Raw genomic sequence first — 57,671 nt, forward strand, 5'->3', positions numbered from 1 at the left:
CGCGCGATCTCGGCCACCATGTTCAGCGCGATGGGCTTCACCGCCGGTCCGCAATAGCCGCCATGCGCGCCCTTGCCGTCGATGGTGGGCTCGGGCGCGAACAGGTCGAGATCGACCGAGGTGATGGAATTGATGGTGTTGATCAGGCTGACCGCATCGGCGCCGCCGCGCTTCGCGGCCTCGGCCGGTTTGCGGATATCGGCGATATTCGGGGTCAGCTTCACGATGCAGGGCATGCGCGAATATTGCTTCACCCAGCGGGTCACCATCTCGATATATTCCGGCACCTGACCCACCGCCGCGCCCATGCCGCGCTCGCTCATCCCGTGGGGGCAGCCGAAATTGAGTTCGACCCCGTCGGCACCGGTATCCTCGATGGCGGCGAGGATGGATTTCCAGCTTTCCTCATCACACGGAACCATCAGGCTGATGACAAGGGCGCGATCGGGATAGTCGCGCTTGACCTGCTTGATCTCGCGCAGGTTCACCTCCAGCGGGCGATCGGTGATGAGTTCGATATTGTTCAACCCCAGCACCCGCCGGTCGGCGCCATGAACGGCGCCGTAGCGCGGGCCGTTCACGTTCACCACCGGCGGGCCTTCGGCACCGAGCGTCTTCCAGACCACGCCGCCCCAGCCGGCCTCATAGGCGCGGCGGACATTGTATTCCTTGTCGGTCGGCGGGGCCGAGGCCAGCCAGAACGGGTTCGGAGATTTGATTCCGACGAAATTCGAACGCAGATCAGCCATGGTGTTCCCCCATCAGATGCGCGTGGATATCCTCGGCCGCGTCGCGGCCCTGGGCGACGGCGGTCACGGTCAGGTCCTCGCCTTCGCCGGTGCAGTCGCCGCCGGCCCAGATCCCGGCAACCGAGGTTCGCCCCGGTCCCGTCACCGCGATCTTGCCGCCTTCCAGCAGCAGCCCTTCGGGCGTCAGCGCCAGCTTCTGCCCGATGGCCGACAGCACCTGATCGGCCCTGAGCCGGAAGGTCTCGGGCAGTTTCTTCAGCCCGCCGGGTCCATCCTCGGTATAGGCGAATTCGATCTCGGCACCCTGCGCGCCCCGATGGATCGCGACCGGGGCGGCATTGGTGCGGATGCGCACGCCGGCACCCGTCGCGTGGTCCTGTTCGTGATGCGAGGCCGACATCCGCGCCTGATCGCGCCGATAGACGATGGTCACGTTCTCGGCCCCCAGCAGGCGCGATTGAACGGCGGCATCCACCGCCGTCATGCCGCCGCCGATCACCACCACGTCGCGGCCGACCGGCAGGGTGGACAGATCCCCGCACTGCCGCAATTCGGCGATGAAATCGACCGCATCGCGCAGGACACCGTTCTCGGCCCCTAGCCCCGGATCGTTCACATCGCCCAGACCAACGCCCAGAAACACCGCGTCGAAATCCGATTGCAGCGCCGCCAGCGTCACCTCGCGGCCAAGCGCCTTGCCGCATTCCAGCGCGATGCCGCCGATGCCGAGCAACCAGTCGACTTCGCGCGCGGCAAAACCCCCTGTCGCCTTATAGGCGGCAATGCCGAATTCGTTCAGACCGCCGGGCTTGGGCCGGGCCTCGAAGACGGTCACATCATGGCCGCGCATAGCCAGCCGATGCGCGCAGGCCAGACCCGCCGGCCCGGCACCGACCACGGCCACGCGCCTGCCCGAGGCCGCCGCCCGCGCAAATGGCTGCGCGGCCTGCATCGCCACATCGGTCGCATGGCGCTGCAACCGGCCGATCTCGACCGGCTTGCCCTCAGCCGTTTCGCGCACGCAGGCGCCTTCGCAAAGTGTCTCGGTCGGGCAGACACGGGCGCACATGCCGCCAAGGATATTCGCGCTCAGGATCGTTTCCGCCGCCGCCTCGGGCGTGCCGGTGGCGATCTGGCGGATGAACAGCGGGATGTCGATGCCGGTTGGACAGGCCTCCACACAGGGGGCGTCATGGCAGAAATAGCAGCGATCCGCGGCCACGGCGGCCTCGTGCGGGTCGAGCGGCGGGGTGTGATCGGAAAATCCCGCCGAGATCGCCTCGGCAGACAGTCTGGCGGCGGCGAGTCCGGGGGTAAGGGTCGAGTTTGTCACGGCTGGCTCCCGATATGCGGTGGCTGCGATCAGGATGGCACGGGTTTTGATTTTTACCAAACGGTAAAATTATGAAGATGCGAGAGGTCGCGACAGGAAGACGCGCATTCAGGCGAAGCGCTGAAAAAACAGGCAGCCACCGATAAGGTCGACATACCCGAGTTGTCAGACGAAGGGCTTCGTCCGAGCCGGCAGGATCAATCGAACCTCATTGCCAGGCGCGCCGCCACAGGCTTCCACGACCACAACCAAGATAGCAGCATAGAACCCGGCTGTGACCGTATCCGTCACGACCGTCTTTGACACCAAGATACCGCCGAGGGACGTCTACCGATCAGAGCCGATCGGGCCGTTCAATTTACCAGCACCGGCTTGATATTCGCGGTATGGCGTCTCGCCAGACGGCGCGCGCGCGGGCCCTTCACGAGCAGACGGGCTGCGGGAAGTTCCAGCGGCGGCTCGGCGAGTTCGGGGAACAGGGCAAAGATCTCTTCATGCGCGGCAGCTGGCAGCGATTTCAGCGCCTCTACCCCGGTATAAAGCGATTCAGTCGGCGCACCGTTGGCGAAGATCACCTCGTGCCGGTCGAACAGCAGATGGACATAGGTCACGCCTGTAAGATCAGTCGCAGGAGAAATCCCCTCGATCCCGGTCAGGTGAATGGCCGCGACCAGCACTTCCGGCGCGCCGAACATGCGCATCGCGATCTTTGAACGAACCAGCATCCGGTGCTGCGGCGAGACCAGCAGATCGGCCTCGGGCAGGCCATTGCCAAGCGCGCCGGCCTCGATGCGGATCGGCACCCGTTTCTGGTGCAGATCGTAAAGCCGACGCTGCCCGATCCAGCGCAATTCCTGAGGCCCATGATCCTGGGTCAGGATCAGGTCGCCGGGGGCCAGATCCTCGACCGGCACTTCGCCAATCAGGGTGCGGATCATCGTGCCGGCGGTGAAACAGGGATAGGCGTCGTCATTATTGACAACGACCATATCCTCGAACACGGTATCCGTGCTCGTCATCGTGTCCAGCGTAATTGACGCGATCTTGGCCCGCGAATAGCCCATACCCTGAAGGGTGGCGATCTCGGAATCCGGCAGGCGATAATAAAGCGTGCCGTCGTCCAGCCGATAGACATGCAGCTTTACCGCCACGTCAGTGCCATCCTTCAGCAGCAATGCCGCGTCCCAGATGGTGAATTGTGCGACCTGATGGAAGGTGCCGCCAACGGTCACCCCCTCGCCCACAGGCGGTGCATTGATCGGCGTGTCGGTATCCTTGATCTTGCCGTCGTTACCGACATCATGCCAGGTGATGTCGGTCAGGCCACCAAGCGGCACGGTCGTGCCGGTCAGCGCAGCGGTGGTGATATTGCTTCCAAGGCTGCCGCCAATCCAGGCCCAGGTGGTCGTATTGATCATATCCCGCACTCACTTTTCACCCCGACAGGCTGAGCGAATGCGTTGCAGCCGCTATTGCCGCCGGACATAATCTGAATGAGCGGCCATACATACAATTGGGATAATATGTAAACCTTTGCATATGGCGACGCTGCGTTATACGCCCTGGATGTGACATCGTGCCACATCTGCTGGCTTGTGCCGCCGGATCGCGGCCGCTATCCGTCGCGGGTGGACGATGTAATTCGGTGCCGCTGGACGACCCATTGACGGCGAAGGACCCAACCCCGCCATGAAAGCACCCACCCTTCGCCTGACGGAAGCCCATGTTGCCCGCGCGACGCGAATCGTGGATGGCCCGCGCTATCGCGATGACTGGCATATGCTGGAAGATGACGAGCTCGATCAACTCGCGGATGATCTGACCCGGCAGCGCGGCAAACCCGTCCCGATCTTCGCCTATGGCTCGCTGATCTGGAACCCGGGTTTTGCGGTCTCGGACCGCCGGCGCGCCACCGCGCCGGGCTGGCACCGCCAGTTCAGCATTCCCCTCGATCACTTTCGCGGTTCGCCCGAACAGCCGGGCCTGATGCTGGCGCTGGCATCCGGGGGCAGTTGCGAGGGGCTGATCCTCGACATCGCGCGGGGGACCGAGCGCGACTCGCTGCGCGCCGTGCTCAAGCGGGAACTGGTCGCGCGCGAACTGGCCGCCAATGCCCGCTGGATCGAGGTCGAGACCGCAGAGGGCCGCTTTGAAGCGCTGACCTTCTATGCCGATCCGGTCGATATTCCCCTGACCCGGCTGCCGGTCGAGGAGCAGGCGCGGCTTCTGTCGCGTGCCAATGGGGTGGCGGGATCGGGCTGCGAATACCTGCTGCGCACTGCCGAGGGGCTTGAGGCCGCCGGCATCCACGACGCCTATATCTGGCAATTGCAGGACCTGGTCGCGGCCGAGATCGACAGTTGGCCTGCCGGGTAAAGTCTAGAATTTCAGCCCGACGCTGAACGACGCGCCGTCGGTGCCGATGCCGAAATCCGCCGCGCCGAGGCTGAAGCCGATCAGCGCGCCGGCCCAGACCTGCTGCGACGTATGTTCGCCGGCATGGACCCGGCTCCATCCGGTCAGGCCGGCGGCGCCATAGGCGAGCGCGCCGGCCTCGGGCTGATCGTCGAAGCATTTTCCGGCCAGATCCGAGGCGCCGAAAAAGGCCGCCGCCGTATGACCGGAGGGGAACCCCTCGCCCTCGCCCGAGGGCCGGCGCGAGATCGGCTGGCCGTCGAAATAATGTTTCATGCCGAGCACGATCGCTGCCTGCAGGACGCCACGGATGGCAAAATCCTCAGCCCGGTCCTGATCGACGGCACAGACGGCGGCGGCCAGCGGCAACCCGTATTTCATCGCCGTGCCGAAATCCTCGAACGGGTCGGCGGCGGCAGGCAGCGCCAGCGAAAGAAGGCAGAACGGCAGCGCGAGTTTCATGCGGCCCCTCCATGCGGTCGCGGATCGGTTCCGCCCTGTCTAATCGGCCTGCGCCCCCGGCGTAAGTCCCGAACGGAGACGTGGGCGGATGCGGCAGCTTCCATGGCGGGGGCCGGCATCGCGGATGGTCCGGCTTCGCCGGGCGGCGCCATGCCTCCCGTGCCGAAGCCCGCATCCCTCACGCCGGAAACGACAAAGGCCCGGCGCAGGTCCGGGCCTTTGGGTGCAATGCGAAAGACGCAGATCAGACGGCGGTCTTGGCGCTTTCCTTCTTCGCGTCGGCATGGATGATCAGCGGCTTTGCCGAGGCATTGTCGACCGCTTCCTCGTTCACCACGACCTCCTCGACGCTTTCCATGCCGGGCAGGTCGAACATGGTATCCAGCAGGATATCCTCCATGATCGAGCGCAGCCCGCGCGCGCCGGTCTTGCGCTTGATGGCGCGCCGGGCGATGGCGGTCAGGGCATCCTCGGTAAAGGTCAGCTTCACGCCTTCCAGATCGAAAAGCCGCTGATACTGCTTGACCAAGGCGTTCTTCGGCTTGGTCAGGATGATGATCAGCGCCTCCTCGTCCAGATCGGTCAGCGTCGCGATCACCGGCAGGCGGCCGACGAATTCCGGGATCAGGCCGAATTTCAGCAGGTCCTCGGGCTCCAGGTCCATGAAGACCTCGCCCACGCCGCGATCGTCGTTTTCCTTGACCTCGGCACCGAAGCCCATCGCCGTGCCCTTGTTGCGCTGCGAGATGATCCGGTCCAGCCCGGCAAAGGCTCCACCGCAGACGAACAGGATATTCGTCGTGTCGACCTGCAGGAATTCCTGCTGCGGATGCTTGCGCCCGCCCTGCGGCGGCACGCTGGCCACCGTGCCTTCCATGATCTTCAGCAGCGCCTGCTGCACCCCTTCCCCGGACACGTCGCGGGTGATCGAGGGGTTGTCGGACTTGCGGGTGATCTTGTCGACCTCGTCGATATAGACGATGCCGCGCTGCGCGCGTTCGACATTGTATTCCGAAGCCTGCAGCAGTTTCAGGATGATGTTCTCGACATCCTCGCCCACATAACCGGCCTCGGTCAGGGTGGTCGCATCGGCCATGGTGAAGGGCACATCGAGGATCCGCGCCAGCGTCTGCGCCAGCAGGGTCTTGCCGCAGCCGGTCGGGCCGATCAGCAGGATGTTCGATTTCGCCAGTTCGATATCGGATTTCGAGCCGTGGTTCAGCCGCTTGTAGTGGTTGTGCACCGCCACCGAGAGGACCCGCTTCGCCCGCTCCTGGCCGATGACGTAATCGTCCAGAACGGCGCAGATTTCCTTCGGCGTCGGCACGCCCTCGCCGGATTTCAGCCCCGAGGATTTGGTTTCCTCGCGGATGATGTCCATGCACAGCTCGACACATTCGTCGCAGATGAACACGGTCGGGCCGGCGATCAGCTTGCGGACCTCGTGCTGGCTCTTGCCGCAAAAGCTGCAATAGAGCGTGTTCTTGCTGTCGGTCTCGTTCGCCATGCTACGTCCTTACGTCCTCGGCGGAATATCCGCAGGGCCCCGTCTTTGGGCCTTGGCCCATGTTAGGGGCGCCCGCCCCCGGTCTCAATCCCCAATCCGCACCGGCACCGGGCCGGGGGCGGATCATTTCTTCTCCGGCTCGGCCTTGCCGCGCGGGGCCAGAACCTCGTCGATCAGGCCCCAGTCCTTCGCCTCCTCGGGGGACATGAAGCGGTCGCGTTCCAGCGCTTCTTCGACATCCTTCAGCGACTGGCCGGTGTGATGGACATAGATCTCGTTCAGGCGGCGCTTCAGCTTCTCGGTCTCGCGCGCATGGATCAGGATATCGGTCGCCTGGCCCTGGAACCCGCCCGAGGGCTGGTGAACCATGATGCGGCTGTTCGGCAGCGAATGACGCTGCCCCTTCTCGCCCGCGCAAAGCAGCAGCGAGCCCATAGAGGCCGCCTGCCCTACCACCAGCGTCGAAACCCGCGGCCGGATATATTGCATGGTGTCGTAGATCGACAGACCCGCCGTCACCACCCCGCCGGGGCTGTTGATATACATGGAAATTTCCTTGGACGGATTCTCCGCCTCAAGGAACAGAAGCTGGGCGCAGATCAGCGTCGACATGCCGTCATGGACGGGGCCGGAGACGAAGATGATCCGTTCCTTCAGCAGCCGCGAAAAGATGTCATAGGCCCGTTCCCCGCGCGAGGTCTGTTCGACCACCATGGGGACAAGCGTGTTCATGTAGAATTCTGCCGGATCGCTCATTCGTCTTCCCTGCCCGATTGTCTTTGCCCTGTCGTGATACGGTCCGATTCGAGACCCAAGGGCGGTGTTCTACCTGTCGAAGGTTGACAGAGTCTTAGTAACGCCCGATCTCATCCGCAAGGGATGCAGCGCATTTGAACTGAATGGGACGAAGGAAGAGTCATGAAACTGATCGTCGGGCTGGGCAATCCGGGCGCGAAATATGCCGGGAACCGCCATAATATCGGCTTCATGGCCGTCGACCGGATCGCTGCCGATCACGGATTTCCGCCCTGGCGGGCACGCTTTCAGGGCGTCGTGTCCGAAGGCCGACTGGGGACGGAGCGCGTTATCCTTCTGAAACCTCAGACCTTCATGAACCTCTCTGGCCAGTCGGTTGGCGAGGCGATGCGTTATCTCAAGCTCGAACCTGCCGACGTGATCGTGCTGCATGATGAACTGGACCTCGCGCCCGGCAAATGCCGGCAGAAGACCGGGGGCGGCCATGCCGGGCATAATGGGCTGCGCTCGATCCACCAGCATATCGGTGCCGATTACCGCCGAGTGCGCATGGGCATCGGCCATCCCGGCCAAAAGGAACTCGTTTCGCCTTATGTCCTGTCTGACTTTGCCAAGGCCGATGCGGATTGGCTGGACGAGGTTCTGCGCAGCGTTTCCGATGATGCCGAAGCGCTTGCGTCCTGATCGGCTTGCAGTCTGAGCCAGATACCATTAGCTGCTGCCCGCCGACGACAACGGCGATCAGGGACCCGATCGGTCACACACGGGCCATTCGGGGTTGGCGGTAAGGCCCGACCTTACAGGTCCAGCATGTCCTCTTCCGCGAAGCGGGCGTTTTCCTGAATATATTCGAAGCGCAGTTCGGGCTTCTTGCCCATCAGGCGCTCGACCAGATCGCCGGTCTCGCCGGCTGCGTCCTCGTCGATGGTGACCCGGATCAGCTTGCGCGAGGCCGGGTTCATCGTCGTGTCCTTCAGGTCCTTGGCATCCATCTCGCCCAGACCCTTGAAGCGCTGCACGTCGATCTTGCCGCGCCCGCCAAAGCCCTTTTCCAGCAGCCGTTCCTTTTCGGCATCGTCGGCGACATAGACGCGCTCGGCCCCCTGCGTCAGCCGATAGAGCGGCGGGCAGGCGAGATAGAGATGCCCCTTGTCGATCAGCGGTCGCATCTGGGTGAAGAAGAAGGTCATCAGCAGGCTGGCGATATGGGCGCCGTCGACATCGGCATCGGTCATGATGATGATCTTGTCGTAGCGCAGATCGTCGACGTTGAATTTCGTCCCCATGCCGACGCCGAGCGCCTGGCAGAGATCGTTGATCTCCTGGTTCGACCCGAGCTTGCCGGAGGCCGCGCCGAGCACGTTCAGTATCTTGCCCTTCAGCGGCAGAAGCGCCTGGGTATTGCGGTCGCGCGCCTGCTTGGCCGAGCCCCCGGCCGAGTCGCCCTCGACGATGAAAAGCTCGGTCCCCGACCGGTTCTTGGCCGAACAGTCGACCAGCTTGCCGGGCAGGCGCAGCTTCTGGGTGGCGGTCTTGCGCTGGGTTTCCTTTTCCTGCCGGCGGCGCAGGCGTTCCTCGGCCCGCAGGATCAGGAAATCGAGGATCGCGCCGGCCGATTTCGGATCCGCCGCCAGCCAGTTGTCGAAATGGTCGCGCACCGCGCCTTCGACCAGTCGCTGCGCCTCGACCGTGGCCAGCCGGTCCTTGGTCTGGCCGACGAATTCGGGCTCGCGGATGAAGCAGGAAACCAGCGCACAGCCGCCGGTCAGCAGGTCCTCGCGGGTGATCTGGGCGGCCTTCTTGTTATTCGCCAACTCGCCATAGGCACGCACGCCCTTCAGGATCGCCGACCAGAAGCCGGCCTCATGGGTGCCGCCCTCGGGCGTCGGCACGGTGTTACAATAGGACTGGATGAACCCGTCGCGCGAGGGCGTCCAGTTGATCGCCCAGTCGACCTTGCCGGGCACGCCGAAACGGCCCTGAAACTCGACATTGCCGGCGAAGGGACGCTCGGCATAGGTGGTGACGCCGCCCAGAGTCTCAGTCAGGTAATCGGCAAGGCCGCCGGGGAAGTGGAAGGTGGCCTCGACCGGGGTTTCGCCGTCGTCGATTTCCGATTTCCAGCGGATTTCTACGCCCGAGAACAGATAGCCCTTGGATTTCACCATCTTCAGCAGCCGCGCTGGTTTGAAGCGGTGATGGCCGAAGATCTGTTCGTCGGCATGGAAGGTCACGGTGGTGCCGCGCCGGTTCGGGGCAGCACCGATCTTTTCGACCGGACCAAGCGGGATCCCGCGCGAAAAGCACTGCTCGAACAGTTCCTTGTTGCGCGCCACCTGCACGACCATGCTGTCCGACAGCGCGTTGACGACCGAGGCGCCGACCCCGTGCAACCCGCCCGAGGTCTGATAGGCATCGCCCGAGAACTTGCCGCCGGCATGGAGCGTGCACAGGATCACCTCCAGCGCCGATTTGCCGGGGAATTTGGGGTGCGGGTCGATGGGAATGCCGCGACCGTTGTCGCGGATCACGACGCTGTAATCGGCCAGCAGTTCGACCTCGATCCGGCTGGCATGGCCGGCGACGGCCTCGTCCATCGAGTTGTCGAGGATTTCCGCGACCAGGTGATGCAGCGCTCGTTCGTCGGTGCCGCCGATATACATGCCGGGGCGCTTGCGGACCGGTTCCAGCCCTTCCAGCACCTCGATCGAGGCGGCGGAATAGCTGGTATCGTCCTGCGTGGTCGGAAAGAGATCGTCGGCCATGTGCTGCTCGTTTTATCGGTTTTGCCGGTTATCTCATGAAGGGCCGGTTCGGGGCAAGGGTTTGCGGTTTCCCGGACGGATGCCGCAAGTGATAGCGGTCAGGGATGGGCGCGCAGCCAATCCGCCAGATCGCCATCGTCGATCTGCCCCTGGGCGAGGGCGATGATCTTCTGGCCGACTTCTTCCGTCTCGAAACGAAGACGAATCCCGTTTGCCAGCAGACATATCTGCATGGAGCGGAAGGCCGTGCGCTTGTTGCCATCATTGAAGCAATGCCCCCGGGATATTGCCATTGCATAGGCAGCGGCAAGATCGCAGACATCGGCAATCATGCCATAGGCAAGGCGGTTCTCGACCCGCGCAAGTGCCGCCTCCAGCGACTTGTCGCGGGCGCGGCCTGCCAACTCGCCGGGGCCGATCAGATCGTCATGAATCTGCTCGACCGTGTCTGCGGTCAGGGTGAACATGATTATTTGTCTTGCAGATAATCGAGCACCGGCTGCGCCGCAGCCCGGCTTTCATCCAGCAATGCCTGCACCTCGTCGCGCGACAGCGCGCGATGGTCGCCGTCGCCCGTCGCCTCCTCCGGGACCAGATAGCCGACCAGTTGCGAATTTTTCAGGATCGCCACCGGCTTGCCGCCAGAGCGTTCCAGCACCTTATGCGGCTCGCGCAGTTCGGTCATGGTGCAGATATGGTTGGTCAGCAGACGGGTCATGGTGCGTCCTTTCAGATCACCATTATATTGCACATTTCAGTTTATATTTCAATGTCATTCCGGTTCGGCCAGCCGCGCCTCCCACATCTTCTGGAAGGCCGGGCGGGCCTGCGCATCCGCCAGCCACTGATGCAGGGCCGGGAACTGTTCCATCAGCGGACCATAGCCCTGCGCATAGCGGATGGTTTCGGCCATGGCGATATCGGCCAATGTGAAGCGGGCGCCGACCAGATAGCCATGCCGGGCCAGATGATCCTCGATCACGCGGAACGGTCGGACCAGACGTTCGGCGGCATTGGCGATCAGGGCCTGGTCCTCACCCGACTGGGCCTGGCCGCGGCCATGCAGGAACAGCAGCGTCAGCGCGTCCGGCTCGACCGCGGTGGCGGCATAGAAACACCATTGCGACATCAGCGCGTCTTCGGCTTCATCCTTGGGGCCGAGCGGCGCGCCGTGCTTGCGCCCGAGATAGAGGTTGATGGCATAGGATTCGGTCAGCACCAGCCCGTCATCCTCGATCACCGGGATGGCACCTGCGGGCGAGAGCTTCAGGAAAGACGGCGAATGCGTGTTCAGGGCGGCACCCGACGCGTCGGGATCGGCAAGGCGATAGGCCTGAATCACCGGCACCTGTTTGAAGGGCAGGCCGATCTCGTGGCAGAGCCAGATGATGCGCGAGGCGCGCGACCGGGTGACGCCGTGAATGGTCAGCATAGGGGACTCCGCTTGGTTTTCGGGCAGGTTAGGGCGGTATCTTGTCGCGGAAAAGCGGGAATGACTTGATCCAGCGCAAGGTGTGACAGTTATATGTCTGTTATGCTCATTCGGTTTATTGAAGATTGAAAGGGAAATGCGATGCCTGATGACAGCCCGAACCATGCCGTTCTCTCCGAACCTGCCGCGCCGAAGGGGGCCGAAGGTGCTGGCCCCAGGCGCTTTCCGACCGTAACCCCGGATCAGGTGCGCGCGGCCTTCGAGAGCGGCAAATATCCCTATGCCCGCCGCATCGCCCGCAAGGGCTACGAGATCGAGAAGGCGAAGCTTCAGGCCGAACTTCTGAAGGTGCAGAAATGGGCGCAGGAGACCGGGCAGAAATTCGTCATCCTCTTCGAGGGTCGCGATGCCGCCGGCAAGGGCGGCACCATCAAGCGCTTCAACGAACATCTCAACCCGCGTTTTGCCCGGGTCGTGGCGCTGAACAAGCCCACCGACGAAGAGCGCGGGCAATGGTACTTCCAGCGCTATATCAACCATCTGCCGACCTCGGGCGAAATGACCTTCTATGATCGCAGCTGGTATAACCGCGCCGGGGTCGAGCGGGTGATGGGCTTCTGCACCCCTTCGGAATATCTGGAATTCATGCGCCAGGCGCCGGAATTCGAACGGATGCTGGCCCGTTCGGGCATCCGGCTTTACAAATACTGGTTCTCGGTTACCCGCGAGGAGCAGCGCCGCCGCTTCAAGGCGCGCGAGACCGATCCGCTGAAGCAGTGGAAGCTGAGCCCGATCGACAAGGCATCGCTGGGGAAATGGGACGAATATACCGAGGCGAAAGAGGCGATGTTCTTCTATACCGACACCGCCGACGCGCCCTGGGTCATCGTGAAGTCGAACGACAAGAAGCGGGCGCGGCTGAACTGCATGCGGCATTTCCTGTCGACGCTGGATTATCCCGGCAAGGACCCCTCTGTTGCCACGCCGCCCGATCCGCTGATCGTCGGACAGGCCAGCCATGTCGTGCATGGCATGTCGCATATCCTCGATGCCAGCAAGCCGCCGCAGGCTGCGACAGAGGCGGAAAAGCCGCGCGGGGAAACTGCACAGAAGACCGTGAAAAAGGCCGCGCCGGAAGCGGCAAAGGATGCGAAGCCCGAGGTTAAAGCCGCAGCACCGCAAGGGGCGAATGGCGCAACGCCCAGCAAGGGATAAGAAGCCGGGCCGGGCGGACGCGCACCGTCCGCCCGGCCTGACCGGTCATCGTTACAGCCAGTCCTCGACCCCGGTTCCGGTCAGTTCCGACAGGCTGGTCAGCCCTTCCTCGGCGGCGCGCTGATCGAGGCCGCGGGCGATATCCTCAGCCAGCGAAAAGCCCTGATAGATCAGCGCCGAGTAAAGCTGGATCGCGCTCGCACCGGCGCGGAGTTTCTGCCAGGAATCATCGACCGAGCCGACGCCGCCGACACCGATCAGCGGGATATGCCCGCCGGTCATGCGGTAAAGCCGGGCTAGAACCCGGGTCGAGCGCTCGAAAAGCGGGCGACCCGACAGCCCGCCCGCCTCGGAGGCCTGGCGATCCGACAGCCCGTCGCGCGAAAGCGTCGTATTGGTGGCGATGATCGCGTCGATGCCGGTGGCCTTGGCGACATTGGCGATATCGGCCAGACCGGCATCGTCCAGATCGGGCGCGATCTTCAGAAAGACCGGGCGTCGTGCAGGCAGGGCGTCGCGCGCGGCGATCACGCCTTTCAGCAGTTCCGCCAGTGCTTCGGCCCCCTGCAGATCGCGCAGCTTCTCGGTATTGGGAGAGGAGACGTTGACGGTCAGGAAATCGGCCGACATGCCGGCGATGCGCACGACCTCGGCAAAATCGGCGGCGCGGTCGGCGCTGTCCTTGTTGGCACCGATATTCAGCCCGACCGGAATGCCGGGGCGGCGGGCCGACAGGCGGGCGGCAATCGCCTCGGCTCCGTCATTGTTGAAGCCGAAACGGTTGATGATCGCCCGATCCGCGCTCAGCCGGAACAGGCGCGGTTTCGGATTGCCGGGCTGCGGGCGCGGGGTTGCGGCGCCGCATTCGACAAAGCCGAAACCCACCCCCATCAGCCGCCCGACAACGCGGGCATTCTTGTCGAAGCCCGCCGCCAGCCCGACCGGGTTGGGCAGGTCCAGCCCCGCCAGCCGGCACCGCAGCCGTGGCGAGGTGACCGGGCTGCCGGGCATCGGCACCAGCCCGCTGGCCAGTGCCTTCAGCGACAGGTCATGCGCGGCCTCCGGCTGCATCCGGTGCAAGAGGCCAAGGCCAAGGCGTTCGATGGGCTTCATGGCAGCGCTCCGATCTCGTGGCCGTTGGGGCCGTGGGGCAAGGGACGCGACCAGAGGACCTCATCCAGCCGCAAGGCCCGGTAGAGATGCGGAAACAGCGCCCCGCCGCGCGACGGCTCCCACCGCAGGGCATCGCTCAGCGCCTCGGCCTCGCAGGCCAGCAGCCATAACCCGTCTTCACCGGAAAAGTGCTTTTCCAGCGTGCCGGACAAGGTTTCGGCGGTCGAGAAATGAATATAGCCATCGGCCAGGTCGACCGGCGCGCCCGTCGTCGACCACTGGTCCTGGAATTGCCGCCATTCCGGGCCGCGAAGCACTTTATAGATCATCATGGCGTGTATTTCCGCTGTTGATGGGGCATGGTCAAGGGGGCTGCGCCTCTACACCCGTTTGCGATCACTCGCGATGCTTTCGGCGTTTGACCTGACGCGTCAAGCGCGGCAATCTGTCACCATCGCGATGGCGCGTGCGCGTCCCCGAACATGGAGTATCCGATGACCAAGACCCGCCTCATGGCCTCGGCCGCAGCCCTGGCACTTTCAGCCGGTGCGGCGCAAGCCGAATATGTGCTGCATGTGCTGCATACCAACGATGTTCACAGCCGTGTCGAGGAGATCAACAAATACGATTCCACCTGCGACGAGGAAACCTCGGCGGCGGGCGAATGCTTTGGCGGCGTGGCCCGGATCGCCACCAAGGCCAGGGAGCTGATGGATCAGATCGCAGCCGAGGGTGGCAATGTCGTCCTACTGGACGCGGGCGATCAGTATCAGGGCAGCCTGTTCTATACGACCTACAAGGGCAAGGAAGTGGTCGAGTTCATGACCGCCATCGGCTATGACGCCATGGCCGTCGGCAACCATGAATTCGACGATGGCGATGAGGGGCTGGCGGTGCTGGCCGAGGGGGTCGCCTTTCCGGTCGTTTCGGGCAATCTCGACCTCAGCCAGAACAACCGCCTGAAAGACATTGTCGATGGATCGGCGGTGCTGGAGGTTGGCGGCCAGAAGATCGGCATCGTCTCGGTACTCGCGACGGATACGCCGGAAACCGCCGCGCCATCGGACAGCGTGATCTTCCAGGACGAGATCGAGGCATTGACCGCCGATGCGCAGGACCTGACCGATGCCGGTGTCGACAAGATTCTGGCGCTGACCCATGTCGGCTATCTGAAGGATCAGGAACTCGCCGCGAAAGTGCCGGGCGTCGATGCCGTGATCGGCGGGCACAGCCATACGCTGCTGGGTGACATGGAAGGTGCGGCCGGCCCCTATCCGACCATGATCGCGGGCGCAGGCGGTGCCGAGGTTCCGGTCGTCACCGCTTACGCCTATTCGAAATATCTCGGCCATCTGGTCCTGACCTTCGACGATGCCGGCAATCTGGTGAAGGCCGAAGGCGCTCCGGTGCTGCTTGACGCCTCGGTCACGCCGGACGAGGCGATCACCGCGAAGATCAAGGAGCTTGGCGCCCCCATCGAGGAGTTGAAGAACAGGATCGTCGCCGAGACCAAGGCCGAGATCAATGCCGACCGCGATATCTGCCGGGCGCGCGAATGCGTCATGGGCAGCCTTGTCGCCGATGCGATGCTGGACCGGGTCAAGGATCAGGGCGTGACCATCGCCATCCAGAATGGCGGCGGGCTGCGCGCCTCGATCGATGCCGGGCCGATCTCGATGGGCGAGATCATCTCGGTCCTGCCGTTCCAGAACACGCTGGCGACCTTCAAGCTGAAGGGCGCCGATGTTGTCGCGGCGCTGGAAAACGGCGCCAGCCAGATCGAGGAACAGGCCGGCCGCTTCGCCCAGGTAGCGGGGCTGAAATACACGCTCGATCCCGCAGCCGAGCCGGGCAGCCGGATCAGCGAGGTGCTGGTGATGGACGGCGATGCCTGGGTGCCCATCGATCCAGAGGCAGAATACGGTGTGGTGTCGAACAACTACATGCGCACGGGCGGAGACGGCTATGCGATCTTCGAGACCAATGCCATCGACGCCTATGATTTCGGCCCCGACCTTGCCGATGTGCTGGTCGAATATATTGTCAACCAGGGTGCGGATTTTGCTGCCGCCACAGATGGCCGCATCACGGTGACAGAGGGGGCCGCAGCGCAGTAAGCCTGTCCAGACCCCATGATCGCGGTATGAGGCAACCGGGCCGGCGCCGAGCTTCGAGAATGGGGTCTAGACCACCATATCGTCGCGATGCACAAGCGCCGCGCGCCCGGCATAGCCCAGGATCTCGGCGATTTCCTCGCTGCGGTGGCCGGCGATGGCGCGGGCTTCCTCGGCGGTATAGCGGGTCAGCCCCCGGGCCAGCGTCTCGCCCGAAGGACCGAGCACCGCGACCGGTTCCCCGCGCCCGAAATCGCCGGTGATGCCGGTGACGCCGGCGGGCAGAAGCGACTTGCCGGCGGACAGCGCACGGGCGGCGCCGGCATCGACCACCACTTCGCCCTTCGGCTTCATCGCCGCGATCCAGCGCTTGCGGGCAAGCTGGGGGTCGCCATCGGGCAGGAACCAGGTCACCCGCGCACCATCCGCCACGGCAGAGATCGGCCGCAGGACCGAACCTTCGGCAATCGCCATGGCGCAGCCGCCCGTGACCGCCGTGCGCGCCGCCATCAGCTTGGTCTTCATCCCGCCCTTGGACAGGCCCGAGACCGGATCGCCGCCCATCGCCTCGATCTCTGGCGTGATACGCTCGACCAGCGGAAGATGCCGCGCCGAAGGGTCGGTCTTGGGGTTCGCCGTATAAAGCCCGTCCACATCCGAGAGCAGCAGCAGTTGATCCGCCCCTGCCGTCACCGCGATCTGCGCGGCCAGGCGGTCATTGTCTCCATAGCGCATCTCATCCGTGGCGACGGTGTCGTTCTCGTTCACGATCGGCACCACGCCGTAGCCCAGAAGCGCCTGCATGGTGGCGCGGCTGTTCAGATAGCGGCGCCGGTCGGTGGTGTCTTCCAGCGTCACCAGCACCTGCGCGGTGGCCACGCCATGCGGTGCCAAAGCCTCCTCATAGGCGCGCGCCAGCCGGATCTGGCCCACGGCAGCCGCCGCCTGCGCCTGTTCCAGCGACAGGGCACCGGCAGGCAGGTTCAGCACCCGCCGCCCGAGCGCGATGGAACCGGACGAGACCAGCACCACATCCGCGCCGCGACCGCGCCACAGGGCCACGTCGTCGCACAGCGCCCGCAGCCAGTCGCCACGCAGCCCGTCCGGCCCGACCAGCAGCGCCGAGCCGATCTTGACCACCAGCCGTTTCGCGGCCGCGATATCGGGACTTACGGTTGCCACTTGCCTTCATCCTCGACCGGGGTGGCGCGCGAGGGCGCGATATCGGACCAGAGCGCGCGCAGCACCTCCTGCACGCCCTGCCGGGTGACGCCGGACATGGTCATGACCTTCATGCCAAGCGCATCTTCCAGCGCCGCCTTGCGTTCGGCCAGGGTTTCCGCATCCACGGCATCGACCTTGTTCAGCGCCGTGACCCGTGGCTTGTCCATCAGCACCGGCGAATAGGCGGCAAGTTCGGTCAGCACCGTCTCGGCATCCTCGACCACCGTGTCCGAGGTCGCGTCGATCAGGTGCAGCAGCGTCGCGCAACGCTCGATATGGCCCAGAAAGCGGTCGCCGATGCCGCGGCCTTCAGAGGCACCCTCGATCAGGCCGGGAATGTCGGCCATGACGAATTCGCGCCCGTCGATGCCCACAACGCCAAGGTTCGGATGCAGCGTGGTGAAGGGGTAATCGGCGATCTTCGGCCGCGCGTTCGAGGTCGCGGCCAGAAAGGTCGACTTGCCGGCATTGGGCAGCCCGACCAGCCCGGCATCGGCGATCAGCTTCAGGCGCAGCCAGATGGTGCGCTCGACGCCGTCCTGCCCCGGATTGGCATTGCGCGGCGCGCGGTTGGTCGAGGTCTTGAAATGCAGGTTGCCGAAACCGCCATTGCCGCCTTTGGCAAGAATGACGCGCTGCCCGGCCTCGGTCAGGTCGGCGATCACGGTTTCCTCGTCCTCGTCGAGGATCTCGGTCCCGACCGGCACCCGCAGCACGATATCGTCGCCGCCCGCCCCTGTGCGCTGGCGGCCCATGCCGTGCTGGCCGCTTTTCGCGAAGAAATGCTGCTGATAGCGGAAGTCGATCAGCGTGTTCAGCCCTTCGACGGCTTCCGCGATCACATCGCCACCGCGCCCGCCATCGCCGCCATCGGGGCCGCCATATTCGATGAACTTCTCGCGCCGGAAGCTGACCGCCCCCGCGCCGCCCGAGCCCGAGCGGATATAGACCTTGGCCAGATCGAGGAATTTCATCGCATTTCTCCTTTGCGAAGGCGATACGCCTTGATGGGCAAAGCTGCAAGGGAAGCAGTTCCCCCTTTTCATTTCCGCGCGCCTGCCTACATCTGCGACCATGAGTGCGCCCGTCTTCGACAACAGCTATACCGCCCTGCCCGCCCGGCTTTTCGCCCGCGTGGCACCCTCGGGCGCGCCGTCGCCTGAAGTTATCGCGCTGAACCGCCCGCTTGCCGAACGGCTGGGGCTGGACGCCGAATGGCTCGCGGGGCCTGACGGGCTGGCGATGCTATCTGGCAATGACTTGCCGGACGGGGCCGCCGCCATCGCGCAGGCCTATGCCGGGCATCAGTTCGGGCATCTCTCGCCACAGCTTGGCGATGGCCGGGCGCTGATGATCGGCGAGGTGGTGGCACCGGACGGCCAACGCTTCGACCTGCAGCTGAAGGGCGCCGGGCGCACACCGTTTTCGCGGCAAGGCGACGGGAAGTCCTGGCTGGGGCCGGTCCTGCGCGAATATCTGGACAGCGAGTTCATGGCCGCGATGGGCGTGCCCACGACCCGCGCCCTTGCCGCCATCGCCACCGGAGAGCGCGTGCAGCGCGAAACCGCCCTGCCCGGCGGCATGATGACCCGCGTCGCCGCCAGCCATATCCGCGTCGGCACTTTCGAATTCTTCGGCATTCGCGGCGATGTCGAGGCCACGCGGGCGCTGACCGATCACGTCATCGCCCGGCACTACCCCGATGCGCAAACCCCGCTGGATCTGCTGGACCGCGTCATCGCCGCACAGGCCCGGCTGATCGCGCAATGGATGGCGCTCGGCTTCGTCCATGGGGTGATGAATACCGACAATATGGCGATCTCGGGCGAGACCATAGATTACGGCCCTGCCGCCTTCATGGACGGCTATCACCCAGATACGGTGTTTTCCTCGATCGACCGGAACGGGCGCTATGCCTGGGCCGAACAGCCGCATGTGGCGATCTGGAATCTGGCGCAGTTCGCATCCTGCCTGATCCCGCTGATGGGCGAGGAAGAACAGGCCGTGGAAGACGCCACCCGCGCCGTCCATCGCTTCCCCGAGATCTATCAGGCCGAATGGCTGCGGCGTTTCGCGGCCAAGATCGGGGTGCCGCCGGACGGGAAGGCCAGACCGCTGATCGACAGGCTGCTTGACCTGATGGCGGCGGAACGCGCCGATTTCACCCGCGTCTTCGCCGGTCTGGCCAGCGGTGCCGCGCGCGACGAGTTCATCGACCGCGCCGCCTTCGACGCCTGGGCCGCCGATTGGCGCGCGGCCGGCCCCGATCCGGCGCTGATGGCACGGACGAACCCCCTGCGCATCCCTCGCAATCACCGTATCGAAGCGGCCATCCAAGCCGCGATCCGGGGCGATTACGCGCCCTTTCACCGGCTGGACGCAGCGCTTCACGCGCCATTCGAGGCGCGCGCGGAATGGGACGATCTTGCCATTGCCCCCCTTGCATCGGAACGCGTTACCCGCACATTCTGCGGCACATGAAACTACGCGTCGCCAGCTATAACCTGCACAAGGGTCGCGGCCTGACCGGCCCGCATGCGCCCGAGCGCAATCTTGAAGTCATCGCCGGCATGGGCGCCGATATCGTCGCCCTGCAGGAGGTCGATTTCCGCTTTGGCGCCCGGCCCGAGGCGCTGCCGCGCAAGCTGATCCGCGAGATGACCGGGCTGGTGCCGGTGCAGATGCGCACCACTGGCGAGACCTCGCTTGGCTGGCACGGCCAGCAGGTGCTGATGCGGCCCGATCTTGCCGAAACCGCCAGCATCCGCCGCCTGCCCCTGCCGGGGATCGAGCCACGGGGGGCTTTGGCGGTCCGAGTCGCCGGGCTGACCCTGATCGGGGTGCATCTGGGGCTGGCGCGCTCATCGCGTCGGGCGCAATTGGCGCGGCTGATCGCCAAGGCCTCGCGCCTGTCGGGCGATGCGGTGATGCTGATGGGCGATTTCAACGAATGGCGCGACGACCGGGGGCTGGAAGCGCTGAACACGCTTCATATCATCGCCCCCGGCCCCAGCTATCCGGCGCCGATGCCGCGCCTGCGCCTTGACCGGGTGGCGGTATCCCAAGGCGTCGAGGTTCTGTCTACCGGGGTCGAGGACAACCGGCTGGCGCGGCAGGCCTCGGACCATCTGCCGATCTGGATCGAAATCCGCCTGCCCGCAGCCGCGCCCGAGGCGTTTGCCGGCTAAATTGCGGCTTTCGCCCCCGGTTTCGCGGCGATATACCCGAGATCAACGGATCAGGAGGGACTAATGACCGCGATCATCGACATCTACGCCCGTGAAATCCTCGACAGCCGGGGCAATCCCACCGTCGAAGTCGACGTGACGCTGGAAGACGGCACCATGGGCCGCGCGGCGGTGCCCTCGGGCGCTTCGACCGGCGCGCATGAGGCGGTGGAAAAGCGCGACGGCGACAAGCTACGCTATATGGGCAAGGGCGTGCTGGACGCCGTCGACAGCGTCAATGGCGAGATCGCCGAGGCCCTGATCGGCGAGGACGCGACCGAGCAGCGCGCCATCGACGCCCTGATGATCGAGTTGGACGGCACCCCGAACAAGGGCCGGCTGGGGGCGAATGCGATCCTCGGCGTGTCGCTGGCCGCCGCCAAGGCCGCAGCCGATGCCTCGGCGCTGCCGCTTTACCGCTATGTCGGCGGTGCCTCGGCCCATGTCCTGCCGGTGCCGATGATGAACATCATCAATGGCGGCGAACATGCCGATAACCCCATCGACATCCAGGAATTCATGATCATGCCGGTCTCGGCCGCGAATATCCGCGAAGCCGTGCGCATGGGTTCGGAAGTCTTCCACACCCTGAAAAAAGAGCTGTCGGCAGCGGGCCTGTCCACCGGGATCGGCGACGAGGGCGGCTTTGCGCCGAACCTGTCGAGCACCCGCGACGCGCTGGATTTCATTCTGAAAGCGGTGGAAAAGGCCGGCTACAAGCCCGGCGACGATATCATGCTGGCGCTGGATTGTGCTTCGACCGAGTATTTCAAGGGCGGCAAATACGACATGAAGGGCGAGGGCAAGGTGCTTACCTCGGCCGAGAATGTCGATTATCTGGCCGCGCTTTGCGGCGATTACCCGATCCTGTCCATCGAGGATGGCTGCGCCGAGGACGACTGGGAAGGCTGGAAGCTGCTGACCGACAAACTGGGCGGCAAGGTGCAACTGGTCGGCGACGACCTGTTCGTGACCAACCCGGTCCGGCTTGAGGAAGGCATCAGGAAAGGCTGCGGCAACTCGCTGCTGGTGAAGGTCAACCAGATCGGCACCCTGTCGGAGACGCTGGACGCCGTCGCCATGGCCACCCGCGCCGGCTATACCTCGGTGATGTCGCACCGCTCGGGCGAGACCGAGGACGCGACCATCGCCGATCTCGCCGTCGCCACCAATTGCGGCCAGATCAAGACCGGCAGCCTTGCCCGGTCCGACCGGCTGGCGAAATACAACCAGCTGATCCGCATCGAGGAGATGCTGGGCGATGCGGCGGTCTTTGCCGGGAAATCCATCCTGCGCTGAGGCAACGGCCAGGACCATCTGGAAAAGGGGCGCGATTTGCGCCCCTTTTTTCGTTCAGGCATCGCGCCAAAGCCCGACATTCTGCCGCCGCATTCCATCCTGCGACGTTCTGCCGCAGAGCCGCCCACGCCATTCCGGCACGCCAGAACGGGCGAAAAACACTGTCGACAGCCAATCTGCATCAAAATTGTCCGGCCAATGTGTCAAGATTGTATCTGGAATCATGTTAACCGGTTTTGACGACATAAATTAACCATGATAGGTTGATTTTTGTAATGATCTCCAAGGAAATCATGCTTTTCGGCATCATCCTTTGTTAATTATTCTGTCTGGAATTCGGATCGTGTAATCCGAGGTCCAATTGCACAAATGGTTATTATCGGTGGAGCTGAATTCCTTCCGATATTTCGTTGCAACTGTTCCGTTATCTGTACATCGACATGTGATCAGGCATCCGTTTGCCCTGATCTCCTCTGCTGTTTTTCGATCAGGATTTTAATAACAGGAGCCAGCATGGTCACCTATAATGGGACCCCAGGGCCCGATACATTTGCGGGCGGCGGGGAAGACGATCTCATCAATGGCCTTGACGGCAACGATTCGCTCAGTGGTGGCGGCGGGGCCGATACCATCTATGGCGGCGCGGGCGATGACAGCCTGGACGGTCTGGGGGGTGTTGACTATCTCGACGGCGGCGACGGCAACGACCTGCTTTTTCAAAGCCTGAACGCGAGCGGCGAACCCGCTGGCGACACGATGATCGGCGGCGCCGGAAACGATACGCTTTCAATCGCCGACAGCAGCGTTGCTGGCTACGCTTATTACGTGGACCTTTCGACTGGCACGGGGAATTTCAACAAGGTTTATGACGGTATCGAAAATGTCATCGGCGGCAATATGGATGACACGCTGACCGGCAATGACGAGGCGAATCTTCTGGATGGCGGTGCCGGAAACGACATTATCGACGGTCGCGGTGGAAATGACACGCTGACAGGCGGGGATGGAGATGACGAATTCTTAGTCGCAACGGGCGATGATACCATTACCGATTTCGGCCTGGGCGAAAGCGGTTCGGGCGATGATGGAAATTCGGATAATAACGACTTCATTGACCTGTCCGGTTATTACAATCAGGCGAATTACGATGCCGCTGTCGCCAGCGGCGATATAGACCCGGATGTTATTGGCAACCCGCTTACCTGGATGCGGGCCGATCAGGCGGATGACGGCATTCTGAACGATACGGCAGCCGGCTGGGACGCGGATAACAGCCTGACGATCCAGAACGGCGGCAGTGCTGTTGCGGGCGATGTCCTGACCACTGACCGGACCGGGGTGACCTGCTATGCAACTGGCACGCTGATCACCACACCTGACGGCCCGCGTCCGGTCGAGAGTCTGAAGGTCGGCGATCTGGTGATGACGCTGGACAACGGCGCCAAGCCGGTGCTCTGGATCGGGCGCCGCAAGCTGACGGCACGCGAGTTGGACAAGAAACCCAACCTGCGCCCCATTCGTATCGCCGCAGGCGCACTTGGCAAGGGGCTGCCCCGCCGCGATCTGATCGTATCGCCTCAGCACCGGATCATGGTTGAAAGCCGGATCGTCGAACGCATGTTCGGAACCCGACAGATCCTCGCGGCCGCGAGCGCATTCCTTGCCCTCAAGGGCGTCTCCCAGATCGAGGACGCGGAAGCTGTCGAATACATCCACTTCCTGTGCGATCAGCACGAAATCGTCTTTGCCGAGGGGCTCGCGTCGGAGTCCCTCTACACCGGGGCAGAGGCGCTGAAATCGCTGTCGATCGAGGCGCGGCAGGAAGTTTTCGGACTATTTCCTGAACTGCAAGAAATGGATGCGGACAGCCTGCCCCGCGCGGCCCGCACCTTCAGCAAGACCAGAAAGGCAGAGAAGGTCGTCGCAAGGCACATGGCGAACGGTGCCGAGTTGGTCGCCATGTACTGAGATTACCCTCCGTCGCCCCAGAGGCGCGCGGGCCGGTCCGTTCCTCCCTCTGGGACAGCCTGCGCGCCTCGCCTGACTGACGGGTCCGATAGCTGTGCTTCAGCCCGCTTCCGCCAGACGGGCGACATAGCGGGCGAGCGTGTCGATTTCCAGGTTGACCCTGTCGCCCGGCTTGACGCTGCCCCAGGTTGTTACTTCCCGCGTATGCGGGATCAGATTGATGCCAAAGCGATTGCCGCTGACCTCGTTCACCGTCAGCGAGGTGCCGTTCAATGCCACGGACCCTTTCGGCGCAATGAAGCGCGCAAGCGCCGCCGGGGCTTCGAAGCTCAACCGAAGGCTGTCGCCCTCATCCTGCGCGCCGACAATTTCCGCGAGGCCGTCGACATGACCAGAGACGATATGACCTCCCAGTTCATCCCCGACCTTCAATGCCCTTTCGAGGTTGAGCCGCTTGCCTGCCATCCAGCCGTTATGGCCGATATTCGTCTTCGAGATCGTCTCGGCAGAGATATCCACATCGAACCAGTCCTGCCCCTTTCCGACCACGGTCAGGCAGACGCCATCGCAGGCGATGGAGGCGCCCATATCGACCCCGGCCATGTCATAGCCGGTGGCAATCCGGGCCCGCATGTCGCCACACTGGGTGACCTCGATGACCGTGCCGATATCGGTGATGATGCCCGTGAACATGCCTGTCTCCTGATGCCTGCGCATCTCTGCGCCTTGCGCGTTAAGCTATTGCTGCACGCAGAGCTTTTCAACACGGGCCGAAGCTGCGACATTAGGCAACCAGTTGTTTTGCTATGTCCGGACTTCATGCCGCGCGATTCGTTACCCGAAAACTCCCCGCGAGGGGGTGGTCCGCCACCAGAGGCGCGCGTCTTCCTGTTGCTGCAAGGCCCCCACGGGCCGTTCTTCGATCACCTGGGCCGACTTCTTGGCGCAACCGGGGCGACCGTCTGGCGCGTCGCCTTCAATGCAGGTGACGCCTTTTTCTGGGGTGCGAAGGACAGGCTGATCCTGCACAGCGATACGCCCGAGGATTGGCCCGACCATCTGGCAGAAATCGTCGCCCGGAAAGGCGTGACCGATATCGTGCTTTATGGCGATGTCCGTCCTGTCCATGCCGCAGCCCGGGCTGCGGCGGAACAGCACGGGCTGAACCTGCATGTCTTCGAAGAGGGCTATCTGCGCCCCTTCTGGATCACCTATGAACGCGGAGGTGCCAACGGGCATTCCCAATTGATGAAGATCGGGATCGAACATATGCGCGCCGCATTGCGTGGCCGCCAGCCCGACCTGCCCCGACCGCCGGCGCGTTGGGGCGACATGCGCCAGCACAAGTTTTACGGTGCGCTCTATCACTTCATGATCATGGTCGCGAATCGTCGCTTTCCCGGATACCGGACCCATCGCGATATTTCCGTGGGCACCGAGTTTCGCCTGAACCTGCGCCGCCTGCTGATGACGCCTGTCATCGCCCTGCGCCAGCGGCTTCTGACCGCCCGGATCCGGCGCAGCGGGCATCCGTTCTCGCTGGTCCTGATGCAGTTGGAACACGATGCGAGCTTCCGGGCGCATTCCAGATACACCGCGATGTCGGAGTTCACCTCCGAAGTGCTGACTGCCTTCGCCGCACATGCCCCGCGGCATCATCATCTGGTCTTCAAGGCGCATCCGCTGGAAGACGGTCGCTCGAATCAGCGGCGCGACATTCTCGACAAGGCAGCAGAGCTAGGCATATCGGATCGCGTCCATCATGTTCCGGGCGGCAAGCTGGCCTCGCTTCTCGGGCAGGCGCGATCGGTCGTCACGGTCAATTCGACCTCGGCCCAACAGGCGCTGTGGCGCGGATTGCCGGTAAAGGCGATGGGTCGGGCTGTGTTCGATAAGCCACAGCTGGTGTCAAGGCAAAGCCTCTCGGAGTTCTTTCGCCATCCCGACAGGCCGAATACCGACCTTTATCGCAACTACAGGGACTACCTGCTTGAAACCAGTCAGATTCCCGGCGGATTCTATGCGGCGCGATCACGCGCACCGGCACTTCGACTGGTCGTCGACATGATGCTTTCGCCCCATGATCCCTATGATGCGCTGGCTTGTGGGCAGGCCGAAACACGGCAACAGCCCGGCTCGGATTCACGCTGAATCGTAATGCCTTATGGAAATATGACGAATCGTGCGCTAGTCTCGCGCCGAGGCGCCGGCCCGGCTGGCAGGAAGCAGGAGTGAAGTGTTTGACCCCCACGAGAAGCAGAACCGCATCCAATCGCGGCATGCGTGTGTCTTTGATTATGGCTGCTGCAGCACTCATGGCGCTCAGCGCATGCGGCCTGCCCCGCTCTGGCCCAAGCAAGGGGGAAATCCTCTCTGGCGCGGTTGAAAACGGCGGCGACGCACATGTGATCTACGTCAATAACCACGTCAACCGAACCGCCAATTACACCCCCGCTTATGGGTTCAGCAATGAATTCCTGCGCGCGGGCACCGTCGGCGCGGATGATATTCGTCCCGGCGACACCCTCGGGCTGATGGTCTGGGAAAACGTCGATGACGGGTTGCTGACCGGACTTGGCCAAAGCAGCACCGAACTGCAACAGCTTCAGGTCGACAGCCAGGGCTATATCTTCGTGCCCTATGCCGGTCGTATCCGCGCCGCCGGCAATACCCCGGACCAACTGCGCGAGGCGATCACCCAGCGGCTGGAAAGCCAGACCCCGGATCCGCAGGTCTCGGTGACCCGCGTCGCCGGCGACGGTGCCACCGTTTCGGTCATGGGCAAGGTCTTCGGTCAGGGCGTCTACCCGATCGAGCGTCCGACCCGCACGCTGTCCTCGATGCTGGCCAAGGCCGGCGGCGTCGCGGTCGAGCCCGAGGTTGCGGTCGTCACCGTCAAGCGCGGTCGCGAAAGCGGCAAGGTCTGGCTGACCGATCTCTATTTCAACCCGACCTATGACATCGCGCTGCGCCCCGGCGACGTGATCATGGTCGAGGAAGATCAGCGCAGCTTCACCGCGCTCGGTGCGCTTGGCGGCCAGACCAAGGTGCCGCTCGGCAACGAGCAGATCAGCGCCATCGAGGCCATCGCCATGGTCGGCGGCCTGCAGACTGTCACCGCCGACCCGACCGGCGTCTTCGTGCTGCGCGACGAGCCTGCGCAGGTCGCCTCGGCCGTGCTTGGCCAGCCGATCAGCGGCACGCAGCGCATGGCCTATGTGCTGGACCTGACCCGGCCGAACGGGCTGTTCCTGGCGCGTGACTTCCTGATCCGCGACGGCGACACGGTCTATGTGACCGAAGCGCCCTATGTGCAATGGCAGAAGATTCTCGGTGCCATTACCGGCAGCGCCAACTCTGTCCGCACGCTGGACGCACTCGCCAATTAAACCGATGCCAGCGCCTCATGACGACACCGCCGGGGATCATCCCCGGCGGCTTTTTGCATTCAATGGCGGCATGTTCCGGGGGCGCGTAAAGCGCATCCTCGATCTTGCCGGCTGGGGGCCGCGCCTGGGCCTGCCCGGGACCGGCGATCTCGTCGCCGTCTGGGGCGCGGCCGGCACCTCGGGTCGGGGCCGGGCCGTCGCTGCCCGGCGCGGTGCCGGGCTGGTCCATGTCGAGGACGCCTTCCTGCGCTCGATCCTGCCGGGGCGCGCATCCGGGAAACTGGCGCGGCGCGGCCCCATCGGGCTGATCGTCGATCCGGTCGGGCTGCATTTCGACCCGAACCGGCCCTCGCTGATCGAAACGCTGGTGACATCGGGCCGGACGGCACCGCATCACGATGCCGCCCGGGACGGGATCGCGCGGCTGATCGCGGCCGATCTGTCGAAATACAATGCCCATCTGCCGGGTACCGCCGCGCCTGAACCGGGCTATGTGCTGGTCATCGACCAGACGGCAGGCGACGCCTCGCTGATGGGCGCCGGGCGGGCCGAATTCCTGGCCATGCTCGCCGCCGCCCGGGCCGAGAACCCCGGTGCCCGCATCCTGATCCGCAGCCATCCCGAGACCGCGCGCGGGCTTCGCCCCGGCCATCTCGGTGCCAACGACCTTCTGCCCGGCGATGAGATCAGCACCGATCCGCTGTCGCCATGGCAACTGCTCAAGGGCGCAAAGGCGGTCTATGCCGTCAGTTCGCAACTGGGCTATGAGGCGATGCTGGCCGGCCACCGCCCGCGCCTGTTCGGCCAGCCCTTCCATGCCGGCTGGGGGCTGAGCGACGATGAAACCCCGATCCCGCGTCGCGGCACAGCCACCGTCGAGGCGCTTTTCGCCGCCAGCCACCTGCTCGCGCCGATCTGGTACGATCCCTGCCGCGACCGGCTGACCGATTTCGACGGGGCCGTAAACCAGATCGAGGCCGAGGCGAAGGCCTGGCGGCAGGACCATGCCGGCCACCTCGCCTATGGCATCCGGCTGTGGAAACGCCCGACGCTGTCGCAATTCTTCGGCGCGGCGAAACCGATCCGCTTCACCGACCGCCCTTCTGCCGCTGTCACGATGGCCTGGGCCGGTCGCGCGGAGGAGGTTCCGGGCACGCCCCTGCGGGTCGAGGACGGTTTTCTGCGCTCGCGCGGGCTGGGGGCGGAACTGACGCCGCCGCTGTCCCTCGTTGCCGACGATCTGGGCATCTATTACGACCCGACCCGCCCCTCGCGGCTGGAAGCGCTGATCGCGGCCCCCCTGCCGCCGGGTGCAGCCGCTCGTGCCGCCGCGGTGCGCGACGGGCTGATCGCGGCGGGCCTGTCGAAATACAACCTGACCGGCGCGACCGACCTGCCGCCCCGCGACGGGCGCAGGCGCATTCTGGTGCCCGGTCAGGTCGAGGACGACGCCTCGATCCGCCTCGGTGCCGGGGCGGAGAAGCGCAATATCGACCTGCTGATCCGCGTGCGGGCGGAAAACCCGGATGCGATGCTGATCTACAAGCCGCATCCCGATGTCGAGGCCGGATTGCGTCCCGGCCTGATCGCACCCGAGGATATGGCCCGGCTGGCCGATCACGTCGCCCGTCAGGCCGATCCGGTGGCCTTGCTGGCCGAGATGGACGAGCTTTGGACCATCACCTCGACCATGGGGTTCGAGGCGCTTTTGCGTGGCATCCCGGTGACCACGCTCGGCGCGCCCTTCTATGCCGGTTGGGGGCTGACGCGCGATCTCGGGCCGGTGCCGGCGCGGCGGCAGGCAAGGCCGGGCCTCGACGGGCTGACCCATGCGGTGCTGATCGCCTATCCGCGCTATGTCGATCCGCTCAGCGGCCTGCCCTGCCCGCCTGAACTGGCGCTGGATCGGCTGGCCGATCCCGGTCTGCAGCCGCGTGGCCGGCGGTTACGGCTGCTGGCCAAGATGCAGGGTGCGCTGTCCGGTCATGCCTGGATCTGGCGACGTTAATTTCGCGACCAGATCTGACAGAGATCGGGACCGAGCCGGAGAACCTTGCGCAGCTTGAAACGCGGCGCATCGGCCAGCGGGCCGAAATCCAGCGCCCCGACCGCCGGCCGCCCGGAGGCCCCGAGCACCATCCCGGCACTGTATAGCACCAGATCGTCGACCAGCCCGGCAGATAGAAGCGAGGCCGCCAGATTGCCGCCGCCTTCGCAGATGATGCGGGTCAGGCCGCGCTGCGCAAGCTCCCGCATGATCGTGACAGGATCGCCCGAAACACGGTGCAGCGGCCCGAAATCCGGCCCTTCCGGCGGCAGATCCGGCAGATCGCGCGACGACACCACGATCCGCTCGGGCTGGCGCACGGGACCGAAGCCGCGCACGTTCAACGAAGGCCGGTCCGCCCGCGCCGTGCCACCGCCGACCATGATCGCATCATGGCGCAGCCGCAGCAGGTGGACATGGCGGCGTGCCTCGGGTCCTGTAATCCACTGGCTTTCGCCCGAAGCCGTCGCGATCCGGCCATCGAGGCTGGTGGCCAGCTTCAGCGTCACCATGGGCAGCCCCTCGGTCACGCGTTTCAGGAATCCGCGCTGCAAGCGGGCGGCTTCGACCGCACCGACGCCTTCGGTCACCTCGATCCCGGCGGCCCGCAGTTTCGCATGGCCCCTCCCGGCGGTGCGCGGATCGGGATCGGTCAGGGCCGAGACGACACGGGCCACGCCTGCCGCGATCAGGGCCTCGGAACAGGGACCGGCACGGCCCTGATGGGCGCAGGGCTCCAGCGTCACATAGGCGGTGGCGCCGTGCGCATTCTCGCCGGCCTGATCGAGCGCCATTCGTTCGGCATGGGGGCGACCGCCCGGCTGGGTCCAGCCGCGCCCGACGACGCGACCGTCACGCACCAGCACACAGCCGACCGCAGGATTCGGCCAGACATTGCCAAGCCCGCGCTGCGACAGGCGCAGCGCATGAGCCATGTGCCGGGCGTCAATGCTCACGCGGGGTCGTCAGCGCTCGGCGGGCGCAATTCGGAGACGAATTTGTCGAAATCGCCGGCGTCCTGGAAATTCTTGTAAACGCTGGCAAAACGGACATAGGCGACATTGTCGATCCGGGCCAGCGTTTCCATCACGATCTCGCCGATCACCTTCGAGGGGATGTCGGTCTCGCCCATGCTTTCCAGCCGCCGGACGATGCCCGAAATCATCTGATCGATGCGCTCGGGCTCGATCGGGCGCTTCTGCATGGCGATGCGGATCGAGCGGGACATCTTGTCACGGTCGAAATCCTCGCGCCGGCCATTGGTCTTGACGACCACGAGATCGCGCAGCTGCACGCGCTCGTAAGTGGTGAAACGACCGTTGCAGGCCGGACAGAAGCGTCGCCGCCGAATTGCCGCGTTATCCTCGGCCGGGCGGGAATCCTTGACCTGAGTATCGACATTTCCGCAGAACGGGCAGCGCATCCTGTGTCCTTATCTGGAGCTGATGCTAGAGTTATCCACAAGCAGCGCCAAAAACGCAACAGGATTTGTGGCTTAACAGGCGTTAACCACCAGATGCGGATGAACACGGTCCAACGTCAAAGGTGCCAAGACGAAGATCAGGGATCGTCTTCCGGCGGCGGCAGGCTGTCGGTCTTGTCGTGATCCATGGCCAGCCGCTTGGTCGTGCGCGCGCCCAGTTCGCGCAGCATCTCGACCTGGCGGATGACATTGCCATTGCCGCGCGACAGCCGGTCGACGGCCATGCGATGCGCATCCGTGGCCTTGCCGAGCGCGGCACCGACCCCATCCAGCGCATCGACGAAGCCGGCCACCTTGTCGTAAAGCTGACCGGCGCGCTTGGCGATCTCCAGCGCATTGGATTCGCGGCGCTCGACCATCCAGATATGTTCGACCGTGCGCAGGGTCAGCATCAAAGTCGTGGGCGTGGTCAGCCCGACGCGGCGGTCCATGGCGAAGCTGGCAAGGCTAGGATCGACGCGCAGGGCCTCGGAAAAGGCGCCCTCGATGGGGATGAACATCAGCACGTAATCGACCGCGCCTTCGTCCAGCTGGTCATAGCCCTTGGCCGAAAGCCCGGTGACATGGGCGCGGATCGCATCGACATGACGTTTCAGCGCCGCCGTCCGGGTCGCGTCATCCTCGGCATTCACGGCCTGTTCATAGGCGATCAGCGAGACCTTGCTGTCGACCACCAGCAGTTTCTTCTGCGGCATCCGCACGACCACGTCGGGACGCCAGGTGCGGCCGTCCTCGTCGGTCCAGCTTGACTGGATATCGTAATGAATTCCGCGCTCAAGACCGGATTCCTCAAGGATCCGTTCAAGGATCATCTCCCCCCAGGCACCCTGTTTCTGCTTGTCGCCCTTCAGCGCCCGGGTCAGGGCATTGGCCTCCTGCCCGATATTGGCGATCTGGTCGCGCAGGCGCGCGCCTTCCTCGTCCAGAATGCGGTTGCGGTCGCGCAATTCGCGCTGGAAATGCTGGACCTGTTCACGGAACGGGTTCAGCAGCGCATTGAGCTGCTCGCCATGCGTCTTCTGCATGTCGGCGCCCTGCACGCGCAGGGTTTCATTGGCCATCAGCCGGAATTGGCCGGTCATTTCCTCGCGCAGTTCTCGGATCTGGGCAAGGTCGTGTTCGGCGCGTTCGCGGTCCTTCTCGGCGGCCAGCCGGGCCTGCGCGAGGTCGGTTTCCAACCGCGCCACCGCCTGCCGCGCGGCATAAAGCGCGTCGTTCAGCCCGTCGCGTTCCTCGGAGAGTTCGGTCAGCCGGGCCGCGCGATCCTCCAGCCGGGTTTCCGCCTGACCGGCGCGCAGCGCTTCGGTGCGGGCGGTTTCAAGCGCGCCCTCCAGCCTGGTCTGGAGCTCGGACAGGCTTCGTTCCTGTCGCGTCACCAGATCGCCCTGCTGCGCCAGTTCCCGGCCTGCCCGCTCCAGCGCGGCCCGATCCGTCGCCAGATCGCGGCGCGCGCGCCAGAACAGCAGGATGAAGATCAGCGCCAGAGCCGCAAGCCCGGCAACGATCCGACCCGCACTCACCGGATCGGCCAGCCATGATTGCAGCAACGCGCCCATTATCCCCCGCCTTCGTTCCTGTTTTGTGCCTAGCCGATCACGCCCGCTGCCGCAAGCAAAGACCCGGCGGCGCGATCAGGCGCCACCGGGTCCGATCCGATTGCCAGGCCGTTTATTGATCGAGGAAGCTGCGCAGCTTGCGCGACCGCGACGGGTGCTTGAGCTTCCTGAGCGCCTTGGCCTCGATCTGGCGGATCCGTTCGCGGGTGACGCTGAACTGCTGGCCGACCTCTTCCAGCGTGTGATCGGTGTTCATGCCGATGCCGAAACGCATCCGCAGCACCCGTTCCTCGCGCGGGGTCAGGCTGGCCAGCACCCGGGTCGTGGTTTCCTTCAGGTTTTCCTGAATGGCCGAATCCAGCGGCAGGACGGCATTCTTGTCCTCGATGAAATCGCCAAGCTGGCTGTCTTCCTCGTCCCCGATGGGGGTTTCGAGGCTGATCGGCTCCTTGGCGATCTTCATCACCTTGCGGACCTTTTCCAGCGGCATCTGCAGCTTGTCAGCCAGTTCTTCCGGCGTCGGCTCGCGGCCGATCTCATGCAGCATCTGGCGGCCGGTGCGGACCAGCTTGTTGATCGTTTCGATCATGTGGACCGGGATGCGGATGGTGCGGGCCTGATCGGCGATGCTGCGGGTAATCGCCTGACGGATCCACCAGGTCGCATAGGTCGAGAACTTGTAGCCGCGGCGATATTCGAACTTATCGACGGCCTTCATCAGGCCGATATTGCCTTCCTGAATGAGATCGAGGAACTGCAGGCCACGGTTGGTGTATTTCTTGGCGATGGAGATCACCAGACGCAGGTTCGCCTCGACCATTTCCTTCTTGGCCTGACGGGCTTCCTTTTCGCCGCGCTGCACCTGGCTGACGATGCGGCGGAATTCCTCGATATCGACGCCGACATATTGGCCGACCTCGGCCATGTCGCCGCGCAGCTTTTCGACCTGATCGCGAGAGCGTTCGAACAGCGCCTGCCAGCCGCGGCCCTTGTTTTCCATCATCCGCTCGACCCAGACCGGGTCGAGTTCGGCCCCGCGATAGGCGTCGATGAATTCGCGCCGGTTGATGCGGGCGGCATCGGCCAGCTTGACCATGCCCGAATCGATGGACACGATGCGGCGGTTGATGCCGTAAAGCTGATCGACAAGCGCCTCGATCCGGTTGTTGTGCAGGTGAAGCGAATTCACCAGCACCACGATCTCGCTGCGCAGCTTCTGATAGGCGCTTTCCTCGGCAGCCGAGAAGCTGTCATCCTCGTTCAGCGTCGCGGACATGCGCTGATCCTGCATGTCGGCGAGGTTTTCGTAATCGCGGGCGATGGCTTCCAGCGTCTCCAGCACCTGCGGCTTGAGGCTGGCCTCCATCGCGGCAAGCGAGAGGTTCGCGCCCTCATCCTCGTCGTCATCGTCAGCCGGCAGGGGGTTGCCGTCGGCGTCGGTTTCCTGCTCGCGCTCGGCCGTCGGTCGTTCGGTGTTATTGGCGGCCTCGGGGGTCAGTTCCTCCTCGTCGTCATCGTCCATGGATTGACCGAAGGTGGTCTCCAGGTCGATCACGTCGCGCAGCAGGATGTCTTCGTCCAGAAGCTCCTGCCGCCACATGGTAATGGCCTTGAAGGTCAGCGGGCTTTCGCACAGCCCCAGGATCATGGTGTTGCGACCGGCCTCGATGCGCTTGGCGATGGCGATCTCGCCCTCGCGGCTGAGAAGCTCGACCGAGCCCATTTCGCGCAGATACATGCGCACCGGATCGTCGGTGCGGTCCAGCTTTTCGGTTTCGGTGGTGGCGACGGCAACCTCGCGCGAGGTCGAGGTGGTCACCACCTCGCCGCCGGTCTCGCCTTCCTCGCCCTCTTCCTCGTTCTCGACGACCTGGATGCCCATTTCCGAGAGCATGGACATCACGTCCTCGATCTGGTCGGAACTGACCTGCTCGGGCGGCAGGACGGCATTCAACTGGTCATAGGTGATATAGCCACGTTCGCGCGCCTCGGCGATCATCTTCTTGACCGCCGCCTGGCTGATATCGAGAGAGTGGTCGTTGTCCTGGCTTTCGTCGCGGGAGGTATCTTCGTCCTTGGCGGCCATGGGCGTCCTGTCAGCGTAGTGATTCGGTTGGCACCGAATCAGATGGGTATCGGCACCTTTCTAAACAAGATGCGCACGGGTTCAAAGGCCGGGTGATTCGGCCTTCGGGGCGATTCGGGCGAATCACCCGCCGCCACGGCTGCGGCGGGTGTCGAAATACGAGGCCAGCCGGGCCGACAGCGCGCCCCGGTCCTCGTTCAGGTCCGAACTGTCCTCGATCTCGGGATGCTCGGCCCGGTGGCGGGCGCGGGCGGCCTCGCTGACCCGCCAGGTCAGGCCCTCGTCGACCAGCCCCTGAATCTCGGCCTCGGCCCGGGTCAGTTCGGCAAGTGCGGCCCGCCGCGCCTCGATCTTGTCGAGGATATTGGCCAGCACCGCCGCCGCCTTTTCCGTGTCGATGGGCTGGCGGATCAGGGGCGAGGCGCGGACATAGGCATCCTCCATGATCCGCGCAAGGGCAGCGCGGCCCATCTGGCTGTCCTGCCCCGACAGCAGGTCATGGCAAAGCGCCGCCCGGCCCGGATCGACCGGGGCCAGCAGTTCGAGGCGCGATTCCATGCGCGCGGCAACCCCCGGATAGGCGGCGCACAGCGCCAGTACCATGCTTTCCAGCGTCGCATCGCCCGCATCCTGCTGGCCAAGCGGGGTGGCGCGGGTCTGGGCGCGCACCGGCGCGGGCGCGGCGCGGCCCTTCCAGTCGCGCGGGCCGGGCGTCAGCCGCCCTGCCCCGCGCCGGCCCCCGAACAGCTCGAACCGGCGCTCCTTCAGGGCGGCGATATAGTGGTTGCGCGTGGTCTCGTCGGGGATCAGGGCGATGGATTTGCGCAGGCTCGCATCCAGCGCCGCGCGGCGTTCGGGACTGTCGAAGGCGCGCCCCTCGACCTCGCGTTCCCAGAGCAGATCGACCAGCGGGCGCGCACCGTCCAGCACCTTCTGCAGCGCGCCGGCGCCATGGGCGCGGATCAGGTCGTCGGGGTCCTGCCCCGCCGGCAGCGTGGCGAAACGCAGCGCCTGACCGGGACCGGTCATCGGCAGGGCCAGGTCGATCAGGCGGCGCGCCGCGCGTTGGCCGGCGGCATCGCCATCCAGCATGATCACCGGCTCGGGGCTGATGCGCCACATCAGGCGCAACTGATCCTCGGTGATCGCGGTGCCAAGGGGGGCCACCGCGCCTTCGAATCCGGCCAGCGAAAGGGCGATCACATCCATGTAACCCTCGGCCACGACAAGCGGCGCACCTTTCGACACCGCCGCCCGTGCCGGGCCGGTATTGTAAAGATTGCGCCCCTTGTCGAAGAGCGCGGTTTCCGGGCTGTTGAGGTATTTGGCCCGCGCATTCGGGTCCATGGCGCGGCCCCCGAACGCAATGACGCGGCCGCGCGCATCGCGGATCGGGAAGATGATCCGGCCCCGGAAACGGTCATAGGGCGCGCCGCCATCGTCGGGGACAATGACCAGCCCGGCCTCGTCCATGACCTCGGGCGGGATGCCCTTTTCGCGCAAAGCCGTGAACAGGCCCTGACGCATGTCGGGGGCGAAGCCCAACTCGAACCGCTCGATGCCGCCCGCTTCCAGCCCGCGCCGGGTCAGGTAATCGCGCGCCTCGGTCCCCTGCCCCGAGGACAGCGCCATGCGGTAATGCCGGGTCGCGGCCTCCATCGCCTCGGCCAGCGTGCTGCGCCGGTCGGCGCGCCTGGCCTCGCCCGGGTCGCGTTCAGGCATGGGCAGCCCGGCTTCCGCAGCCAGCACCTTCACCGCCTCGATGAAATCCAGGCCGTCGGATTCGCGCAGGAAGGTCAGCGCGTCGCCCTTGGCGTGACAGCCAAAGCAGTAATAGAAGCCCTTCTGGTCATCGACATGGAACGACGCGGTCTTTTCGCCATGGAAGGGGCAAGGCGCCCACCAGTCGCCCTTGGCCTGATTGGACCGGCGCAGATCCCAGGTCACCTTGCGCCCGATGATCCGGCTGACCGGCACGCGGTTGCGCAATTCGTCCAGAAAGGCGGGTGAGATCGACATGGGCTGAATATCGGCTGCGCGAGGGCTTCCGGCAAGGCCTTACGCGCCGACCGCCCCACGCACAAGCGCGCCGTAATGGCGATAGAGCGCGGCGCGGTCCAGCCGCCCGCCCTCTCGATACCAGTTGGTGACGCCGGTCAGCATGGCGATCAGCGCCATGGTCGCCAGTCGGGCATCGCCAAGCTGCATCGCGCCGGCCGCCGCGCCGTCTTCCAGAATCGCCTGCAAGGCACCTTCATAGCGGCGGCGCAGCCCGGCGATCTCGGCATGGTTTTCGGGGTCGAGATTGCGCAACTCCATATAGGACAGGAACACGTCATCGGCACGGTCCAGGCTGGTGTCGATATGAAAGCGCACGAAACGCTCCAACCGCTCGGTGGCGGGGGCGCTCGGGTCGTCCTGCCAGTCCGCCAGCAGCCGCTCCATATGGGCGCGCATCAGATCGGCCAGCAGCGCCTGCTTGTCCGAGGTATAGCCGTAGATGGTGCCGACCTGCACGCCGACCTCTGCCGCGATCTGCCGCATGGAGACGGCGGCAAAGCCGTGGCGCGCAAACAGCCGCCGCGCCGCATCGCGGATCAGCGGGCCGGTGATATCCGCCCGCGACCCCTGCGTGCGCGCCATCAGCCGACGGGGCGCGCGCCGCGCCCGGCGCTGATGCCGATCAGGCGGTGGAAGTCCTTTGGCGCGGCGGCCAGAAGTTCCTCGGCCAGATCGCGGCCCATGGCCGGGCCGTCTGCCGCCGGGCCACGACGTTCGCCGCTGAACCGGGCCGAGCCGTCGGGCATCAGGATCTCGCCGCGCAGGCGCATCCGCTCGCCCTCCAGTTCCGCCAGCCCGGCAATGGGGGTCTCGCAGGACCCGTCCAGCCGGCCCAGAAAGGCGCGCTCGGCCTCGACCCGGGTCACGGTCGGCGCATCTGAAATCGCCGCCAACAGCCGCCCCACGCGGTCGTCGTCGCGGCGACGCTCGATCCCGATGGCACCCTGGGCAATGGCGGGCAGCATCTCCTCGGGCGAAATCGCGCTGCGGATCACATCGGCGCGCCCCAGCCGGTTCAAGCCGGCCATGGCCAGAAACGTCGCCTGCGCCACGCCATCGGCCAGTTTCTGCATCCGCGTCTGCACATTGCCGCGAAACTCGACCAATTCCAGATCGGGCCGGACATGGGCCAGTTGCGCCCGCCTGCGCATCGACGAGGAACCGACCACCGCCCCCTGCGGCAATTCGGCGATCGAGGCGAAATGCGGGCTGACAAAGGCATCGCGCACATCTTCGCGCGGCAGATAGCAGTCGATCACCAACCCCTCGGGTTGCAGGACCGGCATGTCCTTCGAGGAATGGACCGCGATATCGACCCGTCCGTCCAGCAGCGCATCCTCGATCTCGCGCGTGAACAGGCCCTTGCCGCCGGCCGCCTGCAGGGACCGGTCAAGGATCCGGTCGCCGGTCGTCTTCATCGCCACGATCTCAAAGGCTGCTTCCGGCAGGCCATGGGTCGCCATCAGCCGGTCGCGGGTCTCATGCGCCTGTGCCAGCGCCAGCGGAGAGGCGCGGGTGCCGATCTTCAGGGTCGTCTCGGGATTGGGCCAGTCTGTCATGGGCCAGCCATAGCCCTGCCACGCCGACTTGACAATGCCGGGCTGGCTGCGTTGAACGGTCGCGGAAAGCGAGGCCCCATGACCAAGAAAATCCTGCGCGCACTTGCCGGAGAGCGCCTGCCCACGCCGCCGATCTGGATGATGCGCCAGGCCGGGCGCTATCTGCCCGAATATCGCGCCACCAGGGCGCAGGCGGGCGACTTCCTGTCGCTCTGCTACAATCCCGACCTCGCGGCCGAGGTGACCCTGCAGCCGATCCGCCGCTATGGCTTCGACGCGGCGATCCTGTTTGCCGATATCCTGCTGGTGCCTCAGGCGCTCGGCGCCGATCTGTGGTTTGTCACTGGCGAGGGGCCGCGCCTGTCGACGATCACCGCGCGCGCCGGGGTCGAGGCGCTGAAGCCGGTCGATGCGATCCACGACACGCTGTCGCCGATCTATGAAACCGTGCGCATTCTGGCCCGCGAATTGCCCGCCGAGACCACGCTGATCGGCTTTGCCGGCGCGCCCTGGACCGTCGCCACCTATATGGTCGCCGGGCGCGGCACCCCCGATCAGGGGCCCGCCCATGCCTTCAAGGATGCCGACCGCGACGCCTTCACCGCCCTGATCGGACGCATTGCCGAGGCGACCATCGAATATCTCTCGGCCCAGATCGAGGCCGGGGCCGAGGTGGTCAAGCTCTTCGACAGCTGGGCCGGCAGCCTGAAGGGCCGCGATTTCGACGATTTCGCCATCGCCCCCGCGCACCGGATCATTGCCGAGCTGAAGCGCCGCCACCCCGCCATCCCCGTCATCGCCTTCCCGCGCGAGGCAAAGGACCGCTACGAGGGCTTCGCCCAGGCCACCGGTGCCGATTGCGTGGCGCTCGACAATTCGGTCGATGCCGATTGGGCGGCGGCCCATGTGCAGAAGGACGGTTGCGTTCAGGGCAATCTCGACCCGCGACACATGGTCACGGGCGGACAGGCGCTGATCGACGAAACCCGCCAGATCCTGCGCGCTTTCGGGGCCGGCCCCCATATCTTCAATCTCGGCCATGGCATCACCCCCGATGCCGATCCCGAGAATGTCGCGCTGATGATCGAAACCGTCCGCGCCGGCTGATCGTTCATGTGGATTCTTGCCACGCTGATCGCGGCCCTGGCCCAGACCGGGCGCAACGCCGCCCAGGCCGGGCTGAGCGGTCAGGTCGGCACCGTCGGCGCGACCGCCGTGCGCTTTTTCTTCGGCCTGCCCTTCGCGGCGCTGTTCCTGCTGGTCATGTCGGCCTGGCAGCCGCTGCCGGCGATTTCGGGCCCGACGCTCGGCTGGGCGGCACTTGGCGCCGCAGCCCAGATCGCCGCCACCGCCTTCATGCTGCTGACCATGCGCGGCCAGGGTTTCGGCATCGCCACCGCGCTGATGAAGACCGAGCCGGTGACGCTGGCGATCTTCGGCGCGCTGTTTCTGGCCGAACCGCTCGGCTTCGCGCGGCTGGCGGCGATCTCGCTCGCTGTGCTCGGCGTGGTGCTGATCTCGGGCGCGGAATGGTCGCGCGCCAATGCCCGCAGCGTGGCGACCGGGCTGACGGCCGGGGCGCTGTTCGGTCTGTCCGCCATCGGCTTTCGCGGCGCCATCCTGACCCTGCCCGAGGGCGGCGTCATCCTGCGTGCCAGCGTGATCCTGGCGATCGCGCTCTGTCTGCAGACCGCGGCCATGCTGATCTGGATGATCGCCCGCGACCGCCCCGCACTGGCCGCCATCGCACGCAGCTGGCGCATCTCGCTTGCCGCCGGCGCGCTTGGCGCCTTCGCCTCGCTTTTCTGGTTCATCGGCTTCGCACTGACCTCGGCCGCCAATGTCCGCACCCTGGCGCTGATCGAGGTGGTCTTCGCCCAGGCCCTTTCCGCGCGCCTTTTCCGAGAGGGCACCAGCCCGCGCCAACTGGCCGGCATCGCCCTGATCGTGGCCGGCGTCGCCCTGCTGATCCGCGTCGCCTGAGCGCAACATCTCTCGAAACTGACATTTCCCCCTTGTGAAGGGTCGCATGGCGCTGCTAAACGCGTCGGCGGAGACGTGGCCGAGTGGTCGAAGGCGCTCCCCTGCTAAGGGAGTATACCAGAGATGGTATCGAGGGTTCGAATCCCTTCGTCTCCGCCATAACACGCTAAAACAATGACTTAGGCCTTGGACAGGCAAGTGCGACACAAAGTGGAGCATACGCCCATGAAACTGTCCGCCTACCTGTCACCGTCACGGCACGGGGTTTTCTATTTCCGTTGGCCATTGCCCTGTGGCGACCGGCAAACCCGCAGAACCATTAGGATATCGTTAAGAACCAAGTGTCCAGATAAGGCTGGCGATCTTGCTCGCCATCTCGCATCTTGTGGGCGATTGGTTCGGGATAACAAGACATTGGCACGGCTGAGACAAGACGAAATGCGCGAAATGGTGCGCGCTTACTTCGCTGCATCACTGGATCGGTATTTGGAGCGGTTAAACGATACCGGGCTATCTGAGCGGTCGCTTGAAGCATTGCAGCAAGAGTTGGACGTGCATGAGGACGCCATAGGCGGCTTTGACGACCTGTCAGACCTTTACCTTGATGCTGGTACCTTGGACAGCTTCCGCGCCTCAGCGGGCCTCACAGAGGCTCAATGGGCCGAAAATGAAGGCGACCTGCGCCGCGAACTGCGAAAGGCTCGTCGGGGTCAGATAACGGAACTTCTGAGCCGGGTGGAGGCGCTGGAAGGCTACTCCTTCGCCCAACCCGCCACAGTCTCGCTAGAAACCGGCAAGGCCCCGCAGAGGCCCTCTGCGTCACTCGCGGACGTGTATGAGGATTTCATAGCCGAGAACAGTCCGCGTTGGACGACGCAAATGGAAAACCGGGCCAAGGCCTTCCTTGCCGTCATGCTTGAGTTTTTTGACCATGACCGTCCATTCGCGGATATTACCCGAGAAGACGCTGCCGACTTCAAAAAAGTAGTCATGGCATTGCCGGTCAACCGAAACACCAAGCCGGAAACCAAAGGCCTACCGCTCTTGGAGGCGGTGGAGGTGGCAGGTGTCAAAAAGATATCCCTTGAGCACTTTAACAATCACATGGCGATGTTCGAGCGGCTTGGTGACTGGGCCAAACGCCACGGGCGCGCATCCGAGAATGTCTTCGAAGGTATGAAGATCAAAAAACCCAAGGGGGCGAAGACAGACCGAAAGCCTTACAGCTATGCCCAAACAACACGCCTATTCATAGAGTTGACACAAAACACGTCCGGGCTGGTTAAAAAAGAAGACCAAAAGTGGGGTGGGTTGCTGGGCCTCTTTACAGGGGCGCGGTTGAACGAGATTGCGCAGCTTCAACCCAGCGACATAGGGGAAGAAGACGGTATTTGGTTTATCGACATCTCGGATGAAGGTGATGACAAGAAGAAACTCAAGGCAGAGGCAAGCAAGCGCAGGGTGCCGCTTCATTCTGAACTCATCAAGCTGGGTTTTCTTGATTTTGTGCAAACTCAATCAGGCAAACCGCGTCTGTTTATGTCGTTCAGCTACAACGAAAAAGACGGTTATGGGCGTAATCTGGGCCGATGGTTCCGCGATACCCTTTTGCCGGGATTGGATATGAAAAAGGAAGGCTTGGTCTTCCATAGCTTGCGGCACACGATGATTGAGCGATTGGCAAAAGCCGATGTGCAAGAACCCTTGTATCAGGATATCGTGGGACATGAGCGGCAAGGCGTCACGCAAAAGTACTATAACAAGGGCGGGCATACACTGGCACAGAAGAAAGAGGCGATAGACCGTTTCACCATCGGCCAAGCCAAATAGTCGGTCAGGTGGGTGGGGCCATCCCGCATGGCCCCCTTCATCGGTCAGGCGAAGCGGTCAGCCACATCCGACGCAAGATCATTCCACCACGGCCATGCAATCATTGAACATCGCAACGTCTTTTTGCTGTTCAAAACGGGCAAAGCAGTGGTCGAAAATAGGCGTGCAAGAAAGGTGGTTCGCGGGTGTGCATCTGTTCATACCGCTAATCGCCACTGCTGCTCTTAACTCATGCCATGCTTGATCCTCGCGTGACACGGTAGCCGTGATTTGCAGTGCGTCCTCAACGGCGCTGTGCAGATCGGACAAATCCCAGCAAGCATTCTGCTGGCCGGTGAATGTGACAAACCGAGCGCATAGCGTTTGACTGTTCAGAATGTCGCGAAACGTCCCGGCATATGCTGTCGGGCCGTCGCCGTGCCAGATGCTGCCAGTGACGGTTCGGCCATCCGTGAAGCCCGTTTCCCTCGGGTTCAGCGTATCAGGCAGTTTGATGTCTGAGCCGCGTCCTTCATCCCCACGATACACGACTACCAAGCCCGCACTTATCAAGCGTTCTGGGCTTTCCTCGGGAAGCGCAAAGTAGATACTAACTCGGCGGTCAACGTCTCGATAAAACCCGGCGACAAATCCGTCTGGATTTTGACTGATCGCGATGGTTGTTCGGTGGTCGGAAGGTGGCACAGGCCAGTTGTGAACCGATAGCCATTCATCAGCACTCGCACCTGTAGCAAAAACGGACACGAGAAATGCTGAACAAAACGAAAGTGTTAACCCGCGCGCGGTCTGTTTGGCGTGCCTGAACATAGTCTAAGGAACTCCTGGACTTTTAGATACCTAGATTTAAGATATGGTCAACGCGCCCAGTGCAACAGCATGGGGCGTTCATGCCTAAAACTCTTGGGGATCATAGGCATGATGCTCTTGTCCGCTACCTCATCGAGAAACGCGGACAGGCAGGCTTGAAGCAGGTCGAACTTGCGGAGCGGATGAAGGTCTATCAGTCCTTCATCGCGCGGCTGGAAAGCGGGCAACGCCGGGTGGATGTGGTGGAGCTGGTCAAGCTGGGCGAGGTGCTTGGCTTCGATCCGACCGAGATCGTGGACCGGCTCGCAAAGATGTCGGACTGAGCCTGCACCGACCCCGGCTTATTTGCCCCAGTAATGGGGAACCATTCCTTAGACCGTCAATCCCGCACACATAGGCAGGTCCAGACATATAGACAGGCAAGATCAGACTATACGTCCAGCGCCTCAGTCTCGAATGCGGCTTTGAAGTCGGTATTGGTCTGCCCCGTCTCATTGAAAAATGGCAATCCAAGAACCGTATAATCCCTGCCTTGGAATACCGTCTCAAGTCGGGCCTTGTCTTTCACTTGCTCAAGGAAGTCCTGCTTCCAGTCATCTTGCGGGCGCAACTGTTCGCCCTTGGGTTCGATGAATAGCTGCAAGATCGTGCTGGCTTCTTCGCCCTTCTTCCTAAGAAACAGAACGAAGTCAGGTTCAAAGGCGCGTCCAGTGTTGAAGTCGTATAACTTCACCGCCTTCTCGTTTCGCAGCAGGTAGAAGTCATCATACACGCCCCGCAACCGGGCTTCCTGATCGTGCATGTACTTGATGAAGTGCTTTTCCTGATCGGTCCCGTAGCTGTCGTCATAGGCGTGCCAGTCCTTGCCGCTCAGGTCGATCTGGTCCAACCCCGGCACGTTGCTTTCGGTCCAGCTTAGCCCGGTCTCGCCTTCGATCCGCAGTTTCAGCACCTTGTCGGTGAAACGGTCCTTGATGGGATAGGGCTTGAAGTCCTTGGTGCCAATATACTCGACGCTTTCACGTTTCACGCCGCTTTCGATCTGGTGCAGAACGTACTGCGCGATGTCCAGCTTTTGCCGTGCGGTCAGGTTGTCCAAGTCATCCGGCAAGCCGCGCACGCTTACTGTCGCGCCGCCAAGATAGGTGTCAGAGGCGACAAACTGCGAGGCGCTGGCGAGTTGCGGGAAATAGGTCCGCAAGTTGGCGAAGTGGAAGAAGTCGTTGGCGTCCATCGCAAAGCCCAGAATGGCCCTGCCGAAATCGGCCAGCTTGAAGTCGCGGGACACGGGTTCCTTGCTCGACGGTTTCAGCGTCAACTGCCCACCGCCAAAGGCAGAGGCTTCCGTCACCCGGCCTGTCATCAGGTTAGGATAGGTGAAAGTGCTTTCGATCTTGTAGGCGTCCAGCCCTGCCACACCGTCGCGCGGGTTGCGCACCCGATCATTCACCCAGACATGATCCCGCTTATAGAGGTCAGTCTGCTTGAAGCTGTCTTTGAGCCGCAGCCGCACCGTCCGGGCGGTGTCGTCCAACATCCCAGTTTCGCGCAGGGCGTTGCGGATGTCTTGGATGTACTTGGGATTGTGGGAACAGTGGTAGTGCAGTTCTTCCAAGATGCGCAGGGGCACGTCCACGGCGCTGTCGTATTTGCGCTTTTCCCGCGCCGCGTCGGGCTGTTCCGGGGCAATGAAGGGAAAGTATCGCGCCCCGCGCCCGATCAACTGCGCCTCGGCCATCGTGGTCTTGCCAACCTTGTTGGCCTTGCCGTCGCGGGTGTCATAGAGGCGCACAATGTCGAACAGGTTAAGCACGTCCCAGCCTTCGTTCAGCTTATCGACGGCAAAGATCACCCGTATCTCGTTGTCGCGGTCCTCCAAGGCGTTGAGTTCTATCTGTCTGTTTTCCAAATCCTTGGGGTTGTTGACGTTCACCACCTTCTCGGGGGCAAAATCGCCCTGTAGCTCACGGGCGAAATCCGCGCCGCTCATGGCTCTTTCATCCATGATGAAGGCAAAGGCCCGCGAAAGCGTCTCATCGCCCTCAGAGGTTGCCCTGAGCGCGCCCAGCGCCTCACCTGTCAGCCCAGCGACCATCGCCGTGAAAGCCGCTTCGTTGTCGGCGCTTTCCTTGATCGTCTTGGACTTCATCAGGATCACCGGCTTGCAGTGCAGCCCATGCGCCTCGGCCACCTTGCGGCGATACTGGCTCAGAACCATCGCCTGCATCATCCGTTCCGCAGGGGGCAAATCGGCCTGCCGCAACTCGATGTCCTTGGAATAACCGTCTTCCCGAAACTGCCGCAGCGAATAGTCGTAGAGTATCTTGTCGGCATACTTCGCCCGGATCGCGTCGTGGGTCAGGTCCACGGTCGCGGTAAACTCCAACAGCATATTCTCGGGGTGCTGGCGGAAAATCTCCGACACCGTGCCTTCCCAACTGGCCTTCTCTGCCTTCTCGCCTTCTGTCAGCGTCTTCTTGGTCTCGGCGTTCAGGTGGTGCGCTTCGTCCGAGATCATCACCACCTTGTAGTCGCGGAAGTCTTCGATGGTGACGGCGTTCTCCTTCGGGTTCTGCATCCGGGTGTGCAGCCCTTGAATTGTGGTGAAATGAATGTTGATTGCATCACCCGACACCGCGTCGAACGTGTCCACCGCGCGAATGTCCACGGGCTTGTCGTCAATCCGCACAGTAGGTGCGAACAGGTGCTTGGCCGATGCGGGGTTGAGGAAGTTTTCCTTGGTCTTCTCAATGATCTGGGCGGAGTTCACGAAGAACAGGAAGTTGCGATAGCCGAGCTTGCGGAGGAACTTGCCGATCGCATTCGGGCGCGCGCGTACGCCGGTTGCGTCATGCAAGGCAGATGCCAGCTCCGGCATCGTGATGTCACCGTCCTGCGCGATGATTTCCGCGAAGAAGCTACGATGCGGATCGAGCTTTCCCTTGCCCCTGGGCCGACCTTGACGTGCCGCGCGGGCCTGTCCGGTGTGACGGATCGCAAGCCCCCAACGCGCCCCGGTGGCAGGCGAAAGCTTCAAGCGCAGCGCCGCCGCGCGCCCGCTTAACCCTTCCTCAATCAACTTCTGAAACCGCGCCCGAAGCGCATCCGGCAAAGGTGCTGACATGAACCATCCTCCCAAACAGGACGAATCACAGATCAGGCCTCAAGGGAATCCCTACGATTCAGGTTTTCGGCGGAAGGCTTTATCGCCACGCTAGATCCGATGCCCATGACCTGTGGGCCGGATACACCCTTGAAATGACTGCCTGAAAGACGCCGCTCAGGCCGAATTCGCGCGCATCAGAACAAGTTGGCAATCCCCGCGCAACCCATCGGCAAAGTAGCGCTCGCCTTGGCGGCGCAGGCGGGTGATCCGATGTGGTGGTACGTCGGCCAGAATGTCCGGTGAGAGGTCCAATTCTTGTAAAAATTCCAACCGATCCAGAAGTCGCGATGCTCCAGCCGAGTTGCTACCCGCCTCGAAACGGCAAAGCCAGATGAACCGGGTGACATTGCCATCCACGATCTCGGTCAACAGCGCATCCAGGCGTTCTTTCGTTCCATCGTCGATCCTGTTGGTGATCCGGCTTTCGGTCTGGCGCTCGGTCGACACCAGAGCATCTGCGCATAACCGTTCGATGACAGAGATGCCGGGCAGGATCACCTGCGACTGGCGGCACTCTTCGACAAATCGGAGCGCCAGGTCTTCGTTGGATCGGGCAGTTTCAGCCTCATTCTCAAGCCAGGCCTTCAGACTCCGCGCGCCTTTGGCCCGAGAACATCTTGAAGCCATAAATCTGGCGAAGGGCGTGCAGGTGCTGCTGACGGGTTTGCCGGCGTGCGGCATAGGGTAAGACATGGTCGCCGGTCAGACCCAACTGGGCTGCGATGAAGCGCAAGACCTTTTCCGGGATGACTTCGCCAGATGACAACAGCCGCCCAGGATAGCGTAGGGCACAGAGCTGTAGGGCAAAACCGATCTTGTTCTCCGGTCGTCGCCGTTCGTTGATGTGTTCGATATCGTCGTCTGCCAGCGTGTAATGCCGCAACATTAAGGTCTCGTCAGTCGGCAAGTCGAAAAGCGCCGCACGCTGGCGCTCGGTCAGAATGGACCGTCTTGGCATGTTGGTTTGTCCTTGTTAATCAGATGTCTGTTCGGGACACATCTCGCACCAGCAAAGTGAACGACACACCGGCGAGAGTGTCCGACCTTTTGTGTATGAGTGATCCGGTCCATGCTTCACCGAAAGGAAGCATGAATGACCATCTCGAAAGAAATCCTGGATGAACTGCTGAAGGGCTGCAAGCGGCCTGAGGATCTGCTTGGCGATGCCGGGCTGATGAAGGAGCTGAAGATCAAGCTCATGGAGCGGATGCTGGGAGCCGAGCTGACCGCGCATCTTGGTTACGAGGAGGGCAAGGACGCCCCGCCGGGCCAAACCAACCGGCGCAACGGCACATCGGCCAAGGTGCTGAAGGCCAGGACGGCGAGGTGCCGCTGGCCGGGCCGCGCGACCGGGAAGGCAGCTTCGAGCCTGAGCTGGTGAAGAAGGCCAGACCCGGATCGACAGGGTGGATGACAAGATCATCGTGCTCTATGCCGCTGGCTTGTCGGTGCGCGACATCCAGGCTCACCTGGAAGATCTTTACGGCTTGCGGGTTTCACCCGACCTGATCAGCCGCGTGACCGATGCCGTGCTGGACGAGGTCCGGGAATGGCAGCACCGGGCGCTGGACCGAATGTATCCGATCGTCATTTTCGACGCCCTGCGCGTGAAGATCCGCGATGCCGACAGCCGGATGGTGAAAAACAAGGCCGTTTACATCGCCTTGGGCGTCACCCGCGAGGGGGAACGGGAAGTTCTGGGCCTCTGGATCGCCGACAACGAGGGGGCCAAGTTCTGGCTGTCGGTGATGAACGAGCTGCGCAACAGGGGCGTCCAGGACATCCTGATCGCCGTCGTGGACGGGCTGAAGGGCTTCCCCGAGGCGATCACCGCGACCTTCCCTGAGACCATGGTCCAGACCTGTATCGTCCATCTGATCCGGCATTCGATGAACTTCTGCAGCTGGAAGGACCGCAAGGCGGTGGCCGCCCACCTGCGCCCGATCTATCAGGCTCCGACCGCCGAGGAGGCCGCCCGCCAGTTGGACACCTTCGAGGAGAAATGGGGCGCGAAATACCCGTCCATCGCTCCGGCCTGGCGCCGGGCTTGGGCCGAGGTCACACCGTTCTATGCCTTCAGCGCAGCGATCCGGAAAATCATCTACACCACCAACGCCGTGGAATCGCTGAACCGGGTGCTGCGGAAGACGCTGAAAACCAAGGGCTCCTTCCCGACCGAGGAGGCCGCGACCAAGCTGATCTTCTTGGCCATCCGCAACTTCGAGAAAGGCGGTCGCGCCGTCCGGGAATGGGTTGCGGCTCGCAATCAGCTGGCCATAATGTTCGCCGGGCGCTTCGACGCCTGAACGTGTCTGAAAACCGCATGGGCCCGGTCAGATACACAGAGTTTCGGATACTCCCCACACCGGCTGACGCCGTTGACAAGAAGCTCTATTCCGCGCGCGGCCAGGCCGAGAACCACATCAAAGCGTGGAAAACCCATCTCGCATCAGACCGGACGTCATGCTCGAAGGCCAACGCCAACCAGATGCGCCTGATACTGCACGGTTGCGCCTGCTGGCTTTGGTGGACGCTCCGCGCGGCCTGCCCGAAGCGTTCACCGTGGCACCGCGCACAGTTCGATACGTTGCGCCTGCACCTTGTCAAACTGGCCGCCACCATCGTCGAGAAAAAAACACGGATCATCATCACATTGCCGGCGTCCTGCCCGCGACAGGGACTTCTCAGCCTCCTCTTCGACGCCCTCGCCCCACCGAAAGCAGCCTGACGCAAGCGCCCCGATAACCCCGAAACATTAATCCACACGACCCAGGACACAAGCCACCGACCGGGTCACCAACCGGACGCCGACATCAGCTGTGTGCAACAAACCCGACGCGAGAGAAACCGATCCCTGAGCAGAAGCCTGTGGCTTCATGAATTATACGGGTTAAGATTTAAACGGCAGCGCCAGGAGTTTCCATCGCTATTTCTGCCCTGTACGGCACGTACTACGAAATCAAGATCGATCGATTGAATCGGGAACCTTTCCTTCAACCTTTGGGCTTACCGATGAGTGGCAGACCCGCGGCTTTCACGAGGACTCTGGCCGATTAGCAGCTGCTACTTCCAGATAGTTGTCATCCCAAACGCGGTTCGTGTCCTGTGTCAGCCGCCTTTGTTCAATCCGGCTCGGATGACGCCGAGCTGCGGCGGCATCATGATTGCGGAGCAATAACGCCCAGCGGCAGGCGCGCAGCGCGGAATGCGCGAACCACAACAGGACCACTGACGTACAAAGCCAGCCGCAAGGCCGTTCAAAACCGAAACCAATAAAAAAGCGGGCTTTCGTGGCACGATCAAGAAGCTCAGCTCAGTCACCGGCTGGCCAGCCAACGGTACGCCAACATCAAGTGCGCGCAGAAAACCCAACGCCGGAGAAACTGATCTCAGCCTGCGACTGATCTGCCATGCAGGGGCAAGCCATCATTCTCGGGTCGTGAACTGAGATCGGGGCGGTGCGGTTCAGAGGGTGCGGTCTGCCGGACGGGAGGAATCGGTCACCTCTGGGAACTTGCTGTTTCCCACCTTCATCGTTGCGACATCAGCGACATTCGCGACAAATGGGCCTTGCGGGACTGTCGCGGTTGTCGCGATTGTCGCAAGGGTGGTCCTTCATGATTTCGGACAGCGCGCCTTGAACATCAAAGAGCATGGCTCCCCCTCACGATCTGAAACGCTTCCTTCCGGACCATGCCGCGCACTGTCGTGCCCTCGGGTAGCCGAATGAGCCATCCGTGCTTTTCGAGCATGGTGATTGTGGTCCGTGCGGCCTTGCTCTCGCGCAGCCGGTTCGGACCCATACGGACCACTTCGCGCACCGTGATCTCCGGGTGCTGCCAGCTTTCGATAAGCCATTTGCGCAATGCTTCGGCCGTCTTCGTCTCCGCCACAATACCTGTATTTTTCGTTGAAAATCAGTGTGTTGCGGCCTGATCGCTTTATTCGGACCCACATTCCACCCCACTTATTTTTCTGGATTGCGTTGTTCTTCCTTGAGTTAGGCTGGACATGTCCCTCGACGACCGATGGCTTTTGCCCTCGCCTGCGATTACGGTTGTTCTTTACCCCCGAGACAAGGTGCGCGCAGACTGTCATGACTGTCGGCGTCGACGGGACCGTGCAGAATGCGCTGCGGCCCAATACCCTGCTTGACTGACCAGAATCACCATCGTCCGCGAGGCACTGAAATTTGTCGACAGGACTACACCCATTTCCCTTGTCTCGGGGTGGTGACCGGGACGTCCGAGGCTGTGCGGATTGTGATGGGTTCGGCTCCAGCGCGTTGCGGCATGATGTATTCCATTGTCGTCACCTGCAATGATATCGCGGAACCGCCTGCACCAAAATCCCTGCAGGCAGCAAGCACTGGCTTGATGGTTACCCACTGCAGCATCCGGCCCAGATCCGAGTCGACGGCTAGGCCGGCTTCCTGCGGCAGGCCGGAGATCCATTCGCGGATTTCGCGGGCCTCCCGACGCAGCTCAATGATCTGCCGGAGGTGAGAGAGTCGCGTCTCCTCGCGTTTGAGGCGGGCCTGTGCGAGCTGTCGCCGGTGCTGCAGGATTTTCCACTGCCTCTCGCGCTCCTCACGCTCCTCGCGGCGCACGCGAATGGTCTCTATGCCGGCGACTATTTCGGGGACCATCCGTTCCACGCGTTGCGTCTTGCCGTCACCCCACGTCTTCCGCAGGTCGTCCGCCCACGCATCGATCGAGAATACGAGTTCGCCGGTCCACGCAGTCACATATTCCGGCCAAGGCGGTCGGCTGCCGAACGAAATGCTGTCCCAATCGTTGCGCCGAAGGGACCGTGCCTGCTTCTCTTTCCTCTTCTCCTCCCGAGCGATTTCTTCTGGGGTCGGTATGTATTTCAGCCTTCTCGTTCGTTCGAGCAGGGTAAAGCTGATCTTGTCCGCGCCCTTCTGAACGGACATCTTCTCTCCGTCCGCTGTCAGGCTCAGGCTGACCTCGTCGAGCGTCCGCGCCAACGCGTCGAGGACGAAGCAAGCACGTTCGACGGACGCAGCGCCGAGGATCACGCCACACTGGCCTGGCGCCGTGGCGCTGAGGACGCCCTCCTTGTCCGGCTTCCTGGTCCGAAGGAACTTCACCGTTTTCGCCACCGAGGCGTGTGGATTTTCTACCAGAGGCATTGGGGATTCTGGCGTCGCCCTGGTGGTAGCGGCCCGGACTTCCCGCTCAGCCTTTCGCTTGCGGGCAAGTTCGGCGACGCCGTCAGGAAGAGCTGAGGTGGCCCCGCGAATGCTTACCCGATCGAGGCTTCGATCCCTCAGTTCGAGGAATGGCGGCACTTTCGGTTGTTCTCCGGCAGCAACCTTGGCCCAGTACCCCCGGGGCGGTACGGGAATACGATGGCGACCGCAGACCTTCGCGAGCCCCCGATCCGATATCCCGAATTCCTGTGCAAGCGCTGTCATCGGTTTGCTCCAGACAAGGTCGTAGAGGTCCCGACGGCTAAGTATCTGTGAAGGCGACAATTCTTGAACTCTCCGTAATACAGCTTCGCGCGGAAGCAATATCCCGCAGCGCCATTTTAGCTGTCCTCGCCACCAGGGTGAAACGTGGAGAAGGTTGGATATCAGGCCCATCCCCTCCGCCAGATACTCATACGACGAATATGTTAGCTGATATCGTGAAGCGAACCAGTCCTGACTTCGGATCACAAAAGCATGTCGCAACATGAATGGTGGTGTTGAATATCAACCTTAAAAGATCCGAGTTTGACCGTCAGCGCCCTCCTATCCATTTGCCGCTGGCAAATACACCCTGACCAGCCCTAGGATCGACCCCGACCCGGCGCACGGTATTCCTGTCATCGGGCAGCCTCTATGCTTTCAATTTCTGGCTCGCATGACCGCAACTGCCCTCGACATCAGCCACCTGCGCAAAAGCTATGCCCGTCCCGGCGGCGCGACCGAGGTGCTGTCGGATGTCACCCTCGCGCTGAATCCCGGCGAGACGCTGGCGCTGACCGGCGAGAGCGGCTCGGGCAAAAGCACGCTGCTGCATCTCGTGGCCGGGCTGGACCGCGCCGATGGCGGGCGGATCGCCGTGGCCGGGCAGGAGATCACCGCCCTGCCCGACCGCGCGCTGGCGCGCATCCGGCGGCAGCATACGGCGCTGATCTTCCAGCAATACAACCTGATCCCCAGCCTGAATGTCGCCGAGAACCTGGCCTTCCATGCCCGCATGGCCGGGCGTCACGACCCCGCATGGGTGCAGGACCTTGCCGAACGCCTCGGGCTGGCCGGGCTGATCGACCGGATGCCCGACGAGATTTCGGGCGGGCAGCGCCAGCGTGTCGCCATCGGCCGGGCAATGGCGCTGCGCCCGGCGCTGCTGCTGGCCGATGAACCGACCGGCAATCTCGACGAGGAGACCTCGGATCAGGTCATCGCCGTCATGCAGGATCTGGTGACGGAAACCGGCTGCGCGCTGCTTTTCGTCACCCATTCCGACCGCATCGCCTGCCGGATGCAGCGCCACCTGCACCTTCGCCATGGACGGGTCGCGCCGGCATGATCGGGGCGATCCTTCACGCCTTCTGGTCGCATTGGCGTCAGAACCGGCTGCAACTGGCGACGCTGGTGGCCGGGATCGCGCTCGCAACCGCGCTCTGGACCGGGGTGCAGGCGATCAATGCCGAGGCCCGTGCCAGCATGGCCAGCGCCGCCGACGCTGGCCGGATCGCCGCCCTGCCGCGTCTGGAACGGGCCGGCGGCACGCCGATCGCCATGGCGGAGTTCGTTGCCCTGCGCCGCGCCGGCATCATGGTCAGCCCGCTGATCCGGGGCGAGATCGAACCGATGCCGGGGCTGCATCTGACGCTGACCGGCATCGACCCGCTGACCGCGCCCGAAGACCTGTGGCCGCCGGGCGATTTCATGGCTGCGACCACCCCAGCGAACGAAGTCTTCTATAACGCGCCCGGCCCCCAGCCGCCCAGCTTCTCACCCATGGCCGCGCTGCCCGAGGGGCAGGCCGTCGCCGATATCGAGACCGCGCAGCGCCAGCTTGGCCGTGACGGCTTCGACGCGCTGCTGCTGGTGCCGCCGCAACCGCTTGGCGCGCCGGATCCGCTCAGCGTTGTCCCGGGCCTGCAATATGTCCTGCCCGCCGCCGCCACCGCACCGGGGGCGCTGACCGAAAGCTTCCAGATGAACCTCAGCGCCTTCGGCGCGCTCTGCTTCATCGTCGGGCTGTTCATCGTGCGCGGCACGGTCGGGCTGGCCATGGCGCAGCGTCGGCGCAGCATGGCGGTCCTGCGCGCGCTCGGCGCACCGGCGCAAAGCCTTGGCGCGCTGATGCTGGCCGAGATCGCATTGATCGCGCTCGTCTCGGGGCTTTTGGGGGTGGTGCTGGGCTATGTGCTGGCCATCTGGCTGATGCCGGGGATCTCGGTCACCCTGCAAGGCATCTATGGGGCCGAGGTCGGATCGCAGGTGGCCTTGCGCCCGATCTGGTGGCTGGGCGGGATCGGCATGGCTCTGGCGGGCACACTGGCCAGTGCGGCGGGACCGATGCTGGGTGCATCGGGCCGCGCCGTATTTGCCGAAACTCAGCGGCGGCGGGGGGTATGGCCGGCGCTGGCAGGCGTAGCCATGCTGATCGTTTCCGCCGGACTGGTCATCTGGGGCGCGGGGCTTCTGGCCGGTTTCGCCGCCATCGGGACGCTGCTTCTGGGCGGCGCGGCGCTGATGCCCGGGCTGCTGGCCGGCACCCTGGGCACCGCGCGCCGGCTGGCCCGCACCCCGATCACCGAATGGACCCTGGCCGAGGCCCGTGCCCAGATCCCGCAGATCTCGCTGGCCATGACCGCGCTGATGATGGCGCTTGCCGCGAATATCGGTGTCACCACCATGGTCGGCAGCTTTCGGACCAGCTTTTCGGATTTCATCGCACAACGGCTGGCGGCGGAAATCTATGTCGCCACGCCGGACGGGGGCGACATGCTGAAGGACCTTCTCGACCCGGGCGAGCATTTGCTGCCGCTGCGCTCGGTCGAGACGACAGTTGCCGGCCAACCGTCCGAGATCAACGGCATCGTCGACGACCCGATCTATCGCGGCTGGTCACTGCTTGACGGGTCGCCCGAGGCCTGGGCGCAGGTGCCCCAAGGCGGCGCGATCATCAATGAGCAACTGGCCCATCGCGCCGGGCTTTCCCCCGGCGACATGATCGCCCTGCCCGACGGTCCGGCCCGGATCGCCGGGGTGATCGCCGATTACGGCAACCCGCTGGGAAAGGTCTATGTCTCGGCAACGCGGCTGGATCGCATCGCGCCCGGCCTGAAAGCCCCCCGCCATGCCATCCGCAGCAATGACCCGGCGGCCCTGCGCACCCGCCTGATCGCCGGCGGCATCGCGCCCGAGCGGATCATCATGCAGCCCGAAATGAAGGCGGCCTCGCTGGAGATCTTCGAGCGCACCTTCGCCGTGACCGCCGCGCTGAACGCGCTGACCCTGGCGGTGGCGGGTTTCGCCGTGCTGACCTCGCTTCTGGCCGCCGCCGATGCCCGCCTGCCCCGGCTGACCCCGCTCTGGGCGATGGGCGTGGACCGGCGGCAACTGGCGGCGCTGGAGTTGGCGCGGGTCACGCTGACGGCGGCGGCGACGGCCCTGCTGGCCCTGCCGCTTGGTCTGGCGCTGTCCTGGCTGCTGCTGGCGGTGGTCAATGTCGAGGCTTTCGGCTGGCGCCTGCCCTTCCGCGCCGATCCGGCGGGCTGGCTGCTGCTGATCGGCTTCGGCATCGGGGCGGCGCTGCTGGCCGCGCTCTGGCCGGCGCGGCGGCTGGCGCGGATCTCGCCCCGCGCCCTCAGCGAGGTGCTGAGCCGCGATGGATAGGCGCGCCTTCATCCTGGCCCTGCTGGCGGCAAGCGGTGCCCGCGCGCAGGGCTTTGCCGGCCTCGGCGCCGATGCCCAAGGCTTTGCCCTGCCCGATCCGGCGCGCCCGATCCTGTTCCCGCGCGATCACGGCCCGCATCCGGATTTCCGCATCGAATGGTGGTATCTGACCGCGCCCCTGCAATTCGAGGACGGCACGCCGCTTGGCATCCAGTGGACGCTGTTCCGCTTCGCGCTTGCGCCCCCGGACGGGAACACCCCGCCGCCCGCCGTCTGGATGGGCCATGCCGCCGTCACCACCGCGACGCGGCATCTGTCAACCGAACGCTTCGCCCGGGGCGGCACCGGGCAGGCCGGCGCGACCGGCGCACCCTTCGCCGCATGGATCGACGAATGGCAGATGGCCGGCGAAACGCCCGAGGCGATCACGCTCAGCGCCAGCGGGCCGGGTTTCCGCTATGCGCTGGATCTGCAGGCCCAAGGCCCGCTGATCCGCCACGGCGCACAGGGCTTTTCGCTGAAATCGGCCTCCGGTCAGGCCAGCTATTACTATTCGCAGCCCTTCTATCGGGCGCGGGGCAGCGTCGATCTGGGCGACGGTCCGCGCGCCGTGACCGGAGAGGGCTGGCTGGATCGCGAATGGTCCAGCCAGCCGCTTTCCGCCGACCAGCAGGGCTGGGATTGGTTCTCGCTGGCGCTGGATGACGGGCGCAGGCTGATGGCCTTCCGGCTGCGCGGGACGACCGACTTCCGATCCGGCACGCTGATCGCCGCCGATGGGACGGCACGCGCGCTGTCGGATGGTGAGATCGTGGCAAAGCCGGACGCGCAGCGGCGCGGCATCCCGACCGAATGGCACCTTCAGATCCCGACCGAGGGGCTGGACCTGCGGATCGCGGCGCTGAACCCCGATGCCTGGATGGAGACGCGGGTGTCCTACTGGGAAGGTCCGGTCGCTGTCACCGGCAGCGCCACCGGGCGCGGATATCTGGAGATGACCGGCTATGCCCGGTCAGCCCCCTAGTCGTCAGGCGGCGCCCGGTTCCGCCTGCTCGATCAGGTGACCGAGATCGTCGCCTGCACCGCCCTTTGCCAGCGCGCGTATTTCGCCGCCCGGACCTCTTCGCCCATCGTGGGGGCAAAGCGGCGCTCCAGCGCCCAGCTTTCGCCGAAACCCTCCGGCCCCGGACAGATCTCGGCGCGCATCCCGGCCAGCCAGGCCGCGCCAAGCGCCGTGGTCTCGGTCACCACCGGACGATCCACAGGCGCGCCGAGGATATCCGACAGGAACTGCATCGCCCAGTCCGAGGCCGCCATGCCGCCATCGACGCGCAACACGCCCCCGACCTCGGTCGCCCAGTCGGCGCGCATGGCTTCCAGCAGGTCGCGGGTCTGGAAGCCGACGCTTTCCAGCGCCGCGCGGGCCAGCTCCGCCGGGCCGGAATTGCGCGTCAGCCCGTAAACCGCGCCCCGGCTTTCCGGCTGCCAATAGGGCGCGCCAAGGCCGGTGAAGGCCGGCACCAATACCAGATCCTGACCCGGATCGGCGGCCTCTGCCAGCCCCTGCGTTTCCCCCGCCGCGCGGATGATCTTCAACCCGTCGCGCAGCCATTGCACCACCGCGCCGGCGATGAAGATCGAGCCTTCCAGCGCATAGGTCGTCCGCCCGTCCAGCCGATAGGCGATGGTCGTCAGCAGCCGGTTGGTCGAGGGCACCATGCTCTCGCCGGTATTCAGCAGCGCGAAACAGCCGGTGCCATAGGTCGATTTCATCATCCCGGGCCGGAAACAGGCCTGCCCCATCGTCGCCGCCTGCTGGTCGCCGGCCACGCCGAGGATCGGGATCTCGCGCCCGAACAGATCGGCGCGGGTGCTGCCGAAATCATCGGCGCAATCGCGCACCTCGGGCAGAAGCGAAGCCGGAATGTCCAGCAGCGCAAGGATGTCCGCGTCCCAGCGGTTCTCGGCGATATTGTAAAGCATGGTCCGTGCGGCATTGGTCGCGTCGGTGACATGGGACTTGCCGCCGGTCAGGTTCCAGATCAGCCAGCTGTCCACCGTGCCGAAGGCCAGTTCCCCCTTCGCCGCACGACCCCGCGCGCCGGGGATGCTGTCGAGCAGCCATTTCAGCTTGGTGGCCGAGAAATAGGGGTCCAAGAGCAGCCCGGTGCGGGCCGTGATCATCGCCTCGTGCCCCTGCGCCTTCAGATCGGCGCAGATCGGGGCGGTGCGGCGGTCCTGCCAGACAATCGCATTGGCCAAGGGCTGGCCGGTGGCGCGGTCCCAGAGCAGCGTGGTCTCGCGCTGATTGGTAATCCCGATGGCGGCGATGGAGGCCGCCGCGATCCCCGCCTTCTCGATCACCGCGCGCGCGGTGCCGGCAACCGTGGTCCACAGATCCGCCGGCACATGCTCGACCCAGCCCGATTGCGGGAAATGCTGGGTGAACTCGGCCTGCGCCGTGGCGACGGGGCGCAGACCCGCATCGAACAGGATCGCGCGGGACGAGGTCGTGCCCTGGTCGATGGCGAGGATATGGGTCATGGCAACTCTCTCGTCTGGGCGTTTCGGGATCGGGCGCGGCGGGGCCCGCCTGCCCCTTCTTAACCTGTGCCGGCGATTTCGGGCAAATCTTCGGCCAGGAAGTCCTCAAGTGCCCGGACCTGATCGGCGCTCAGATGCAGCCCCATCCGGCTGCGCCGCCACAGGATGTCCTGCGCGCTGCGGGCATATTCGTGGCGGATCAGCCAGCGGATTTCGGCCTCGGTCAGCCCGGCACCGAAATCGCGGCCCAGATCGGCCATCGTGGTCGCCTGCCCGAGAAGCGCGAAGGCCTCGGTCCCGTAGGCCCGCAGCAGCCGGGTGGCAAGTTTCGGGGGAAGGAAGGGATAGGCCGCGACCAGCCTTGCCTTCAGCGCCGGCACCCCATCGACCGGAAAATCGCCGCCCGGCAGGGCCACGCCCGCCGTCCATGGCCCGCCCATCTGCGGAAAGAAGGGCGCAAGCTTTGCCAGCGCGCTTTCCGCCAGCCGCCGATAGGTGGTGATCTTGCCGCCGAAGACATTGAGCAGCGGCGCGCCCTCGTCGTGCAGGCTGAGCACGTAATCCCGCGTTGCCGCCGTGGCCGATTTCGCCCCGTCGTCGTAAAGCGGCCGCACCCCGGAATAGGTCCAGACAACCTGATCGGGCGTCACCGGCGCGGCGAAATACTGACTGGCGAAGGCGCACAGATAATCGCGCTCCTCCTCGGTGCAGTGGA

At 64.1% G+C, this 57,671-nt stretch carries 47 protein-coding genes, 1 tRNA gene and 3 pseudogenes (1 of these 51 running past the window's edge); 21 read left to right on the forward strand and 30 right to left on the reverse strand.

The window, feature by feature from the left end:
- The 3 genes from preA to Q0330_RS05005 form a co-directional block, all read right to left on the reverse strand.
- The coding region (preA, locus tag Q0330_RS04995; RefSeq protein WP_299475368.1) for an NAD-dependent dihydropyrimidine dehydrogenase subunit PreA at positions 1–749 on the reverse strand (749 nt) is incomplete at its 3' end.
- A complete protein-coding gene (locus Q0330_RS05000) occupies positions 742–2,082 on the reverse strand; it encodes an NAD(P)-dependent oxidoreductase (protein ID WP_299475371.1) in 1,341 nt (446 codons plus the stop codon). The genes Q0330_RS05000 and preA, both read right to left, overlap by 8 nt.
- Positions 2,083–2,435: 353 nt before the next feature.
- Entirely contained in the window at positions 2,436–3,500 is a 1,065-nt protein-coding gene (locus Q0330_RS05005; protein WP_299475374.1) for a Hint domain-containing protein, read from the reverse strand.
- A 271-nt stretch (positions 3,501–3,771) separates the two neighbouring features.
- On the opposite strand from Q0330_RS05005, the gene Q0330_RS05010 reads away from it, so the two are divergent.
- A complete protein-coding gene (locus Q0330_RS05010) occupies positions 3,772–4,458 on the forward strand; it encodes a gamma-glutamylcyclotransferase (protein WP_299475377.1) in 687 nt (228 codons plus the stop codon).
- Positions 4,459–4,461: 3 nt separating this feature from the next.
- Here Q0330_RS05010 and Q0330_RS05015 read toward each other — a convergent pair whose 3' ends face one another.
- From Q0330_RS05015 to Q0330_RS05025, 3 genes are all read right to left on the reverse strand, one after another.
- Entirely contained in the window at positions 4,462–4,959 is a 498-nt protein-coding gene (locus Q0330_RS05015; RefSeq protein WP_299475380.1) for a phosphatase PAP2 family protein, read from the reverse strand.
- 244 nt (positions 4,960–5,203) lie between these two features.
- Positions 5,204–6,466 (reverse strand): ATP-dependent Clp protease ATP-binding subunit ClpX, encoded by a 1,263-nt coding sequence (gene clpX, locus Q0330_RS05020; protein ID WP_299475383.1) that lies wholly within the window; start codon positions 6,464–6,466, stop codon positions 5,204–5,206.
- Between the two features lie 123 nt (positions 6,467–6,589).
- The gene (locus Q0330_RS05025; protein WP_299475386.1) at positions 6,590–7,222 is read right to left on the reverse strand and encodes an ATP-dependent Clp protease proteolytic subunit; all 633 of its coding nucleotides are present in this window, start codon (positions 7,220–7,222) and stop codon (positions 6,590–6,592) included.
- Between the two features lie 162 nt (positions 7,223–7,384).
- Here Q0330_RS05025 and pth point away from each other — a divergent pair.
- Positions 7,385–7,900: pseudogene (gene pth / locus Q0330_RS05030) on the forward strand (aminoacyl-tRNA hydrolase); the annotation flags it as partial.
- A 119-nt stretch (positions 7,901–8,019) separates the two neighbouring features.
- On the opposite strand, the gene parE reads toward pth, so the two are convergent.
- The 4 genes from parE to Q0330_RS05050 all read right to left on the reverse strand — a co-directional run bounded on the left by parE (position 8,020) and on the right by Q0330_RS05050 (position 11,419).
- Positions 8,020–9,987, reverse strand: a complete 1,968-nt coding sequence (gene parE / locus Q0330_RS05035) for a DNA topoisomerase IV subunit B (RefSeq protein WP_299475389.1) — start codon at positions 9,985–9,987, stop codon at positions 8,020–8,022.
- A 98-nt stretch (positions 9,988–10,085) separates the two neighbouring features.
- The gene (locus Q0330_RS05040) at positions 10,086–10,454 is read right to left on the reverse strand and encodes a type II toxin-antitoxin system death-on-curing family toxin (protein WP_299475392.1); all 369 of its coding nucleotides are present in this window, start codon (positions 10,452–10,454) and stop codon (positions 10,086–10,088) included.
- Between the two features lie 2 nt (positions 10,455–10,456).
- A complete protein-coding gene (locus tag Q0330_RS05045; protein ID WP_299475395.1) occupies positions 10,457–10,705 on the reverse strand; it encodes a hypothetical protein in 249 nt (82 codons plus the stop codon).
- Between the two features lie 54 nt (positions 10,706–10,759).
- Entirely contained in the window at positions 10,760–11,419 is a 660-nt protein-coding gene (locus Q0330_RS05050) for a glutathione S-transferase family protein (protein WP_299475398.1), read from the reverse strand.
- Positions 11,420–11,560: 141 nt separating this feature from the next.
- Here Q0330_RS05050 and ppk2 point away from each other — a divergent pair, with 141 nt between their 5' ends.
- Positions 11,561–12,634, forward strand: a complete 1,074-nt coding sequence (ppk2, locus tag Q0330_RS05055) for a polyphosphate kinase 2 (RefSeq protein WP_299475401.1) — start codon at positions 11,561–11,563, stop codon at positions 12,632–12,634.
- 51 nt (positions 12,635–12,685) lie between these two features.
- Here the strand turns inward: ppk2 and Q0330_RS05060 are convergent, their stop codons facing one another.
- Both Q0330_RS05060 and Q0330_RS05065 read right to left on the reverse strand, forming a co-directional pair.
- On the reverse strand, positions 12,686–13,747 hold the full coding sequence (locus Q0330_RS05060; protein ID WP_299475403.1) for a quinone-dependent dihydroorotate dehydrogenase: 1,062 nt from the start codon (positions 13,745–13,747) through the stop codon (positions 12,686–12,688).
- Positions 13,744–14,079: a DUF952 domain-containing protein gene (locus Q0330_RS05065; protein WP_299475406.1), complete on the reverse strand. Its 336-nt coding sequence runs from the start codon at positions 14,077–14,079 to the stop codon at positions 13,744–13,746. Before Q0330_RS05065 ends, Q0330_RS05060 begins: the two co-directional genes overlap by 4 nt.
- Before the next feature lie 162 nt (positions 14,080–14,241).
- On the opposite strand from Q0330_RS05065, the gene Q0330_RS05070 reads away from it, so the two are divergent.
- Entirely contained in the window at positions 14,242–15,864 is a 1,623-nt protein-coding gene (locus Q0330_RS05070) for a bifunctional metallophosphatase/5'-nucleotidase (RefSeq protein WP_299475409.1), read from the forward strand.
- Between the two features lie 66 nt (positions 15,865–15,930).
- Here the strand turns inward: Q0330_RS05070 and proB are convergent, their stop codons facing one another.
- Together proB and obgE are read right to left on the reverse strand one after the other, a co-directional pair.
- Complete coding sequence (proB, locus tag Q0330_RS05075; protein WP_299475412.1) at positions 15,931–17,043, reverse strand: glutamate 5-kinase; 1,113 nt, start codon at positions 17,041–17,043, stop codon at positions 15,931–15,933.
- On the reverse strand, positions 17,031–18,059 hold the full coding sequence (gene obgE, locus Q0330_RS05080; RefSeq protein ID WP_299475415.1) for a GTPase ObgE: 1,029 nt from the start codon (positions 18,057–18,059) through the stop codon (positions 17,031–17,033). Before obgE ends, proB begins: the two co-directional genes overlap by 13 nt.
- Positions 18,060–18,159: 100 nt before the next feature.
- On the opposite strand from obgE, the gene Q0330_RS05085 reads away from it, so the two are divergent.
- The 4 genes from Q0330_RS05085 to Q0330_RS05100 all read left to right on the forward strand — a co-directional run bounded on the left by Q0330_RS05085 (position 18,160) and on the right by Q0330_RS05100 (position 23,579).
- Positions 18,160–19,566, forward strand: coding sequence for a protein adenylyltransferase SelO family protein (locus Q0330_RS05085; protein WP_299475418.1), 1,407 nt, complete (start codon positions 18,160–18,162; stop codon positions 19,564–19,566).
- Positions 19,563–20,273 carry an endonuclease/exonuclease/phosphatase family protein gene (locus Q0330_RS05090; protein WP_299475420.1) on the forward strand — a complete coding sequence of 237 codons (711 nt, stop codon included), beginning with the start codon at positions 19,563–19,565 and terminating at the stop codon, positions 20,271–20,273. The genes Q0330_RS05085 and Q0330_RS05090 overlap by 4 nt, the downstream gene beginning before the upstream one ends.
- A gap of 63 nt (positions 20,274–20,336) precedes the next feature.
- On the forward strand, positions 20,337–21,611 hold the full coding sequence (gene eno / locus Q0330_RS05095; protein WP_299475422.1) for a phosphopyruvate hydratase: 1,275 nt from the start codon (positions 20,337–20,339) through the stop codon (positions 21,609–21,611).
- A gap of 369 nt (positions 21,612–21,980) precedes the next feature.
- Positions 21,981–23,579, forward strand: a complete 1,599-nt coding sequence (locus tag Q0330_RS05100; RefSeq protein WP_299475425.1) for a Hint domain-containing protein — start codon at positions 21,981–21,983, stop codon at positions 23,577–23,579.
- A gap of 99 nt (positions 23,580–23,678) precedes the next feature.
- On the opposite strand, the gene Q0330_RS05105 is transcribed toward Q0330_RS05100, so the two are convergent.
- Complete coding sequence (locus Q0330_RS05105) at positions 23,679–24,272, reverse strand: riboflavin synthase (RefSeq protein ID WP_299475428.1); 594 nt, start codon at positions 24,270–24,272, stop codon at positions 23,679–23,681.
- A 126-nt stretch (positions 24,273–24,398) separates the two neighbouring features.
- Between Q0330_RS05105 and Q0330_RS05110 the strand changes: the two genes are divergently transcribed.
- The 3 genes from Q0330_RS05110 to Q0330_RS05120 all read left to right on the forward strand — a co-directional run bounded on the left by Q0330_RS05110 (position 24,399) and on the right by Q0330_RS05120 (position 28,976).
- Positions 24,399–25,730, forward strand: a complete 1,332-nt coding sequence (locus tag Q0330_RS05110; protein WP_299475431.1) for a capsular biosynthesis protein — start codon at positions 24,399–24,401, stop codon at positions 25,728–25,730.
- Between the two features lie 128 nt (positions 25,731–25,858).
- Positions 25,859–26,968 carry a polysaccharide biosynthesis/export family protein gene (locus Q0330_RS05115; protein ID WP_299475434.1) on the forward strand — a complete coding sequence of 370 codons (1,110 nt, stop codon included), beginning with the start codon at positions 25,859–25,861 and terminating at the stop codon, positions 26,966–26,968.
- Positions 26,969–27,038: 70 nt separating this feature from the next.
- Positions 27,039–28,976, forward strand: a complete 1,938-nt coding sequence (locus tag Q0330_RS05120) for a capsular polysaccharide biosynthesis protein (protein ID WP_299475437.1) — start codon at positions 27,039–27,041, stop codon at positions 28,974–28,976.
- On the opposite strand, the gene ribD is transcribed toward Q0330_RS05120, so the two are convergent.
- The 7 genes from ribD to hemC form a co-directional block, all read right to left on the reverse strand.
- A complete protein-coding gene (gene ribD / locus Q0330_RS05125; protein WP_299476066.1) occupies positions 28,973–29,950 on the reverse strand; it encodes a bifunctional diaminohydroxyphosphoribosylaminopyrimidine deaminase/5-amino-6-(5-phosphoribosylamino)uracil reductase RibD in 978 nt (325 codons plus the stop codon). The two genes, Q0330_RS05120 and ribD, sit on opposite strands and share 4 nt — an antisense overlap.
- A 17-nt stretch (positions 29,951–29,967) precedes the next feature.
- Positions 29,968–30,438: a transcriptional regulator NrdR gene (gene nrdR, locus Q0330_RS05130; RefSeq protein WP_299475440.1), complete on the reverse strand. Its 471-nt coding sequence runs from the start codon at positions 30,436–30,438 to the stop codon at positions 29,968–29,970.
- Between the two features lie 137 nt (positions 30,439–30,575).
- Positions 30,576–32,054, reverse strand: coding sequence for a DNA recombination protein RmuC (rmuC, locus tag Q0330_RS05135; protein WP_299475443.1), 1,479 nt, complete (start codon positions 32,052–32,054; stop codon positions 30,576–30,578).
- 112 nt (positions 32,055–32,166) lie between these two features.
- Entirely contained in the window at positions 32,167–34,140 is a 1,974-nt protein-coding gene (rpoD, locus tag Q0330_RS05140; protein ID WP_299475446.1) for an RNA polymerase sigma factor RpoD, read from the reverse strand.
- 123 nt (positions 34,141–34,263) lie between these two features.
- Positions 34,264–36,159, reverse strand: a complete 1,896-nt coding sequence (dnaG, locus tag Q0330_RS05145; protein WP_299475449.1) for a DNA primase — start codon at positions 36,157–36,159, stop codon at positions 34,264–34,266.
- 39 nt (positions 36,160–36,198) lie between these two features.
- Positions 36,199–36,783 carry a TetR/AcrR family transcriptional regulator gene (locus Q0330_RS05150; protein ID WP_299475453.1) on the reverse strand — a complete coding sequence of 195 codons (585 nt, stop codon included), beginning with the start codon at positions 36,781–36,783 and terminating at the stop codon, positions 36,199–36,201.
- Entirely contained in the window at positions 36,783–37,760 is a 978-nt protein-coding gene (gene hemC / locus Q0330_RS05155; protein ID WP_299475456.1) for a hydroxymethylbilane synthase, read from the reverse strand. The genes Q0330_RS05150 and hemC overlap by 1 nt, the downstream gene beginning before the upstream one ends.
- A gap of 78 nt (positions 37,761–37,838) precedes the next feature.
- Between hemC and hemE the strand changes: the two genes are divergently transcribed.
- The 4 genes from hemE to Q0330_RS05175 all read left to right on the forward strand — a co-directional run bounded on the left by hemE (position 37,839) and on the right by Q0330_RS05175 (position 41,573).
- Positions 37,839–38,867, forward strand: a complete 1,029-nt coding sequence (gene hemE, locus Q0330_RS05160; protein ID WP_299475459.1) for a uroporphyrinogen decarboxylase — start codon at positions 37,839–37,841, stop codon at positions 38,865–38,867.
- 6 nt (positions 38,868–38,873) lie between these two features.
- Positions 38,874–39,743 carry a DMT family transporter gene (locus tag Q0330_RS05165; RefSeq protein ID WP_299475462.1) on the forward strand — a complete coding sequence of 290 codons (870 nt, stop codon included), beginning with the start codon at positions 38,874–38,876 and terminating at the stop codon, positions 39,741–39,743.
- Between the two features lie 69 nt (positions 39,744–39,812).
- Positions 39,813–39,902 (forward strand) — tRNA-Ser (locus Q0330_RS05170).
- A 66-nt stretch (positions 39,903–39,968) separates the two neighbouring features.
- Complete coding sequence (locus Q0330_RS05175) at positions 39,969–41,573, forward strand: site-specific integrase (RefSeq protein WP_299475465.1); 1,605 nt, start codon at positions 39,969–39,971, stop codon at positions 41,571–41,573.
- 78 nt (positions 41,574–41,651) lie between these two features.
- On the opposite strand, the gene Q0330_RS05180 is transcribed toward Q0330_RS05175, so the two are convergent.
- The gene (locus tag Q0330_RS05180; RefSeq protein WP_299475468.1) at positions 41,652–42,380 is read right to left on the reverse strand and encodes a hypothetical protein; all 729 of its coding nucleotides are present in this window, start codon (positions 42,378–42,380) and stop codon (positions 41,652–41,654) included.
- An 80-nt stretch (positions 42,381–42,460) separates the two neighbouring features.
- Here Q0330_RS05180 and Q0330_RS05185 point away from each other — a divergent pair, with 80 nt between their 5' ends.
- Positions 42,461–42,703, forward strand: a complete 243-nt coding sequence (locus tag Q0330_RS05185; protein ID WP_299475471.1) for a helix-turn-helix transcriptional regulator — start codon at positions 42,461–42,463, stop codon at positions 42,701–42,703.
- A gap of 107 nt (positions 42,704–42,810) precedes the next feature.
- Here the strand turns inward: Q0330_RS05185 and Q0330_RS05190 are convergent, their stop codons facing one another.
- Positions 42,811–45,504, reverse strand: coding sequence for a DEAD/DEAH box helicase family protein (locus Q0330_RS05190; protein ID WP_299475474.1), 2,694 nt, complete (start codon positions 45,502–45,504; stop codon positions 42,811–42,813).
- A 174-nt stretch (positions 45,505–45,678) separates the two neighbouring features.
- Positions 45,679–46,504, reverse strand: a pseudogene (locus Q0330_RS05195) (DUF4158 domain-containing protein); the annotation flags it as partial.
- Positions 46,505–46,639: 135 nt separating this feature from the next.
- Here Q0330_RS05195 and Q0330_RS05200 point away from each other — a divergent pair.
- Together Q0330_RS05200 and Q0330_RS05205 are read left to right on the forward strand one after the other, a co-directional pair.
- Positions 46,640–47,852: pseudogene (locus tag Q0330_RS05200) on the forward strand (IS256 family transposase).
- Positions 47,795–48,274 (forward strand): transposase, encoded by a 480-nt coding sequence (locus tag Q0330_RS05205; RefSeq protein ID WP_299475477.1) that lies wholly within the window; start codon positions 47,795–47,797, stop codon positions 48,272–48,274. Before Q0330_RS05200 ends, Q0330_RS05205 begins: the two are co-directional and overlap by 58 nt.
- Positions 48,275–48,654: 380 nt before the next feature.
- Here the strand turns inward: Q0330_RS05205 and Q0330_RS05210 are convergent, their stop codons facing one another.
- From Q0330_RS05210 to Q0330_RS05220, 3 genes are all read right to left on the reverse strand, one after another.
- Positions 48,655–48,918 (reverse strand): hypothetical protein, encoded by a 264-nt coding sequence (locus Q0330_RS05210; protein WP_299475480.1) that lies wholly within the window; start codon positions 48,916–48,918, stop codon positions 48,655–48,657.
- 272 nt (positions 48,919–49,190) lie between these two features.
- Positions 49,191–49,439 carry a hypothetical protein gene (locus Q0330_RS05215; RefSeq protein WP_299475483.1) on the reverse strand — a complete coding sequence of 83 codons (249 nt, stop codon included), beginning with the start codon at positions 49,437–49,439 and terminating at the stop codon, positions 49,191–49,193.
- 311 nt (positions 49,440–49,750) lie between these two features.
- On the reverse strand, positions 49,751–50,986 hold the full coding sequence (locus Q0330_RS05220) for a hypothetical protein (RefSeq protein WP_299475486.1): 1,236 nt from the start codon (positions 50,984–50,986) through the stop codon (positions 49,751–49,753).
- A 433-nt stretch (positions 50,987–51,419) separates the two neighbouring features.
- Between Q0330_RS05220 and Q0330_RS05225 the strand changes: the two genes are divergently transcribed.
- From Q0330_RS05225 to Q0330_RS05235, 3 genes are read left to right on the forward strand one after another with little or no spacing between them, the layout of a single operon-like run.
- Positions 51,420–52,091, forward strand: coding sequence for an ABC transporter ATP-binding protein (locus Q0330_RS05225; RefSeq protein ID WP_299475489.1), 672 nt, complete (start codon positions 51,420–51,422; stop codon positions 52,089–52,091).
- Positions 52,088–54,412, forward strand: coding sequence for an FtsX-like permease family protein (locus Q0330_RS05230; protein WP_299475492.1), 2,325 nt, complete (start codon positions 52,088–52,090; stop codon positions 54,410–54,412). Before Q0330_RS05225 ends, Q0330_RS05230 begins: the two co-directional genes overlap by 4 nt.
- Positions 54,405–55,436 (forward strand): lipocalin-like domain-containing protein, encoded by a 1,032-nt coding sequence (locus tag Q0330_RS05235; protein WP_299475495.1) that lies wholly within the window; start codon positions 54,405–54,407, stop codon positions 55,434–55,436. The genes Q0330_RS05230 and Q0330_RS05235 overlap by 8 nt, the downstream gene beginning before the upstream one ends.
- Positions 55,437–55,468: 32 nt before the next feature.
- On the opposite strand, the gene glpK is transcribed toward Q0330_RS05235, so the two are convergent.
- Positions 55,469–56,956, reverse strand: coding sequence for a glycerol kinase GlpK (glpK, locus tag Q0330_RS05240; protein ID WP_299475498.1), 1,488 nt, complete (start codon positions 56,954–56,956; stop codon positions 55,469–55,471).
- 59 nt (positions 56,957–57,015) lie between these two features.
- Positions 57,016–57,671 carry the end of a glycerol-3-phosphate dehydrogenase gene (gene glpD, locus Q0330_RS05245; protein ID WP_299475501.1) on the reverse strand. The gene runs 967 nt beyond the window's last position, so the window shows 656 of its 1,623 coding nt (coding positions 968–1,623); its start codon lies beyond the right edge, outside the window — the gene reads right to left on this strand; its stop codon occupies positions 57,016–57,018.

It is taken from the genome of uncultured Paracoccus sp. (assembly GCF_937873615.1).
In the GTDB taxonomy this organism is placed as follows: Bacteria; Pseudomonadota; Alphaproteobacteria; order Rhodobacterales; family Rhodobacteraceae; genus Paracoccus.

Coding starts and splice junctions, on each gene's coding strand:
- Q0330_RS05005 (WP_299475374.1), bottom strand. CDS start 3,500: ATGATCAATACGACCACCTGGGCCTGGATTGGCGGCAGCCTTGGAAGC.
- Q0330_RS05010 (WP_299475377.1), top strand. CDS start 3,772: ATGAAAGCACCCACCCTTCGCCTGACGGAAGCCCATGTTGCCCGCGCG.
- Q0330_RS05015 (WP_299475380.1), bottom strand. CDS start 4,959: ATGAAACTCGCGCTGCCGTTCTGCCTTCTTTCGCTGGCGCTGCCTGCC.
- clpX (WP_299475383.1), bottom strand. CDS start 6,466: ATGGCGAACGAGACCGACAGCAAGAACACGCTCTATTGCAGCTTTTGC.
- Q0330_RS05025 (WP_299475386.1), bottom strand. CDS start 7,222: ATGAGCGATCCGGCAGAATTCTACATGAACACGCTTGTCCCCATGGTG.
- parE (WP_299475389.1), bottom strand. CDS start 9,987: ATGGCCGACGATCTCTTTCCGACCACGCAGGACGATACCAGCTATTCC.
- Q0330_RS05040 (WP_299475392.1), bottom strand. CDS start 10,454: ATGTTCACCCTGACCGCAGACACGGTCGAGCAGATTCATGACGATCTG.
- Q0330_RS05045 (WP_299475395.1), bottom strand. CDS start 10,705: ATGACCCGTCTGCTGACCAACCATATCTGCACCATGACCGAACTGCGC.
- Q0330_RS05050 (WP_299475398.1), bottom strand. CDS start 11,419: ATGCTGACCATTCACGGCGTCACCCGGTCGCGCGCCTCGCGCATCATC.
- ppk2 (WP_299475401.1), top strand. CDS start 11,561: ATGCCTGATGACAGCCCGAACCATGCCGTTCTCTCCGAACCTGCCGCG.
- Q0330_RS05060 (WP_299475403.1), bottom strand. CDS start 13,747: ATGAAGCCCATCGAACGCCTTGGCCTTGGCCTCTTGCACCGGATGCAG.
- Q0330_RS05065 (WP_299475406.1), bottom strand. CDS start 14,079: ATGATGATCTATAAAGTGCTTCGCGGCCCGGAATGGCGGCAATTCCAG.
- Q0330_RS05070 (WP_299475409.1), top strand. CDS start 14,242: ATGACCAAGACCCGCCTCATGGCCTCGGCCGCAGCCCTGGCACTTTCA.
- obgE (WP_299475415.1), bottom strand. CDS start 18,059: ATGAAATTCCTCGATCTGGCCAAGGTCTATATCCGCTCGGGCTCGGGC.
- Q0330_RS05085 (WP_299475418.1), top strand. CDS start 18,160: ATGAGTGCGCCCGTCTTCGACAACAGCTATACCGCCCTGCCCGCCCGG.
- Q0330_RS05090 (WP_299475420.1), top strand. CDS start 19,563: ATGAAACTACGCGTCGCCAGCTATAACCTGCACAAGGGTCGCGGCCTG.
- eno (WP_299475422.1), top strand. CDS start 20,337: ATGACCGCGATCATCGACATCTACGCCCGTGAAATCCTCGACAGCCGG.
- Q0330_RS05100 (WP_299475425.1), top strand. CDS start 21,981: ATGGTTATTATCGGTGGAGCTGAATTCCTTCCGATATTTCGTTGCAAC.
- Q0330_RS05105 (WP_299475428.1), bottom strand. CDS start 24,272: ATGTTCACGGGCATCATCACCGATATCGGCACGGTCATCGAGGTCACC.
- Q0330_RS05110 (WP_299475431.1), top strand. CDS start 24,399: ATGCCGCGCGATTCGTTACCCGAAAACTCCCCGCGAGGGGGTGGTCCG.
- Q0330_RS05115 (WP_299475434.1), top strand. CDS start 25,859: ATGCGTGTGTCTTTGATTATGGCTGCTGCAGCACTCATGGCGCTCAGC.
- Q0330_RS05120 (WP_299475437.1), top strand. CDS start 27,039: ATGTTCCGGGGGCGCGTAAAGCGCATCCTCGATCTTGCCGGCTGGGGG.
- ribD (WP_299476066.1), bottom strand. CDS start 29,950: ATGGCTCATGCGCTGCGCCTGTCGCAGCGCGGGCTTGGCAATGTCTGG.
- nrdR (WP_299475440.1), bottom strand. CDS start 30,438: ATGCGCTGCCCGTTCTGCGGAAATGTCGATACTCAGGTCAAGGATTCC.
- rmuC (WP_299475443.1), bottom strand. CDS start 32,054: ATGGGCGCGTTGCTGCAATCATGGCTGGCCGATCCGGTGAGTGCGGGT.
- rpoD (WP_299475446.1), bottom strand. CDS start 34,140: ATGGCCGCCAAGGACGAAGATACCTCCCGCGACGAAAGCCAGGACAAC.
- dnaG (WP_299475449.1), bottom strand. CDS start 36,159: ATGTCGATCTCACCCGCCTTTCTGGACGAATTGCGCAACCGCGTGCCG.
- Q0330_RS05150 (WP_299475453.1), bottom strand. CDS start 36,783: ATGGCGCGCACGCAGGGGTCGCGGGCGGATATCACCGGCCCGCTGATC.
- hemC (WP_299475456.1), bottom strand. CDS start 37,760: ATGACAGACTGGCCCAATCCCGAGACGACCCTGAAGATCGGCACCCGC.
- hemE (WP_299475459.1), top strand. CDS start 37,839: ATGACCAAGAAAATCCTGCGCGCACTTGCCGGAGAGCGCCTGCCCACG.
- Q0330_RS05165 (WP_299475462.1), top strand. CDS start 38,874: ATGTGGATTCTTGCCACGCTGATCGCGGCCCTGGCCCAGACCGGGCGC.
- Q0330_RS05175 (WP_299475465.1), top strand. CDS start 39,969: ATGAAACTGTCCGCCTACCTGTCACCGTCACGGCACGGGGTTTTCTAT.
- Q0330_RS05180 (WP_299475468.1), bottom strand. CDS start 42,380: ATGTTCAGGCACGCCAAACAGACCGCGCGCGGGTTAACACTTTCGTTT.
- Q0330_RS05185 (WP_299475471.1), top strand. CDS start 42,461: ATGCCTAAAACTCTTGGGGATCATAGGCATGATGCTCTTGTCCGCTAC.
- Q0330_RS05190 (WP_299475474.1), bottom strand. CDS start 45,504: ATGTCAGCACCTTTGCCGGATGCGCTTCGGGCGCGGTTTCAGAAGTTG.
- Q0330_RS05205 (WP_299475477.1), top strand. CDS start 47,795: ATGGGTTGCGGCTCGCAATCAGCTGGCCATAATGTTCGCCGGGCGCTT.
- Q0330_RS05220 (WP_299475486.1), bottom strand. CDS start 50,986: ATGACAGCGCTTGCACAGGAATTCGGGATATCGGATCGGGGGCTCGCG.
- Q0330_RS05225 (WP_299475489.1), top strand. CDS start 51,420: ATGACCGCAACTGCCCTCGACATCAGCCACCTGCGCAAAAGCTATGCC.
- Q0330_RS05230 (WP_299475492.1), top strand. CDS start 52,088: ATGATCGGGGCGATCCTTCACGCCTTCTGGTCGCATTGGCGTCAGAAC.
- Q0330_RS05235 (WP_299475495.1), top strand. CDS start 54,405: ATGGATAGGCGCGCCTTCATCCTGGCCCTGCTGGCGGCAAGCGGTGCC.
- glpK (WP_299475498.1), bottom strand. CDS start 56,956: ATGACCCATATCCTCGCCATCGACCAGGGCACGACCTCGTCCCGCGCG.